General features: G+C 62.7%; 28 protein-coding genes. 27 read left to right on the forward strand and 1 reads right to left on the reverse strand.

What is annotated here, in order from left to right:
- Positions 1–561 precede the first annotated feature (561 nt).
- The 24 genes from VNH11_03895 to VNH11_04010 all read left to right on the forward strand — a co-directional run bounded on the left by VNH11_03895 (position 562) and on the right by VNH11_04010 (position 34,416).
- A complete protein-coding gene (locus tag VNH11_03895; protein ID HVA45506.1) occupies positions 562–1,293 on the forward strand; it encodes a DUF4058 family protein in 732 nt (243 codons plus the stop codon).
- On the forward strand, positions 1,290–5,171 hold the full coding sequence (locus VNH11_03900) for a VanZ family protein (protein ID HVA45507.1): 3,882 nt from the start codon (positions 1,290–1,292) through the stop codon (positions 5,169–5,171). The genes VNH11_03895 and VNH11_03900 overlap by 4 nt, the downstream gene beginning before the upstream one ends.
- 544 nt (positions 5,172–5,715) lie before the next feature.
- Positions 5,716–6,747 (forward strand): exosortase/archaeosortase family protein, encoded by a 1,032-nt coding sequence (locus VNH11_03905; protein HVA45508.1) that lies wholly within the window; start codon positions 5,716–5,718, stop codon positions 6,745–6,747.
- Between the two features lie 133 nt (positions 6,748–6,880).
- Complete coding sequence (locus VNH11_03910) at positions 6,881–9,148, forward strand: polysaccharide biosynthesis tyrosine autokinase (GenBank protein ID HVA45509.1); 2,268 nt, start codon at positions 6,881–6,883, stop codon at positions 9,146–9,148.
- A gap of 18 nt (positions 9,149–9,166) precedes the next feature.
- Positions 9,167–13,609 carry a tetratricopeptide repeat protein gene (locus tag VNH11_03915; protein HVA45510.1) on the forward strand — a complete coding sequence of 1,481 codons (4,443 nt, stop codon included), beginning with the start codon at positions 9,167–9,169 and terminating at the stop codon, positions 13,607–13,609.
- A 37-nt stretch (positions 13,610–13,646) separates the two neighbouring features.
- The gene (locus VNH11_03920) at positions 13,647–14,336 is read left to right on the forward strand and encodes an exosortase-associated EpsI family protein (GenBank protein ID HVA45511.1); all 690 of its coding nucleotides are present in this window, start codon (positions 13,647–13,649) and stop codon (positions 14,334–14,336) included.
- Positions 14,337–14,429: 93 nt separating this feature from the next.
- Positions 14,430–15,338, forward strand: a complete 909-nt coding sequence (locus VNH11_03925) for a sugar transferase (GenBank protein ID HVA45512.1) — start codon at positions 14,430–14,432, stop codon at positions 15,336–15,338.
- Between the two features lie 18 nt (positions 15,339–15,356).
- Positions 15,357–16,250: an XrtA system polysaccharide deacetylase gene (locus VNH11_03930; protein HVA45513.1), complete on the forward strand. Its 894-nt coding sequence runs from the start codon at positions 15,357–15,359 to the stop codon at positions 16,248–16,250.
- 3 nt (positions 16,251–16,253) lie between these two features.
- On the forward strand, positions 16,254–17,525 hold the full coding sequence (locus VNH11_03935; protein ID HVA45514.1) for a TIGR03087 family PEP-CTERM/XrtA system glycosyltransferase: 1,272 nt from the start codon (positions 16,254–16,256) through the stop codon (positions 17,523–17,525).
- Between the two features lie 18 nt (positions 17,526–17,543).
- Entirely contained in the window at positions 17,544–18,527 is a 984-nt protein-coding gene (locus tag VNH11_03940; protein HVA45515.1) for an ABC transporter permease, read from the forward strand.
- A gap of 1,005 nt (positions 18,528–19,532) precedes the next feature.
- Positions 19,533–19,796: a hypothetical protein gene (locus VNH11_03945; protein HVA45516.1), complete on the forward strand. Its 264-nt coding sequence runs from the start codon at positions 19,533–19,535 to the stop codon at positions 19,794–19,796.
- The gene (locus VNH11_03950; protein ID HVA45517.1) at positions 19,793–20,299 is read left to right on the forward strand and encodes a hypothetical protein; all 507 of its coding nucleotides are present in this window, start codon (positions 19,793–19,795) and stop codon (positions 20,297–20,299) included. The genes VNH11_03945 and VNH11_03950 overlap by 4 nt, the downstream gene beginning before the upstream one ends.
- Positions 20,300–21,193: 894 nt before the next feature.
- Positions 21,194–22,702, forward strand: a complete 1,509-nt coding sequence (locus VNH11_03955) for a glycosyltransferase family 39 protein (protein ID HVA45518.1) — start codon at positions 21,194–21,196, stop codon at positions 22,700–22,702.
- Entirely contained in the window at positions 22,703–23,974 is a 1,272-nt protein-coding gene (locus VNH11_03960) for a glycosyltransferase family 2 protein (GenBank protein HVA45519.1), read from the forward strand.
- Between the two features lie 80 nt (positions 23,975–24,054).
- Positions 24,055–24,777, forward strand: a complete 723-nt coding sequence (locus tag VNH11_03965) for a class I SAM-dependent methyltransferase (GenBank protein ID HVA45520.1) — start codon at positions 24,055–24,057, stop codon at positions 24,775–24,777.
- Entirely contained in the window at positions 24,755–26,071 is a 1,317-nt protein-coding gene (locus VNH11_03970; protein ID HVA45521.1) for an O-antigen ligase family protein, read from the forward strand. The genes VNH11_03965 and VNH11_03970 overlap by 23 nt, the downstream gene beginning before the upstream one ends.
- The gene (locus tag VNH11_03975) at positions 26,068–27,351 is read left to right on the forward strand and encodes an ABC transporter ATP-binding protein (GenBank protein HVA45522.1); all 1,284 of its coding nucleotides are present in this window, start codon (positions 26,068–26,070) and stop codon (positions 27,349–27,351) included. Before VNH11_03970 ends, VNH11_03975 begins: the two co-directional genes overlap by 4 nt.
- 4 nt (positions 27,352–27,355) lie before the next feature.
- Positions 27,356–28,402 carry an FkbM family methyltransferase gene (locus tag VNH11_03980; GenBank protein HVA45523.1) on the forward strand — a complete coding sequence of 349 codons (1,047 nt, stop codon included), beginning with the start codon at positions 27,356–27,358 and terminating at the stop codon, positions 28,400–28,402.
- Positions 28,403–28,441: 39 nt separating this feature from the next.
- Complete coding sequence (locus tag VNH11_03985) at positions 28,442–29,194, forward strand: hypothetical protein (protein HVA45524.1); 753 nt, start codon at positions 28,442–28,444, stop codon at positions 29,192–29,194.
- Positions 29,184–29,948 (forward strand): sulfotransferase, encoded by a 765-nt coding sequence (locus tag VNH11_03990; protein ID HVA45525.1) that lies wholly within the window; start codon positions 29,184–29,186, stop codon positions 29,946–29,948. The genes VNH11_03985 and VNH11_03990 overlap by 11 nt, the downstream gene beginning before the upstream one ends.
- Complete coding sequence (locus VNH11_03995; protein ID HVA45526.1) at positions 29,945–31,174, forward strand: glycosyltransferase family 4 protein; 1,230 nt, start codon at positions 29,945–29,947, stop codon at positions 31,172–31,174. The genes VNH11_03990 and VNH11_03995 overlap by 4 nt, the downstream gene beginning before the upstream one ends.
- Positions 31,161–32,600, forward strand: a complete 1,440-nt coding sequence (locus VNH11_04000; protein HVA45527.1) for a glycosyltransferase family 4 protein — start codon at positions 31,161–31,163, stop codon at positions 32,598–32,600. The genes VNH11_03995 and VNH11_04000 overlap by 14 nt, the downstream gene beginning before the upstream one ends.
- A gap of 68 nt (positions 32,601–32,668) precedes the next feature.
- Positions 32,669–33,715: a glycosyltransferase gene (locus VNH11_04005; GenBank protein ID HVA45528.1), complete on the forward strand. Its 1,047-nt coding sequence runs from the start codon at positions 32,669–32,671 to the stop codon at positions 33,713–33,715.
- A gap of 44 nt (positions 33,716–33,759) precedes the next feature.
- Positions 33,760–34,416 (forward strand): acyltransferase, encoded by a 657-nt coding sequence (locus VNH11_04010; protein ID HVA45529.1) that lies wholly within the window; start codon positions 33,760–33,762, stop codon positions 34,414–34,416.
- Positions 34,417–34,442: 26 nt separating this feature from the next.
- On the opposite strand, the gene VNH11_04015 is transcribed toward VNH11_04010, so the two are convergent.
- Positions 34,443–37,115, reverse strand: coding sequence for a G8 domain-containing protein (locus tag VNH11_04015; protein HVA45530.1), 2,673 nt, complete (start codon positions 37,113–37,115; stop codon positions 34,443–34,445).
- A 568-nt stretch (positions 37,116–37,683) separates the two neighbouring features.
- Here VNH11_04015 and VNH11_04020 point away from each other — a divergent pair.
- The 3 genes from VNH11_04020 to VNH11_04030 are packed head-to-tail and all read left to right on the forward strand — an operon-like array spanning position 37,684 to position 42,326.
- The gene (locus VNH11_04020; GenBank protein ID HVA45531.1) at positions 37,684–38,958 is read left to right on the forward strand and encodes an SGNH/GDSL hydrolase family protein; all 1,275 of its coding nucleotides are present in this window, start codon (positions 37,684–37,686) and stop codon (positions 38,956–38,958) included.
- Positions 38,955–40,355: an MBOAT family protein gene (locus tag VNH11_04025; protein HVA45532.1), complete on the forward strand. Its 1,401-nt coding sequence runs from the start codon at positions 38,955–38,957 to the stop codon at positions 40,353–40,355. Before VNH11_04020 ends, VNH11_04025 begins: the two co-directional genes overlap by 4 nt.
- A gap of 42 nt (positions 40,356–40,397) precedes the next feature.
- Positions 40,398–42,326 carry a class I SAM-dependent methyltransferase gene (locus VNH11_04030; protein HVA45533.1) on the forward strand — a complete coding sequence of 643 codons (1,929 nt, stop codon included), beginning with the start codon at positions 40,398–40,400 and terminating at the stop codon, positions 42,324–42,326.
- Positions 42,327–42,402: the final 76 nt, after the last annotated feature.

The raw sequence follows: 42,402 nt of genomic DNA on the forward strand, positions 1-42,402 counted from the left end.
CAACGTTCCGACAACCCGGTCAACCAGCTCGGCATCCACGGTAGCCAGAAGCAGGCACGAATTGTAGCCGTCGGCCTGCACGACGACCGCAGGACGCTTTTTGCCGCGAGCGCCGGAGGAATGCGGGAACCGAACGAGCACTGGCATTCCGATGTAAACTTTTATGGTTTAACATGTTATGTCGATCCAAACGGGCGGGTGCCCTGTCACGCCGACACGGCGTGCAAAATAAAGGCGACACGCGCGTGTCGCTTTTGTTTTGCGCGAGCGACTGGTTTTGGTTCCGGCCTTCGAGACGGCGCAAAACAAAGGCGCCGCGCGCGCGGCGCCTTTACCGCGCACACGGGGCCGGTGGTGCGCGAGCGTCTCGACGCTCGATTCACGTGCCCGTCGCTTGTCTACGCGGCCCCGACGCGACACGCGTGTCGCTTGCGCGCAGTCGAGGCCCGGACGCCGGCCCGGAGCGGGCGGGCTTGGTCACCCTTTGGGTGCTGAGATTTGCGGCGGAGCGACGTGCTTTTTCCGACGTCGTGCTACAATAACCCAAAACGGGAACCTTTTATGCCGCTGCGCGATCACTTTCGCCCACCCTTGGATGACGTGCATTCCTGGGATGAGCTCCACGGAATGTGGCCGGCGACGATCGTCCGCAAGCTCAACGAGATCCTTCCGCAGCCTTACTTTGCCGCGCCCGGGGTTCACCTCGGCACGCTTTATGAAATCGACGTCGGAACTTACCGCGATCCCGCGTCGGGGCCGGACGGCCCGCACGACGGCAACGGTGGGGTGGCCATCGCCGCGTATGCGCCACCGAAGCCGACCCTGACGTTGGAGCCGCGGTTGCCGAACCAGGACGTGTACGAAGTCCGCATCTACGACAGCCGACGCAACCGGCGGTTGGTGGCGGCCATGGAGATCGTCAGCCCGTCGAACAAAGACCGACCCGAGACGCGAGGCACCTTTGTGTCGAGGGCCGCCGCCTTGCTCAAGCACGATGTCTGCCTGTCGATCGTCGATGTCGAGACCACCGGCGATTTCAACTTGTATGCGGAGCTGCTGAGTTTTATGGAAAGCGTCGATCCGGCGTTGGGCGACGGACCGCCGGCCGTGTACGCGGCGACACTTCGCTTGCGCAACGAAGACCGCCGACGCCTGATGGATCTCTGGTATCATCCGCTGGCGGTCGGCCAAAGCCTGCCGTCGTTGCCCATCTGGCTCACGCCAACCTTCGCCATCTCGCTCGACCTGGAGGCCAACTACGAAGAGACTTGCCGCGCCCTGAGGATCGGATGAACCGAATCAAGCCGTGGCGCAGTGCTTTGGCGGCGCTGCTGATGGTTGCTTGCTGGTCGCCCCGCTGCTCCGCGGCGGTGGTTGTGTTCGCGAATCGCACGCCGAGAGAAGTCGAATTCATCCTGGTGGAGCAGGCGGAAGAACGCGCACTCAAGCTTGCGCCGGGCGAACTCGGGGCGTTCAGGACCGGCCCCGGAACCGGGTTCTGGTTCGCCGACGAACCGAACCACGGCTACCGCCTGCGCGGCGGCTGTGCCTACGTCTTTCTCCACAGCCGTCGTCTGGCCCGCCGCGAGCTGCACCGCATCCAACTTGTCGGGGAAGACGTGGGGCTTGTCGGGGAAGACGTCGCGCCGGACGACGAAACCGAAACCGGGCCCGGTCCAGCCGAGGCGGCGAAGCCGAGCATCGCGGGCAGCCCCGCCGAACAACGGCGCGCCGCGCGGATCGCGGTCAGGCTGGCTTGCGACGCCTCCGGGACGGACCAGCCCGATGTCTGGGAAGCGCGGCTGCGCGCCTGCCTGCGGGACGCTGCCCGCATCACGACGCGGCAGTGCGGCGTGACGTTCGAAGCGGTCGATTTCCAGCGGTGGCGACCGGACCGACCGCTGGCGGACGACGGCGAGGCGCTCCGCGATCTGCGTTCCGCGCTGCCGGCGCAGCCGGGCGAACTCGTCATCGGCTTCACCACGCGGCCCGATCGCGCAGCGCCTTGCGCCGGCCCGCCGGCGACCGCGCCGCTGGCCTCGCACCTGTTGATCCGCGAAGGTCCGCAACCGACGCCGCAACATGAGCGGCTGGAAGCGCTGTTGCACGCCTTGGGACATTACCTCGGCGCCGCGCACAGTCCCGAACCCGATTCCCTGATGCGCTCGGCCCTCGACCCGACACCCGCGCAGCCGCGTTCCGCCTTGCACTTCGATCCCGTCAACGCCCTCGCCATGGCGCTGGTCGCCGACGACTTGTCCCTGACAAAACCTCGAGCGCTGCCGGACCTCAGTCCCGGCGTGCGAACGCGGCTCGAAAGCATCTACGCGACGCTCTCGGAAGCGCTGCCGGCCGACCCCACGGCGGCAAGCTGGCTGCGGCTGCTGAAGCCCGCGGCGAGGGATGCGGCGGAACCGGCCATGCCGGCGGCGCGTCGCCAAGAGGAGCTTCCGCCTAGCGAGACGGAAAGCCCGCCCCCGCTCGAACCCCGCACGCCGGAACCCGCGCGCGGCGTCTCCGACGAAGCTGCCGCGGCACCCGTCGAGCGCGCAGCGGACAAGCGCGCGGCAGATCTGGCCCGCGACGACCCGCTGGCGGCGAACGTCGCCCGTGAATCGCTCGACGAGCCAAGCTACGATTCCCAGCCTGCGCAACCGCTCGATCACCGCGTGCCGGACGAAAACCGGGCGGAGATACCGCGGGCGTTGGCGTTGGCGCTGCTCTTACTGGCCCTCCCGGCGGCGATGGTCGTTTGGAGACTTGCCGACCGCAACCCACATGGTGTCGGGGCAGACGACCCATCCGCGTCGAACGGGCAGCCGTTGAAGGCGATCGATCGCGCGGGCTGGTGGGCCTACTTGGCCAGCGTGGCGATCGTCGGCGGATGGGTGACGCATGCGATGCTTTCCGGCCAGCAGGCGGGGTTCAAGGCCGCGGCACTGCTGTTGTTCGCCGGAATGACCGTCATGACCGTAGCCCCGCTCTACCCGATGGCCGGACCGTTGGTCTATCTCGTCTTATCGTACAGCCTGCAACGGGAAGACCCCGCGGCCGCCCGCATCGAGGACTCCGGGATCATGGGCTATTTGGTGTTGTTGGCAGTCGCCGCCTTGATCCTGCGATTGGTGCGTCAACGGCGCTGGCCGCGTCCGCCACGCGAGGCGGTCGTGTGGGCCTTGCTGGGCATGATGGCCTGGATTGGCGTGTCGGTGCTGAACGCCACGCTCGACGGCTTGCCGGTGACGCCGAACCTCGTTCATCGTGCGGCGCGGTTCGTGCAAGTGCTGGTCCTCTTCCTGGTGACGTTTTACGCCGGCGCCGGCCTGGCGGAGTTGCGGCTGACCACGCTCTTGCTGGCGTTGTCGCTCGTCGCCCGCGTCTACGTTTTCCACGCTCACGTCCGACTCGAGCAGAACCTGGCGATGGTGGCGGCGATGGTCTGCCCGCTGTTGTGGGTGACGGCCCAAACGGCGCCGGCCAGGCTGGCCATGCTCGGCTGTTACCTGCTGCTGGCGCACTTCGTTTGTCTGATCGGGTATATTCAGAACCGCGCGGCGATGGTGGCCCTGCCCGTTGCGGCGGCGGTGCTCTTGCTCTCGTCGCGGCATCGCACGCGCGCTCTCTTGCTGGCGGCGCCCGTGGCGGTCGCCTTGGCGGCGTGGCTGCCCAGCTCGGGCCTTCTGGACCGCTTCACGGGAATCTATCAGCAAGGACAATTCCAAGAGAGCGCATACTATCGATTGCGGCTTTGGGGCGCCGGCTGGCACATGGCCCTCGACCACGCGGTTCTCGGCGTGGGGCCGGGCAATTTCGACCTGCTGGTTCAAAACTACGATCCAGATTTGCTGGCGATGGGCCCCCACAACGGCGTCGTGCAAATGGCGGCCGAAACCGGACTGGTGGGCGTGGCGCTTTATCTGGGGCTGATTCTGTCGGCCAGCCTACGGCTGGCCGCCACCGTCTGGCGATATCGCGACGACTGGCGAGGTTGTCTCGCCGGCGGCGTGCTCGCCGGCCTCGCCGCGCACGTGGTCACCGGACTGTTTCTCGAAAACCCGTCGTTGGCGGTCACCTATGTGCTGCTGGCCCAGGGTCTGACGTTGTCGGCCGTACCGGTGACACACGTCTACCGCGAGCGTCTTCGTCTACCGCTGCCCGACTTCTTGGCCCAGCCGCTGGCCGACTTTTCGTTGCGGTGGCCGCGCGTCGTATCGGGCATGCCCGTCGCCTGGCGAAGCCCGTCTCGATGCCGCCCGGCCGAAGGCGGCGTCGCCGGCGCAGCGCGGGAATCAGCATGGCCAAAGGCGGCAGGCGGAGCGTGGCTGCTGCTCGCCCTTTACGCGGCCTTGACGGTCGCCGGCTCCTTGACGCCTTTCTCCTTTCAGGCCGCGAGTGTCGATGCGGCCCTGTCGATCTACGGGCGCGAGATGGGGCGGGCCATTGAGTTCAGCGACCGCGCCGACTGGTTGTCGAACGTGCTCTTGTTCGTGCCCCTTGGCTTCTTGGCCATGGCGGCCTGTTGTGGCGCGCGAAGGCGATTTGCCCGCCGCGCGGCCACGAGTTTCCTGGTTGTGATCGGTTGCCTGTTGTTCAGCGCCTCGATCGAGCTGGCCCAGGTCTGGTTCCCGTCGCGGACCGTCAATCCGAACGACGTGGCCGCGGAAACGTTGGGCGCGGCGCTGGGCGTCGTCGTTTTCCTCTTGGTCGGAGACCGGCTCGTGGCAATGGCATCGTCCGTGTTGGCCACGCGCAGGCCTTTATGCCGGAGCGAAAAGCTGCTCGCTTGCTACGCGGCGGCGGTGCTCGTCTATGCCGCCTGGCCGTTCGACTTCACCATCAGTCCCAGCGATCTGGCCGGCAAGTTGCGCGACGGCCGCCTGGACCTGGCCGATTGGTCGCGTCCCGGCTGGTTGTCGGTCTTCATGGCATCGCTGCTGCTGATGGCTCCCATCGGGTTCCTGCTGCGCACCGTCGCGACACCGCGCGGTCGGCCGGTGCGCGGCTGCGCGGCCGCGCTGGGCTGGGGATTGGCATGGTTACTGGCAATCGAGTTCTGCCGGCTACTGACATTGAGCCAATCCGTCGGCGTGCTGCACCTGGCGGGCGGAGCGGCGGGCATGGTGTGCGGTGCTTTCGCCTGGGCCGGCACCCGAGGCAAAGCAACGCCCTGACGGCGAGCGGCTACCAAAAGAGCTAAATTACGCCTGTGCGCGTATCGACATGACCGATTTTGCGGCTATGATCTACTCCGGTCCAAGGGTGCCGCTACCTTGAGAAAGGGCAACCCCTTGACAAATGGAAACGGTCAACTAACTTGGGAAACTTAGTACGAATCGGCTTGTTGCGGCATCCTTGACTGACCGATGGATGCCCGGCAATGCCAGCGAAAGTCTTTGGTCGAATCGGCGAGTTTTCGCCGGCCGGTTGAAGCAAGTGCCGCCGACGGATTTTGGGAAAACGCTCCGCGTAAAACTTCTCGCTCTTGCCAGGGCGAAGAGTGGGTGCCTTTCCGGTCCGCGAGGCAGTGGGTGAAAGGTTCAACCTGCACCCCACGGGGACGGAGTCCGCGCCGGGCGCGGCAAATCATTCGCTCCTCCGTGGTAGACGCGCCAAATCTCGGTTCCCTTCTCTTCGTTTCAAGTCCGACAGACCGGCCGCCGTTTCACCGAGCTCGGCATCGGCTGTACGAATCTTTGTTCGTTATTTCCTCACTCCATGCGACGCCATCGCACACGTAAGGGCGCCAAGAACCGCGGCGCGGTCCATGCCGGTTTTAACGGGCACGGCGCCCACGGCGAAAGGGCCAGCAAGTCGGCGGCCGCCGTTGCGGCGGAGCAGCTCGACTCGTCGCCGTTTGTTTTCACCTGGCCGGTGCGGACCGCAATCGCCCTGTTGATCGCCCTTTTCGCCTGGTCCTATTGGCAGGTCCTGGGCGAACTGGTGACCGCCTGGAACCATCAGCCCGACTATTCGCACGGCTGGTTCGTCGTCCCGGTGGCCGGCTACCTGCTCTGGTCGCGCCGGGCAGACTTGCCCGGCCGCTCGCGGTCCTTTGCCTGGGGCGGCTTGCTGCTCGTCGGCCTGTCGCTGGCAGTGCGGACCGCGGGCAGTGCTTTCTATATCGACGCCGTCGAGGCCTGGTCGATTCCGCTTTGGGTGGCGGGAGCGTTCTGGCTGTTGGGCGGCCGGCGGGTGTGCTGGTGGTCGTTGCCCGCGGTGGGATTTCTGGCCTTCATGATTCCCTTGCCCTTCCATGCCGAGCACCTGCTGAGCTATCCCTTGCAGCGCGTGGCCACGCGGGCAAGCTGCTGGTTGCTGCAGAGCCTGGCCCAGCCGGCCTTGCAGGAGGCCAACGTGGTGAGCATCGGCGAGGTGCGGCTGAACATTGTCGAAGCCTGCAGCGGACTGCGGATTTTTGTTTCCATCCTGGCGCTGGCCTATCTCTACGCCGCGCTGATCAAGAAGCCGTTGTGGACCAAGTGCGCGTTGTTCGTGGCGGTGGCCCCGGTGGCCGTGGCCGCCAACGCCTTGCGAATCACGCTCACCGGGCTGTTGCACGTGATGGTGTCGGGCGAGGCGGCGCATCGCTTTTCGCACGACCTGGCCGGCTGGCTGATGCTGCCCATCGCGGCCGCGATGTTGGCCTTCGTGGTGTGGTATGTCGACAAGCTGGTGTTGCAGGTCGAAACATTGACCGCGGGCGACTTGCTCCGCGAGGGCGCCGCCAACCCAACGCCCGTAACTTAAAACCAAGCGAGAAGCTACGCGGAGCGGCATTTTCGGCCTCAGCGGCCGCGGCCGACTCTCCGGCGAACAAACCATGTCGAATCCTCTACTGCCAAATCGGATGCCGTCGGGCCCGGAACCAGACCGGTCGCCCATGACGGCCGAAGGCGGCGTCAAAATGATCACGGTGGCGGAAGTGCTCGCCGTGCTGCGCCGCTGGTGGTGGCAGTGTACGCTGGCGGGCATCGTGCTGGCGGCGGTGGCCGGCGGCGTGGTCTGGAGCACCTTCAAGCCGGTCTACGAAGGACTGGCGCTGTTGCTCATCAAGTCGGATCCCGAATACATCGCCTTTCCGCAACAGTCGAATTCCTACTCGTTCGCCTGGACGCAGTTGGAGACGCTGCGCAGCCCGATCGTTCTTTCTCGCGTGGCGGCGCAGCCGGAGATCGCCAGCCAGCCGGAGGCCAAGGAGATCGGCGAGGTCGACCAGTGGCTGGCCAAGAAGCTGGACGTGCGTTTTGTGGGCCAGTCGGACTTGTGCCAGGTGACCTTTCGATCGGAGCGCCCCGAGGTGGCGGCGATGGTCGTCAACGCGGTGGTCGACGAATACTTGGCGCTGCACCAGGACCGCGAAGGCGAGCAAGCCGACCGCATCATCTCCTTGCTGGCCGATCAGCAGCGCGAGCGCCAGTCGGAGGTGGAAGGCCTGCGCGAACGCGTGCGAGCGTTGCTGAAAAAAACGACCGGGCGCGAGCCGCTCATGCTGCGCGGCGAGAGCAGCCTGATCATTCGCCAGAACCCGTTGGCCGACGCCGAAGATCGCCGCATCGCCGCCGAGGTGGAGTGCGAGGTGCTGTCGGCCCAGTTGAAGGTCTATCAAGAGGCTGTCGCCGCCGACAAGGTGGAGATTCCGCCCGAAGAGCTGCAACGGGCGTTGTTCGAGCATCCCGCGATCAATCATCTCAGCCAGCAAGTGGCCGGGCTCGAACAGTTGGTGGCGATGAGGAAGAATGCCGCCGCGCCTGGTTACAAAGACGCGCTTGTCAACAAGACCAAGGAGCTGCAGAAAGCGCGGGAAGTCCTTGAGACCCAAGTTGAAAAGCTGAAGCCCTCGGTGGCCAAGGAATTGGAGCGGCAGCTTTTGGCCGATCAAGTGGAAAAGATTCACGAGTTGCAGGTCAAGCTCGAAGTGCAAAAACGGATGATGGCCCAATGGGACGAGAAGGCGCAGAAGGAGCGCAAGGAGATGGAGAGCCACGGCAGCGAGCGGCTCGACCTGCAGTTCGCCCAAGACGACTTGGAGCGCTCCGAGGAAGTCCACTCCCGAATTGCCGAGCGCATCGTGGCCTTGAAGACCGAAAAGGTCCGGCCCGCGCGGGCCACCAAGCAGCACGCGGCCAAGCCTCCCAAAGAGCCGGTCGAAAAAATCCCCTATCGCAAGCTCTTCATCGCCGGTTTCGGCGCGTTTTTCGTCCCCTTCGGCATCGCCTTCTTGTGGGAACGCCTGGCCCGCCGGGTTTCCGACGGCGAGCGCTTGTCCGCCGACGCCAACCTGCTGGTGCTCGGTGAAGTGGCCTCGTTGCCCACCCGGCGGATGACGGGCACGACGCATTCGGCCGGTTACGTCCGCGAACGGGTGACGTTCGAGGAGAGCGTCGATGCCTTGCGCGTCACCTTGATGCACTTGCCCGAGGCCGAACGGCTGACCACGTTGCTCGTGACCAGCGCCGTCAGCGGCGAGGGAAAGACCAACTTGGCGGCGTCGCTCGCGATCAGCCTGGCCCGCGCGACCCACGCGCCGCTGTTGATCATCGACGGCGACATGCGCGACCCCGACGTACACGAGATCTTCGGCGTTTCGCTCCGTCCGGGGCTGGCCCAGGTGCTCGACGACACCTGCCCGCTGGAAACGGCGATTGTCAAGACGGAAATCGAACACGTCGATATGCTGCCGGCCGGCAAGTTGAAGAACAGTCCGCACTTCTTGCTTCGCAACGGAGCGTTCCAGTCGTTGCTGGCCGGCCTGCAGACGAAATACCGCTATGTGATCGTCGATTCGCCGCCCGTGCTCTCGGCCAGCGAAGCGGTGGTGCTGGCCCACGCCTGCGACGCCGTGCTGATCTGCTCGCGGTGCGACTACAGCCGCAGCTTTCATTTGCGCTCGGCCAAAGACCGGCTGGTAAGCGCCGGCGCCCGCGTGTTGGGCGCCGTCATCAGCGGAGTGCCCACCCGGTCGTGGGCCCAGCGTTACGGTGGCTATGGGTACGGCTGGGAACGGTATGCCGAGTCGTTTCGGTCGTTCTATGCCGACGGCCAGCGGCTGACGCCCGAAATCGAGGATTTGCGGGACGGCATCGTGGGCGCGGACGACCCGCACGGTGCCGATGGCAACGGCAACGGTCCGATGAACGGTCACTCCTAGGCGTCTGTTCGAAGTCACGTGACTACCGACTCAAAAGTTGAAGTGCAGAAGCGGCTGAAAGCGACCGCCCCTCGACCCGCAACGGCTGCCAAGGCCCGGTCGGGCAAGCGCTGGGTGCTGAACTTTCGCCTGCTGGGCGTGACTGCCGCCGTGCTGGCGGTGGTCGCTCCGGCGCTTTATTTCTGGCACGCTTATCAGGTCGAGCGGAATGCGTCGGCGCTGCTGGCCCTGGCCGGCCGGCACGAAGAGCGCGACGAATGGATGGAAGCCGCCGAGGAGCTGCACCGCTACTTGCAGCTTCGCCCCGACGACCTGGAGGCCATCGTGCGGCGGGCCGAAGACTTCTATCGCGGGGCCAAGGCGCCCCTGCAGAAGGTCCGCGCCGTGCAGCTCTACGCCCTGGCCATCGCCTTGGCGCCCGACCGCGACGACTTGCAACGACGCCAAATGTCGTTGCGGCTGGAAACGGGCGACTATCGGGCAGCGGTCGAACAAGCGCGAAAGCTGCTGCAGAACACGCCCGACGACCCGGAAGCCCTTCGCGTGCGGGCGCTCGGACAGTACCACCAGTGGCGCTCCCGAAAAGTGGAGCCGCCGCAAACGATCATCGACGCCTTCCAGGCGGCGATCGCCAAGAATCCCAACGACAGCGAGTTGGCTACGACACTGGCCGTCTTTTACCGCGTCGACGTTCGGCCGTCCAAGGCGCTCGGCAAAGCCGAACTGGAGCAGAAGGCCGATGAGGCAATGGACGCTCTGGTTGCCAGATCGGAGCAGAAGGCGGACGCCTTCCTGAACCGCTATCTCTACCGCCTGCAATTCAATCTCCCGGAAGCCGACGCCGATCTCGACCAGGCCGTTCAGGCCGACGAGCCCAAAAAGACGTTGGGGGTCTGGCTGGCCGCCGGTCAGCGGGCCCTGAGCGCCCGCGACTACCAGCGGGCTGTGGAACATTTTCGCGACGCGGTCGAGCTTGAGCCCGCCGACCGACGCGGCCATCTCGGACTGGGCAACGCCTACAGTGCTCAAGGGAAGGACGAGCCGGCGGTCGGGGCCTGGCAAGAGGGCCTGGCCAAGACCGAGCCGAACGACATTGAGTTGCAGCTTCTGATTGCCGCGGCCGAAGTTCGACTGGAGCGCTGGAAGCAGGCGGAAACCGACCTGGCGCGCCTCGAGCGGCAACTCGCGCCGCTGACGGGACCGCAACAGGCCGAGCTGCAAGGAACGATTCATCTTTTGCGCGCCGACGCGGCCATCGGAAACAAGCGGTACGCTCAGGCGCTGGCCTCGTTGAAGCAATCGTTGAAGCTGCGTCAGGCCGGGGCCGAGTCGCTCAGGCGGGCCGCGTCGATCGCCCAGGTCGAAACGCGGATGGCTCAATGTTACACGGCGTTGGGCCAGGCCGACCAGGCGGCGCTGGCCTATCAGCGGGCGGCTGATTTGCTGCCGCGCGACGCCGGTCCGCGGCTGTTGGCCGCCGTGGCCTGGGAAGCAGCAGGCCGCTTCGATGAAGCCGTCCGACAATACGACGAAACGCTGACGCTGAAGGGCATCGCCTCGGGCGTCCGGGTGGCACTGGCCAATGCCGAATACCTCCGCCAGCTCACCACGCCGTCGGCCCAACGCAATTGGGAAAGGTTGAGCGCCGAACTGGCCCTGGCGAAAGCCGATTTCGCCGAGCGCGAAGTCGCAGAACCCGCCTTGCTGACGCTCGTCGACAGCGAGTATCAGGCGTTGAACGGGCTGGTCGATCAGGTGGTCGAACGTGTGCAGGGCATCGAGGAAGCGTTGCTCGAAAACAAAGACCTTACACGGCGGCTCGCATTCGATTACGAGCGTTGGGAGCGATCGAACGACGCCGACCGTTTGCTCGAGCGGTTCCGCACGGTCGCCAAAGACCCGCTCGACTACCGCTTGCTGGCCGCCGAAGTACAGTTCCGGCGAAACCGGCACGACGAGGCGTTCCGCCTGCTCACCGATGTCTTGCCGACGACCTCCGGGGCGGCGCGCCGCGATGTGCAGTTCCGGCTGGCCGTGATGTATCTGGCCGACGGCAAGGTGGAGCAGGCCCGGCCGTTGCTGGCAAGCCTGGCCGCCGATGACAAAGACGACCCGCGGCCGCTGCAGTTCCTGGCCGAGCTGGCCCTGCAATCGGGCAACATCGAAGACGCCGTGACCTGCAATCGGGATCTGGAGGCACGTGAAGGCCCGGATGGAACCAACTGGCGCTACTATCGCGCCCAGCAACTGCTGGCCCAGGCCGGCAAGCTCGCCAAAGACGATTCGGCGGCCGCCAAAAAGCTGCTTCAGCAGGCCGTGGAGTTGCAGCAACAGGTGGAAACGCTCAGGCCCGGCTGGGCGCCAGGATACTTGCTGAAGGCCAGGCTGCTCGAAGCGGGGCTGGTGCGCGACGAGGCGACGGCCATTCAGGCCTACACGCAGGCCATTCGCCTGGGCTTGAAGTCGGTGCCGATCTATGACGCGCTGATCCTTCTGCTTTACCGCCAGAACCGGATTGCCGAAGCCGACGGCTACCTCAGCCAGTTGCGCGATGCGAATCTCTTGCCCCAAGAAATGACCCCGCTCGCCATGGCCATCGACATTCGGCGAGGCAACGTCTCGAGCGCGATTGCGATGGCCCGCGAGCAGATCGCCAAAGAGCCGAACGACGCCGTGCGTCATTTGCGCTTGGGCATGCTGCTGGCCGGCGAGGCCAACCAGCGCGACGCGTCGGCAAAGGCCGAGGCCGCCGACGAGGCGAAGCTGGCGGAAGCCGAAGTCGAACTGAAGCGGGCGCGAGATCTCGCGGCTGACGACTCGCGCAACTGGGCCGCCTTGCTGTCGTTTTACATCAGTAGCCGGCAAACGGAAGCGGCGGCGAAGCTGCTCGACGAGGTCCAGCAAACCGAGTCGCTCACGGGCGATGTGAAGGCGTTCTTTCTGGCCCAAGGCTACGCGGCGCTCGGCGATCACGAGCAGGCGAAGTCGCACTATCTGGAAGCGATCGAGGCCGCGCCCGAGCGGGCCGCCGTACACAAGCAGGCGGGCACCTACTTTTATACCCGAGACCGGCAGCTTGCCGAAAAATGCCTGCGCCGCGCGCACGACATCGACCCGAACGATCACGTCACGACGCGGTTGCTCGCCAACCTGCTGACCTCGACCGGCGAAACACAAGAGAACCTCGATACCGCCTGGAAGCTGCTCGGCGAGGGCCAGGCCGACGAGCTGATCGAGCCGGCCGACAAGCGCCTGCACGCGATCCTGTTGCTGAAACGCGGCGGCACAGACTACCGTCAGCACGCCCAGCAATTGCTCGAAGCGCTGGCCGGTGATTCCAAGCGGGCGGCGCCGATCGACCGTTTGCTGCTGGCCCGGCTCTACGAGGCCCAAGGCAAGATGGCCGAAGCCCGCGAACAGTTGAAGCTGCTGGTGAACATCGAGCGTCCCGCGCCCGAACATCTGGCGGCTTATATCGACAACCTGTTGCGCTCGGGACGGTCGGCCGAAGCCGCCGGCCGGCTCGACGAGTTGGCGCGGACCGAACCCGAAACGAGCAGCTTGCGCACGCTGTCGTTGCGGGTGCGCTGGCTCAAGGACCAGGACCGGGCAACCGACATCGGGCCGCGAATCGAATCGTTCCTCGAAGATCGCCTGGCGGCCTTGCCCGAAAAACCGAAACAGGCCAAGGCGGTGGTCGCGGCCGCCGAGTTGTACGCCGCCGTCGGCATGGCCGAAGCGGCCGAGCAAACGTATCGCCGGGCGATCGAAATCGATGCCTCGGCCACCCGCGATCTGGTGTCCTGGCTGAACAAACAGGGACGAACGAGCGAGGCCATTCGGCTCTGCCTGGAAATGGCCCAGAACGACTCGTCGCCGTTGCCGGCCATGTTGCTCAGCAACGTGCTGGCGGTGGGCAGGCCGACGGAAGAAGACGAGCGGGCCGCCGGGCCGGTTTTCGAGCGCGCCCTCGCAGAGCACGCCGACCAACCGGAGTTGCTGTTCAGCATGTCGATCAAATACCTGATGGACGGCCGCAACGACGAGGCGATCGATCTGTTGCGCAAGACGCTCAAGTTGCGGCCGCGCCACTTGCCCGCCATGAACAACCTGGCGTTTATCCTGTCGCTCAAGCCCGATGGGCGCGAGGAAGCCGCCGACCTGATGGACCGTGCGATCGCGATCGCGGGCATGAATCCCGAGTTGCTCGATTCCAAAGGTTGGGTGCTGATGCAGCAGCACAAGCTGGCCGAGGCGCTGGACGCCTTCCAGGAAGCGCTGTCGAGCGCGCCCGGCGACGCGCGTTACCATTTCCATCTCGCGCTGACCTATCAGCTTCAGGGCAAGCTCGAGGCGGCACGCAAGTCGCTGGCGCAGGCGCGCCAAGGCGGTCTGGCTTCGGCCGTGCTGCCGCCCGACGAAAAGTCGGCCCTGACCAGGCTCGAAACGGCTTTGCAATGAACCGGCGACCGCGGTCGCACCCCTGTTCCCAGCCGACATGAACTCAAACGCCTCGCACATGATGCTTCTCCCGCGCCGGCAAATTCCTTACGTCTTGTTGATCGCGCTGACCATCGCCTCGGGCGCCGTTGCCGGGGCGTTTAACAACCGCTGGGGCACGCCGGCAAACTTGTCGGCGGCCGGCGAACGGGTTGCCAACTTTCCCAAACAGGTCGGTCCCTGGCGGCTGGAAACCGCGGAGCCGTTTATTCCCGTCGTGGCCGAGATGCTGGAATGCGCGGGAAGCCGGTCGTGTACCTATCGCCATCAGCAAACCGGCGCCGTGGTTCGCGTCGGCCTGCACGTCGGGCCGCCGGGACCGACGTCGGTCCATACGCCGGACGTTTGCTACAGCAGTCAAGATTTTGAGCAAATCGGCCCGCGCACGCGGATCGAGCTGCTTTCGCCTGCCCGTGGCGGCGGCACGTTTTGGAAAGCCGATTTCCGCGCCCGCACCTTGCGCGGCGGGGCGATGCACGTGATCTACGGTTGGAGCACGGGCCACGGCTGGGTGGCGGCCGATCGGCCACGCTTCGAGTTTGTGGGTCATCGGCTGCTGTACAAGTTGCAGGCGGCCTCGGTTTACGACGAAGACAACGACGAGGACGGTCCGCCGGCCTATCAGCAGTTTTTGGAAGAGTTGCTGCCGCTGGTCGATGCCCAGATTCTGCGTGGGCCGTCGCGGTAAGCACGCCGGCCGGTGGAAGTCGTCGCCAACACATCGTTCGCCCGTCCCTTTTTCCTTGCCTGTTTCCTTTAGAAAGCACGGGAGCCAGCATCCATGAGTTACGCCCTTCGTAGTGAGGCGGTTGAGCGAGAATTGCTCGATCGCACAGCCGACAACGACGCTGGCGGGCGGCTTGCACCCACGGCCTACCTGTGCCGCAAGGGGGCGGTCGATCGCCTCGCGGCGTGGCTGCTGTTGGCCGCCGGCTGGCCGATCATTTTGGCGACCATGCTCGTCGTCCGCCTGACTTCTCGCGGCCCCGCCGTTTTCCGGCAAACACGCGTCGGTCTTCACGGCCGCATCTTCGTGATGTACAAAATCCGCACCATGCGGATCGATGCCGAAGCGGCCAGCGGCCCGGTCTGGACCCAACAGAACGATCCGCGGATCACGAGCGTCGGCCGTTGGATTCGCCGCCTGCACCTCGATGAGCTCCCGCAGCTCATCAACGTCGTCAAGGGCGAAATGGCACTCATCGGCCCCCGGCCCGAACGCCCTGAATTCACGCAAAAGCTCGCCCTCGACGTTCCGGGCTATCTCGACCGGCTGCTGGTGCTTCCGGGTGTCACCGGCCTGGCCCAAATCAACCTGCCGCCCGATACCAATCTCGACAGCGTGCGGCGCAAACTGATTTTGGACCTGGCCTATGTTCGCGAGGGAAGCTTGTGGCTCGACCTGCGAATTTTCGCCTGCACGTGTGCCCGCTTGTTCGCGGTCAAGGGACCGCGCGTCACGCGTTTGTTCGGCCTGCAGCGAATCGCCTACCTGCCGGCCCCCGCGGCCTTTGACGCCGGGACGGCGACCATGGCCACGGACGACGAGTCGCCCACCGTCGACTTGGTTGCCGCCAGCCTGCTGGCCAAGACGAACGGCCATGTCCATCCAGCGGCCAACGGCCACAACGGACACGCCGGCCCCTGGTCGGACGAAGTGCCCGCCGCCGCCCGCCGCCGCCCAAGATAACAATTCATCATTTGCATTTTGCAATTCGCCATTCCCCCCATGCTGCAAAACGCCTTCACCGTCGACGTGGAAGATTACTTCCAGGTCACCGCCTTCGAGCGGCACATCCGCCGCGACGACTGGTCGACGTTCGAAAGCCGGGTCGCCCGTGGCACCTATCGCCTGCTCGATCTGCTTGCCCGGCACAACACGCGGGCCACGTTCTACGTGCTGGGCTGGGTTGCCGAACGCTTCCCCGAACTGGTCCGCGAGATTCAATCGGCCGGGCACGAGCTCGGCTCGCACAGCTACTGGCACCGCTTGGTTTACCACCTGTCGCCCGACGAGTTCCGCGAGGATCTCGTCTTGTCGCTCCGCATTCTCGAAGGCATCACCGGTCAGGCCGTGGCGAACTATCGGGCACCCAGCTTTTCCATCACCCGCCGCTCGCTGTGGGCGCTGGACATCCTGGCCGAGCACGGCATCACTTGCGATTCGAGCGTCTTTCCGATTCACCACGATCGCTACGGGGTGCCCGGCGCCCAGCGGCACATTCATCGCCTCGACACGCCGGCCGGCCCGCTGTGGGAGTTTCCGCCCTCGGTGTCGCGCGTGAGCGGCGTGAATTTGCCGGTGTCGGGCGGCGGCTATTTCCGGCTTTATCCATTGTCGCTGACGATCCGCTGCCTCGAACGAATCAACCATGCCGGGCGGCCGTTCATGTTTTATGTTCATCCCTGGGAAGTCGATCCCGGTCAGCCTCGTTTGCCGGCCGGCACGCGGCTCTCGCGACTGCGGCACCGCGTGAACCTGGCCTCGACCGAAGCCAAGCTCGACCGCCTGTTGGCCCGCTTCCGCTTCGGCCGTGTCTCGGACGTCATCGCTCAACACGCCCATGAGTCTGTAGGGAGCGCCCTCTGTGGCGCTCCGTGAATTGTGAACCTGCTTTACCTCGTCCATCGACTGCCTTACCCGCCCGACCGGGGCGACCGCATTCGTTCTTGGCACCTGCTGCGGTTCTTGGCCGAGCATGCCCGAGTCGACGTGGCTTGCCTGGCCGACGAGCCGGTGACCGACGAACAGCGCCGGGCGCTGGCGGCCGTCTGCCGGCGCGTGGCCATCGTGCCGCTCGACCGCCGTGTTCGCTGGTTTCACGCCGCCCGCTCGTTGGCCCGCGGACGCTCGGCGACGGAGGGTCTGTTTCATTCGCGGCAGCTTGTGCGGACCCTGACCGACTGGGCGAGCGAAACGCGCTACAACCGCGTGGTGGCCTTCTGTTCGAGCATGGCTCCCTATCTCGACCTGCCGGCGTTGTCGGGCGTGGCGAAGTTCTGCGACCTGGTGGATGTCGACAGTCAGAAGTGGTTCGACTACGCCGCCACGGCCCGCGGCCTCAAACGCCGGCTGTTCGCGCTCGAAGGCCGCCGCGTGCGAAAGCTCGAAATGAATCTTGCTCATCAAACCGAAGCGCTCCTCGTCGTCAGCCAACCCGAAGCCGGGCTGCTGCATCGCTTTTGTCCGATGGCCAACGTGCATGCCATCGCCAACGGCGTCGATCTCGATTACTTCCACAATCCAAAATCCAAAATCCAAAATCCAAAATCTCTCGTGTTCGTCGGCGCTCTCGACTATCGGGCGAACATCGACGGCGTCACCTGGTTTTGCCGCCAGGTCTTGCCGCGCGTCCGTGCCCGTTATCCGCAAGCCGTCGTCTCGCTGGTCGGCCGCAATCCGCTCTCCGCCGTTCGCGAGCTGGCCTCGCTGCCGGGCGTCGAGCTGGTGGGCCAGGTGCCCGACATCCGGCCGTTCGTGGTCGCCGCCACCGTGGCCATCGCGCCCTTGCGAGTGGCCCGCGGCATCCAAAACAAGGTGCTGGAAGGAGCCGCCCTGGGCAAGCCGGTGATCTCCTCGAGCGCCGCCCTGGAGGGCTTCGACCTGGTTCCGGGCGAGCACGTTCTGCGGGCCGACACGCCCGACGAGTGGCTGGCCGCCATTTCGCTCTTGTTCGACGACCCCGCCGAGCGCGACCGCCTGGCCGCGGCCGGCCAGGCCTTTGTCGAAGAGCACCACACCTGGTCCGCCCGGCTCGCCCCGCTGGCGGACCTGCTCCGCCTCGATGCCTCTGTCGGGAACGCCCTCTGTGGCGTTCCGGAGCTTGCCACCCGCCGGGCGGAAGCTCTCGCCGTAGCGATGAACCCTGAACCCTGACCCCCGAACTCTCTCTTCGTGGCTCACGACATCACACTCGAACCGACCGACGAAACCGTAGGCCAGGCTTTCCCGCCTGACGCCGACGGCGGTGGCGCCACCGGCACGCTCACGCCTGCCGCTCGCCACGACCAAATCGAAAATCCAAAATCCATAATCCATAATGACTCCGACGACGAGCTGCCCGTCACGATCATCGAGCGCAAGCCGGGCTGGAAGTTCGTCGATCTGGCCGAGCTGTGGCGTTATCGCGAGCTGCTCTATTTCCTTACTTGGCGCGACGTCAAGGTCCGCTACAAGCAGACCGTGCTCGGCGCCGCCTGGGCCGTGTTGCAGCCCTTCGCCACGATGGTCGTGTTCAGCCTGTTCCTGGGCCGCTTGGGCAACATGTCGAGCGGCGACCTGCCGTATCCGCTGTTCGCCTTCGCCGGGCTGTTGCCGTGGACCTTTTTCGCCACGGCCATTTCGCAGGCTGGCTCCAGCGTGGTGGGCAGCCAGAACCTGGTGACCAAGGTCTACTTTCCGCGGCTGTTCATTCCGATGGGTGCGGTGGCGGCCGCGCTGGTCGACCTGGCGGTGGCCTGCGGCATGCTGCTGGCCATGATGCTGTATTACGGGGTGATGCCCGGCTGGGGGCTGTTGTTGGCTCCTTTGCTGGTGATCGGGCTGACGGTGGCGGCGTTGGGCGTGGGGGTGATGTTGTCGGCCTTGACGGTGGCCTATCGCGACTTTCGTTATGTGGTTCCGTTCATGGTTCAGCTTTGGATGTTCGCCACGCCGACCATCTACATGCAGGCCGACTCGGTGATCAGTCCCAAGTGGCACAGCCTGATGCCGTTCAACCCGGCGTTTGGTTTGATCCTCAATTTTCGCCAGGCGACGCTGGGCGGCCCGCTCGACCTGTGGGCCTTGGCGGTTTCGCTTTCGGTTTCGGTGTTGCTGTTGATCGGCGGCTGTTTGTATTTCCGCCGCGTCGAGCGCAGTTTCGCGGACATTATTTAGTGGTTAGTGGTTGGTGGTTAGTGGTTAGTGGTTAGTGGTTGGTGGTTAGGGGTTAGTGATTAGGGGTTGGCCTTCCCAGGCCGACAGGTCTTGAAAGTAGCAGGCACACTCCGCTGTGCCGTCCGCCGCGTTCGCGTGAAGGGTTGCAGTTGCGGAAAACAACGCCCGCTCTTCCATCTTTTTATTCGTAAGTCGTTTGTTTGTTGCTTGTTGCGTTGCTTGCTCGATTTGCCTGAAAACGCTTGCCGCAATAACCTGGACAGGGGGGTGCAAGTCCCAAGTCCCGGACCCCGGACCCCGTTTGAGTTTCTGTCAGTCATCTTGTAAAGCTTCGCCGAACCCGGTACGCAGGTGCCGTACACCAACCCGAAGCGCCAGCGAGGAACGTGAAAAAGGCGACAAAACCTCGCTTGCGCTTCGGGTTAGTGTGAAATGGGAACGGGTTCGGCGAAGCTTTACGTCATCTTTCTCTCCTTCGTTGGTTAGAGGTTGCCGAACTTGAACGCTTGCATTCTCGCACCGAACTGGCTTGGCATGTTCCACGGCTGCCGCAAATTTGCACCAGCCGCAAAACACGGCATATTTTGCGTCTGACCTCAGTTACAAAGACCGGCGGACGGCACAGCGGAGTGTGCCTGCTACTTTCAATCCGCAGCCTAACACCCGAGTGGCTCGGGTGGTTCGTGAAAAACACCACCTGAACGGGTTGCGAGCGTGCCAATTCGTAAAGTGTTTTGTGGCTAGTGGTTAGGGCAATGAGACCGTGGTTAGTGGTTAGTGGTTAGTGGATTGGTTAGTGGTTAGTGGTTAGTGGTTAGTGGTTAGGGGTTAGGGGTTAGGGGCTGGCGACTTCCAAGTTCCCTGAACCCTGAACCCTGAACCCTGAACCCTGAACCCCGAACCCTGAACCCTGAACCCTGAACCCTGAACCCCGAACCCTGAACCCTGAACCCTGAACCCTTTCGCGGGTTTGTCGGGCAGCGGAGCCGGCGTTAAAATAGGTTTATGAGCACGCCCTTGATCGAAGCGTTGGAACATGTCGAGTTGACGCCGGGCACGTATTGCTGCCATGTCAAGGGCCATTGGGTCGAGGTCCGCGTGCGTAAAGAGCAACCCCTGCTTGCCAAGCCCTTTGACGAGTCGGACGTCATGCTCGACCCCTGGTTTGAGTTGCCCGGCCTGAACGCGGTAGGCCGCTGTGAGGTTAAGGCCGGTATCGAATTGACAGTTGATCCCCCAGACGTCCCAAGCGAGTGGGCCGGCGATTGATCTACCAATGTCCGGCCATAGATTCGGCGGTCGACCAGGGCGACATCGTTGACGGCTGCCCGCTGCTTGAGGTTGTGGCTTTTGACCCTGACAGCATCAAGCCGGCGCAGATCGGATACGCCGCCGCTCGGATCGTCGTGCTCACCCAAACTTGTGACCTTGCGAATCGAAAGACGACGCGGGTCTGCGCGGCGCGTGTGCTTGTTGCCCAAGAAATGGTCGATCAGCGGATCGTGAAGGAGGCCGAAGTCAGAGGGCCAATTCGCGCAGGCCGGGTTTTCGGCATGTATTACCTGCCGAAGGACGTAGCGTTGGGCCTGCCGGAGGCGATCGTCGACTTGCGCCAGCTTCACACGGTTCGGCTCGACCTGCTGCAAGCCCTGGTTCGCAATGGCAAACGTCGCGCTCGCATTCAGCCGCTTTACCGCGAGCACCTCGCCAAGCATTTCGCCGACACCTACAGTCGCATCGGCCTGCCGGAGCCCTACGAAACGGATGCCTGAAATCCGCTCCTACGGCGTTTGCTTACTGAACCCTGAACCCTGAACCCTGAACCCTGAACCCTCGCCGGGACTTTGGACTTCGGACTTTGGACTTTAATTCAGCCACGGATCGACCACCGAAAAAACACGGATAATTGAGTAGAGTAGGCGGGGAGGTTGGCCTCCCCGCCCCTCGTCAAACCGGACGGGCGGATTTCCCGCATCCGGCTTTCCCAAGAAATTCAGCCTTGCGGCCTAGTTTCCACCTCGGTGCAGAGACGTTGTTCCGTAGCGGGGTTTGACCCCAAGCGGTTCTCCTTACTTCTTGCAGAAACAGATTCTTGGTAGGGTCCCTTCGCTCCACCGGAATTACCCGGCTTCATCGCTACTACGAACCCATCCGACTCCCGGCGAGACCGGCCGGCGGTTATTTGTTCCCGTCGGTCGTTGGTTGCGAGGCTCCACGAGTCGTGAACCTTCTCGCCGGGTCTCCCAGGTTCCTGATTGATCTTTCGACGCCCGCCGTCCGCTCTCACTCCGGGGAACATCGGCCGCCGCACGCGCTTGTTACTTGGCGGCCGACACCGGGCTTCACCGTTTCTGGGCGGCTGGCCCTTCCCTTGTCGAATTAACGAAGCCGAAACCGGTTCACTTTCGTTACGGCTGACGTCTTCGCCTTTCCAGGCTCCAGCCGAGAGGTTGCCCTACTCGACTGCTGGATCGGCTACATGTCGAACGAGCAATTTCACATGGTCAGCTCCTTTCAGCTAACAAGATCAACCAAGCTTCCCTGGCGCACCAGAAGAACTGCCGGACAGAAAAAGACCGACCACGCCACGCGCAACTGAACGAAAACTCTCCTTGTGGTTTACGGCGCCGGTAGCTCGGCGAGATATGTGAAGCGAACTCGCACAGATGACCGGCAACGAATTACAACAAGATCGCTCGGCACGAATGTCGGACTTCGCGGTCGCGCGGCCGGCGATGATCGTCTGCTTGACGGTAAATGCACTGGTGCTGATGTACGTTGCTGTCGAGCGGCCTGAGTACCTTGCAGACTACCGGCTCAATCCAAACCCAGACGCCAGGCACTACGTGCTTCTCGGTGAGAACCTCCTGACAACCGGGCACTTCTCCCGCTGCAGTAGCCCGCCCTTCGTTCCAGATATTTTGCGGACTCCCGCCTATCCAGTCTTCGCTGGCGCCCTGAATATTCTCGGTGGCCCGCTGGCGATTTACCTGGTTCAAGCGCTGCTTGGCACAATTTCATGTCTGCTCGTCGTCAAGCTTGCCCGGCCTCAATTTGGCGATCGCGCCGCTCGCTGGGCAAGCATTCTTTTCGCGGGGGACCTGTTGCTTGCGATATCGAACTTCGAAGCGATGTCGGAACCTCTCTACCTGTTTCTTACACTCGCCGCGATCGTATGCCTGATTCCGGTCATCACAGCCGCTCGCAACAGTCCTCGATACCTCGGCCGCGTCGCATCGGGCGGGGCGCTGCTGGCCGCCGCCACGCTCACTCGCCCCGCAGGCTTTTACCTCCCGGTGGTCGTCGTTTGTTTGCTCGTCTTACGAGGTCTCTATACCCGAGCAGCCATGCGGGCAGTATTACAGTCAGCCGTGCTGGTTTTCGCGACCGGTATGCCCGTTGGAGCTTGGGTGGCGCGAAATGCCATAACATTCTCAGTGCCGCATCTGACCAATGCGGACGCCATCATGATCGTCTACTTTGCTGGCGCGGGCGCCTATCAGGTAGAACGTGGCCTGACGCTGGAGCAAGCGCAGGAGCAAATTGAAATGGAATACGCGTTACCGTCACCCCGAATGACGAATAATCACTGGATAAGCCCCCAGTCCGTGGCGGAAATGGATTCCGCGCTGCGGGCTGTGAAACGCGATATCTTAGCTAAATACCCTCGATCTTTGGTTATTTCGTCGCTTCTAGGGGCGATGAAGGCGACCGTATCACATAACCTGGCTTTTCTCGCGGCTGCCAGTGGATCGGAGTGGCACGCTCCGCGGATTGCGTCGCTCCTGCGGGGTGAGCTCGCTTCGTTTGATCGCCTTCGCGAGAACCCAGCGCCGCTCGCGGTGGCCTTCATTTGGCAGATGCTCTACCTGATTCCCGCAGTACCGCTTGCCGCGTTGGGCCTATTTATCGCGTTGCGCGACCCGTCTAACCGATGGACCGGCTTCGCGCTCGTAGGAATACTCGCGTACTTCTATCTCACGGTCGCCGTGGTAGGTGTGGAGGCATACTATCGCAGCCGCATCCCGCACATGCCTTACATCTACGCCTTTGCCGGATTGGCCCTGGCGAAGGCGCTTCCACGACCGCGCGATAACAGCAACCTAGACTCGACCGCCCGGCGTCGCCAAGTGATTACGTCATGCAGCATGGCGCCGCCAAGAGGAGAAAACTAAATGGCGACAGCTCTCGCACACGAACTCGATCAACAGCCGGCATCGGTTGGCCACGAGCAGGCGCACGCCAGCTCAACGCGCCTCCCCGGGCTCACCGTTGTTATTCCGGCTCTCAACGAAGAGGAGAGTATTGGCAATACCGTGCGGCGATGCCTGAACGCCGTCCCCCAAATCATGGACGAGGGACACGTTCGCCATGTTGAGGTAATCGTCGTCAGCGATGGGTCTACCGACCGCACGGTTGAGATTGCCCAAGAGCTGGCAGACAGCGAACCGCCGGTCTCGTTGATCATTTTTCCGCAGAACAAGGGATACGGCGCGGCCATCAAAGCCGGGTTTGAGCAAGGCACCGGCGAGCTCGTGGCGTTTCTCGATGCCGACGGCACCTGCGACCCCACTTACTTTGCCGAAATGTGCCGCGTGTTGCAAGAGGAGTCGGCCGCCGTGGTGCTCGGCTCGCGCATGGGCGAGCGCAGCCAGATGCCCCGCATTCGTCGAATCGGGAATCGAATCTACGCTTTCATGCTTGGCCTGCTGAGCGGCCGTGCGGTAGACGACACGGCGAGCGGAATGCGCGTCATTCGGCGAACGGCACTGCGACAGCTCTATCCACTACCCGATGGGCTGCACTTTACCCCCGCCATGAGCGCTCGCGCCCTGATGACCGGGCTGGACGTCGTGGAAATCCCCATGGACTATGCGGAACGGGTCGGCCGCAGCAAACTCAGTGTGCTGCGCGACGGCGTGCGGTTCTTTCGTTCGATCCTGGAGGCGCTGTTGCTCTACCGCCCCGGACGGTTTTTCTCGCTAGGAGCGATTGTTTGCCTGGTCATCGGCCTGGCTTGGATTCTTTACCCCATAGAGTTCTACCTGCGAAACCAGCGCCTCGAAGAATGGATGATTTACCGCGTCCTGTTGGCGTCGTTTCTGTTTACCTGTTCATTTGTGCTACAAACCGCGGGTAGCGTCGCCGACCGCCTGGTCTCTCTGCTGTGGAAATCAAGCGCGAAAACGTTTTGGAGCCATCTGTCCGATAAGATAATTTCAAGACGCTGCCTTTACGGACTTTCCGCTGTGGCCCTTGTCAGCGGCACCGTTCTCGTCGCACCTGGGGTGTGGGAGTATGTGACCACCGCGCATGTCACCACGCACTGGTCCCGGGTGGTGGCCTGCCTGTTCCTCTACCAGTTGGCGATCACCGGGGTGATCACCGCCGTCCAGCTCGACATTATCGCGCTCTGGAAAAGCCAGCTCGTCGCCCGCTCCAAATAAAGTCAGGGACGTAGGTCAGGCTTTCCAGCCTCACGTCAATCGGCAGCAAAACCCACGCAACGCATCGCGACAAAAACACCGTGAACGAGTTCGACGCATACGTTGAAACTTACGACTGCGCGTGCCAGCGCGGCCTGAGCCTTACCGGCGAGGACCGCGACTATTACGCGCGGCGGCGCGTCGCGATCACGCGCACGCTATGCTCGGATCCCGCTGGGGTCCGCCAGATCATCGACTTCGGATGCGGACTAGGGCATACCGCGCCTCTGCTGCTTTCGGCCTTCCCAAACGCCAGCGTTCTCGGAATCGACAACTCGCGTGAAACGATCGAACGTGCGTGCTTGGCTTACGGCAGCAAACGCGTCAGCTTCACATGCGATGACGGCGACTGGCCCGTAGCGGATGCCGACTTGATCTATTGCAACGGGGTGTTCCATCACATTCCCAAGGCCGATCGTCCGCCGGTCGTTGATCGGCTGCTGGCGAGTGTGCGGCCGGGCGGCGTGTTCGCCCTGTGGGAAAACAACCCCTGGAATCCCGGTACGCGGTTGGTGATGAGACGAATTCCATTCGACCGCGATGCGATCACGCTGTCTTACCGCGAAGCCTCCGCACTGGTGCGGGACGCGGGCTTTTGCGTCGACAAAGCCACGTTTCACTTTTATTTCCCTGCCCTATTGAACTTTCTTCGCTCGGCGGAGCCGTTGCTGTCCACAATTCCACTGGGCGGCCAATACTGCGTGCTCGCCCGTCGCCCAGTTTGCGCGCGCAGCGCGATGCATGAGCCGCTCGCGCTGGCGTGATGCTTACCGCATGAAGGGACTCATCTTCACCTATGTCATGTGCTACGGCGGCTCCGTTGTGGCGCTCTTCAAGCCATGGTATGGGCTGTTGGTCTACGTGTGCTTCGCCATTATCAAGCCGAACGCACTGTGGTATTGGGTGGTCCCGGAGGGGAACTTCAGCCGGATTGTGGCCATTGCGCTGCTTCTGGGCTGGTGCATGCGGGGCGCCTGGAACTGGAACTTCGGTCGTGCTGGACTGCTGGTTGCTGCGGTGTCTTTCGCCGTCCTTTGGGCCGCGCTTCTGGTTCCCACATCCTACGATACTTCAAAGGCGTGGGGCTTCGTCGACGGACATTTGAAGATCCTGCTGCCGATCATCGTCGCTATGACCACGATTCGGTCAGTGAACCAAGTCAAACAATTGGCCTGGGTAATCGCACTCAGCCAGGGCTATGTTGCGTTGGAACTGAACCTGAGCTATTTTGGCGGCTTCAACCGCATGCAGGAGCTTGGTTTCGGCAGCCTTGACAACAATGGGTGCGCGATCACCATGAACGCGTGCGTTGGGCTCTGCTTCTTTCTGGGTTTGCACGCCGAGAAACTTTGGCAAAAAGGGGTGGCCTTCGCCTCGGCGCTCTTCATTGCTCATGCCGTGATGCTCTCCTTTTCCCGCGGGGGACTGCTGGGCCTAATAGTAACCGGCCTGGTCAGCTTCTGGCTGATTCCCAAGCGGCCCGTCCATTATCTCGCGTTCGCGATTGCCGTTGCCATCGGCCTGCGTCTCGCCGGAGCGCAGGTGCTGGAACGCTTCGGCACCGCATTTGTCGACGAGCGTGAGCGGGACCGGTCTGCCAGCCTGCGCCTTTTGCACTGGGACGCCTGCACCAAGTCGATGCTCAAGAACCCTTGGGGTGTTGGTCCGTTTCAATGGCCGCACACGGCCATGGAATATGGATTGCCAGAAATGGAGGCACACAGTTTCTGGTTCCAGACCGGGGCCGAGCTGGGCGTGCCGGGTTTGTTGGCCTTCGTTCTTTTCTATCTCGGCTCGATATGGCGGCTCTGGCCACTGGCTCGGGGCAAATTGTCGGTGGCCGACCCGTGGCTGGTCAATCTGGCGCAAATGGTGATCGCGTCGCTGGTCGGGTTTTGCGTCTCCACGCAGTTCGTGAGCTCTCAGGGTGTGGAAACCCCCTTCTACGTCGCCCTGGTTGGTATGGGAACATTGAAACTCTACTCCCTTCAGTCGGCCGCTTTGCCGGTAAGGTGGCAACGAACGACAAGCTGGGCTCCTGCAACGAGGCCTGCATGAAACCCGCCATCCAAGTCGAAGGACTGTCGAAGAGCTACCGGATCTCGGGAGGGGACCGGGGCCAGTACCGCACGCTGCGCGAGTCGCTCACCGGCGCCGCGCTGGCTCCCTGGCACGGTTTCCGGCGGCTCGTCGGAAACGGGCCGCCGGCGCGCACCCAAAACGCGCAGACCGTGCGGGCGCTCGACGACGTCTCACTCGAGGTCCGGCCGGGCGAGGTGGTGGGGGTGATCGGCCGCAACGGGGCGGGCAAAAGCACGCTCTTGAAGATCATCAGCCGGGTCACGGAGCCGACGGCGGGCCGCGTCGCCTTGCGCGGCCGCTTGGCCAGCCTGCTTGAGGTCGGCACGGGCTTCCACGCCGAGCTTACGGGACGCGAGAACATCTACTTGAGCGGCGCGGTCCTCGGGATGTCGAAGCGCGACTTGGCGCGTCAGTTCGACGCCATCGTCGATTTCGCCGAGATCGGCGGCTATCTGGATACCCCGGTCAAGCGCTATTCCAGCGGCATGCTCGTGCGGCTGGCCTTCGCGGTCGCGGCACACCTGGAACCGGATATTCTGCTCTTGGACGAAGTGCTGGCCGTGGGCGACGCGGGCTTTCGCGCCAAGTGCATCCGCCGCATGAAGGAGCTGATTTCGTCGAACGTGGCCGTGCTCTTCGTCTCGCACCAGCGGAGCCAGATCGTCCAGGTCTGCCAGCGCTGCGTCGTACTGCACCAAGGGCGGCTGGTCTACTCGGGCAATCCGGAAGCGGCCTGGCAACAATACGTCGACACCCTGCAAGCGGCGCCGGCGACCGTCAACTTCGCGAGCGCCTGCCAGTCTGGCGGGCGGCTGCTTGGTCTGACGATCACCGACGCCGACGGGCGGGCGACGACAAGCGTCGCGGCGAACGAGCCGTTGTCGCTCACCGTCGCTTACCAACTCGACCGGCAAATCGATCGACTTGGCCTTGGAATCAACTTTCACCAGGGCAACGGCGACCTGCTTGCCGACTGGACCACGTTCGACTGCGGCGTTGAGATCCCTCGCCTCCCCGGCCGCCATTCTCTGCGGCTCGACCTTGAGGGCCTGCCGGTTTCGGGCGGTAGCTATCTCATCGGCGTGCGTCTCTATGACCTGCAAAGCGGCGATGCGCTTGACCGGCATTTCCAGAGATACCCACTCATGGTGAACGGGCCGGCCGATCAACATTTGATTTCGCTCCGCCAACGGTGGACGCATTCCACCACCGAAATAAAACGGCGGCCTGCACAAACTGATCTGTTGGAGATATAGGAATATGGCCGAAACCTTTCTCGCGAGAAACGACGCGATCGATCTGCAGGGCACCAATGCGTTAACTGGAAATAAGCCGCCCGCAGGCGGATGCTCATCGCTCAAGGCCACCGGTTCGGCCACAGCCGGGCCGGCGTTTAAACAGCGCGCGGCACGCTTGGCGACGCGACTAGCTAGTTCGTATCTACAGAATAGGTACTGTCGTCTTGGCAAGCGACTGTTGTGGGACCGCCTCTGTGTTCCTCACTTGTCGTGGCGCCAAGACGATCTTGTCTGCCGGACGCAATTCGGCGCACGAATGTCCTCGCGGCCTTGCGAGTTCATCGAAAGCCGGATTCTCTTCTTCGGCGCCTGGGAACCGCGAATTACATCCCTGTTTCAGGAAATAATCAAGCCGGGAGATGTGGTCCTCGACGTCGGCGCGAATGTCGGATATTTCACGCTGCTGGCGTCGGCTTGCGTCGGCCGGCAGGGTCGTGTATACGCCGTGGAACCGAGTGACTCAATCCGGCGCCGTTTACTTCATAACCTCGAGCTTAACGGGACAGACAACGTCACAGTCCTTCCCTGCGCCGCCTGGGACTGTTGCGGAGAAGCTACCTTTAGTCTCGCCACGCACAACGGTGGTGCGTCGTCGCTACGGCCACTGGAATCGCAATACGGTGCCGTTGAAGAGCATGTCAAACTCGCGCGGCTTGACGGGCTCATCCCGGCTGAGGATGCGTCACGCGTCCGCTTGATCAAACTCGACATTGAAGGCGCCGAGTTGCACGCGTTGCGTGGGCTGTCCCGGCTATTTGATGTCAACCGCGAGGTGGCGATCGTTTCCGAGGTAAACCCACAGATGCTCAGAGAGCTTGGTGAGTCAGCAAGCAACCTGTGTAATTCGCTGACAGATCTTGGTTTCTCCGCGTACGCCATCGAGAACGACTACTCCGTCGAAGCTTACCTCCGGCCACAAAGGGCTAAGCTGCCGCAACGGCTGGAGCGCGCTCCGACGGAAGCCGGTGAAGTGCTCTTCACGCGAGCAAGCATGCCTCCGCTCGGTTAATCGCTGTGAGTAGATACTGATATGGCTAGCGTCAAAGACTTGTTCGTGCGCACATTAAATCGTCCGTTGCGGCGATTTGGCGCCGAGATCGTTCCGGCGTGGCAGCGCCAGTGGTGGCGCTGTCCAAGCGCGTTTGAGCTCGGTGGACGGAACTTTTCGTACTTCTACCATTGTTATAACTGTGGCTGGCCACCGTATGCCACGGAACGCTGCGCCGAGTTGGGATTAGCCGACGCATGGTTGAACGAGTTACACGACACAAATGAGCTGGTGGAAGTTGGCGCGGTAACGCCCTACTATTGGCCCAGCCGCGTTAAGAATGTGGTCGACCCGTTTGACCCGCACAAACTTGTCACCTTGCGACTCTCGCTGTTCGACGTCGATTTCACGGGGAAAACCGTCCTCTCCATTTCGACGCTCGAGCACGTCGGCTTGGCTGAATACGGCGGTGAGAAGTCGCCTGGGCAGGCCGTGCGGGCGCTACGAAAGATTCTCGACGAGTCGCCCTGCTTCCTTTTGACCGTGCCCGTGGGTTACAACCCGGCTCTCGACGGGCTCTTTTTTGAAAACGCCAGCTCTGTTACCCGCGACGCACAATTGCGATTCCTCGTTCGTACGGCAGATGGGCAGTGGCGTGAGGAAATCATCACGAGCGATGCACGCCGCCCTTACGACGCGCCAGGAGTCAACCACGGAAGATCCGCCTCCGCGTTGGCGGTTTTGGAGCGCGGCGACCTGCTGAGATTGGGTCCTGTGGTTGGCGAAGCGGCGGGAGCGGTCTATGCCCGTTGACCGGCAACTTTCCGCGCGGCCGATCTTCATCGTGGGGGCTCCGCGGTCTGGCACCACGCTCATGCGGTCGATTCTCGACGCGCACCCTGAGATCTTTTGCCCGGCTTGGGAGACGGGATTGTTCGTGCATTTCGACGAGATGCTCAATGGCGACCTGCTGAAGGTGATGCGTGTGGAAGGCCCACACTTTCCTTTATCGCGGGCCGACGTGATCGACTGGGTTCGTCGCTCGGCGGAAGACATGATGGGATTGTTTGCCGCCAAGGCAGGCAAGCCGCGCTGGGCTGAGAAGACACCTGCACACGTCTACAACATGCGGCTCATTACCGAGGCGTTTCCCGAGTGTCAGTTTATTCACATGATTCGCGACGGCTACGAAGTCGTGCGGTCGCTGCAGAACATGCCCTGGGCGCCGCGGCAGATCCACTGGAGCACGAGCCGCTGGACGAGCAGCATTGCAGCGGGGCGCGAGTGCGGCGCGGAGTTGGGCGTCGCGCGATACGTTGAAGTGCGGTACGAAGACCTTACCAAGCGCGCCGAGCCGACCTTGCGGAAGGTCTGCGAATTTCTTGACGAGCCGTTCGCCGAGCAAATGCTGGCCTTCGATCGCGCCGAGAACAACTCCTGGGGAGCCACGCAAAAGCCGCTGCAAGACAAGCCCGTGAACAAGCACCGGGATCTGGGACCGATGGAACGGCTGGTGTTCCGCCTCAAAGGCGGCAGGCTGCAGCGCGAATTAGGGTACGGTCGGTGAAAGTCGGAATTTACCAGAGCTACTGGGGCGAGGTGGGCGGCGGCCAGCGCTATCTGGCCGCCGTGGCCGAAGTGCTCGCGCGCAGCCACGACGTGGAGATCGTGCATCACTGCGACGAGTTCGATCCGTTGGCGACGGGCCAGGCGATGGACGTCGATCTGGCGGCGATCGCCTTCCGCTATATCGAACCAGCGGAGCGGACAACACCGCAGAGTCGAAATCCGTGGATGCGGCTGCGCGAGGAGGCCGAGTGGTGCGCCGAGGTCAGCCAGCCCTACGACCTGTTCATCAACTGTGGCAATACCGTGCCGTTCTTCTGCCACGCCCCGCGGGGCGTCTTGATCACCTTCTTCCCGGAAACAAGCTGCGACCAGTTTCATGGGCGAGCGACGAAGGCCTGGCGCCGAAGGTCCCTGGCGCACAGGTTCGTCGCGCGGGCCTTTCACGGCGTTGAATGGCGTCGGCGGTTTGCGGGCTACCAGCAGGTGATGACCTGTTCGGAATACTCGCGGCGCTGGTTGGGGCAACTCTGGTCCGTCAAGGCCGACGTACTCTACCCGCCGCTGCGGCGGGGCTTATCGCCAAAAGAGAAAGAGCCGCTGATTCTTTCCGTCGCGCGGTTTGACGGCGGCCGGCACAAGCGGCAGGACCTGCTCGTCGAGGCGTTCAAACGGCTCTGCGACGCGGGCGTCGCCGGCTGGCGCCTGGAACTTGTCGGCTCCGTGGCAAGAAACGATGCGGCGCGAACGTTTGTCGACTCGCTGCGCCGCTCGGCCGAGAACTATCCCGTCGACATCCAAGCCGACCTGTCCGCCGACGAATTGCGGCTGAGGCTCGAGCGCGCGGCCATGTTCTGGCACGCGATGGGTTACGGCGTGGACCGCAAGCACGAACCCGGTCGCCTGGAGCATTTCGGCATGGTGGCGACCGAGGCCATGGCCACCGGCTGCGTGCCCCTGCTGTTCGACGGCGGCGGTTTGCCCGAAAGCGTGTGCGATGGTCGCCACGGATTCCTATGGCAGGACGCCTCCGAGCTCGTCGCAAAAACGCGACGGCTGATCGACGACGCCGAGTTGCGGTCTCGCCTGAGCGCGGCGTCGATCGGACGCGCCGCCGACTTTTCGCAAGAAAAATTCGAGGAGCGGTTGCGCGAGGTGTTGTCGCCGGTGTTGCGATTTCCGCGGGTCCGACGCGCCGCGGAGCGCTTGGCGAATGCGACGGCCTGACAAGTTGCTGATCGTGGCCCATTCGCCTTTGCGGGGCGGGGCCGAATACTGTCTTGATACGACGTTGCGCAATCTCGACCGGAACAACTTCGACGCCACGGTGGTTTTTCCGTTCGAGGGGCCGATGAGCCACGCGGCACGCGAATACGGTTACGACGTGCGTGCGACGCCGCTTTGCCATTGGCTGTACTTCGACAAAGACGCATGGTACTGGAAGAATTTGTTAGGGCGATCTTGGGCCAACGTGCTCCGGTTGCGGCGATTGATTCGCGAAGTCCGGGCTGACGTGGTCTACACCAATACGAGTGCGATCTTCGAAGCGGCGGTGGCGGCCAGGTTGGCCGGCGTGCCGCACGTCTGGCACGTCCACGAGGTGCTGGCCGAGGGCAACCGCATGCAACAGCTTTTGCCGCTGCCGGTGATGAAGCGATTGATTTACCGACTATCGGACCGGATCGTGTTTGAATCGCACTCGGCGCGCCGCGTGTTCGAAACTTCGACGCCCGCCGATAAATCGGTGGTGGTTTACAATAGCCTTCGGCTGACGGACGAGATTGCAAATTGCAAATTGCAAATTGCAAATTGCAAATCGGACGAGAATGCTGCCGCGAATCCAAAATCCAAAATCCAAAATCCAAAATCCGACTGCCCTCACCTAGCCTCTCCCGAGGGGAGAGGGATTTTTGGCCTGGAGGCTGATGATCGCGTGATTGGTTTTGTGGGGCAGTTCATCGACCGCAAGAACCCGCTGCTGCTGCTCCGCGCGTTGGCGAAAGTGCGGGAAGTGCCGCGGCTTAAGTGCCTGTTTGCCGGAGAAGGACCGTTGGAAGGCGCGATGCGGGCAGCGATCGGCCGGTTGTGCCTGGGTGATATTTGCCGGATTGTCGGCTTTCAATCCGATGTGGCGCCGGTGATGCGAGCGATTGACATCTTGGTGCTCTCGTCGCGGCAGGAATCGTTCGGACTGGTGTTGGTTGAGGCGGCCAGCCAGGGCAAGCCGGCCATCGCCTGCCAGTGCCAAGGCCCTGGGGAGATCATTGTCGATGGGGAGACGGGCTTACTCGTGCCGCAGGACGACGAGAACGCGATGGCGCGCGCGATCGAACGGATGTTCGCGGATGACGGCGTGCGGCGGCGGATGGGCGACGCGGGCAGGCGGCGGGCGTACGAGGAGTTTTGCCCGGTGAAAAACACGCGGAAGCTGGAGCAGGTGTTTATCGAGGTAATTGAAGCGTCGCGGCGAGGCCGGCGTGAGCGCCGTAGCCCTCTCGCTCCGCGCGAGGAAAGCCTTCGTAGCCCGCTTGCTCCGCAAGCGGAAAGCCTTCGTAGCCCGCTTGCTCCGCAAGCGGATGGCGCGGGAGGATGGGCTTCCCAGCCCGTCTCGTCAGAACGTATCTCCGCTTCGACGAGGGATAGTAGCCACTGATTTTCACGGATGAAACACGGATAACGACAAATCCGTGTTTGATCGGTGTTCCATCCGTGGCCTGTGGAATGAATACCAAGAAACTTGTCAGCGTGGTCATGCCCGTGTTCAACGGCCAGGCGTTTCTGGCCCAGGCCGTCGAGAGCGTGCTGGCACAGACCTACCAACCGATCGAATTGATCGCGGTCGACGATGGCTCGACCGACGCCTCGGCCGACATCTTGGCAGGTTTTGGATCACGGATTCGCGTTATTCGCCAGCCGAACGCTGGCGTGTCGGCGGCGCGGAACGCGGGCATCGAGCAGGCGCGAGGCGAGCTGATCGCCTTTCTCGATCAGGACGACTGGTGGCAGCCGGAGAAAGTGGCGCGGCAGGTGGAGCTGTTTCAGACCGACGATCGGATCGGCCTGGTCCATACGGCGGTTGCCTGCTACGACGAGGCGCTCCAGCGCGAAGTAGGTCCGCAAGATCCGACTGCCCGCCCCGAAGACATGGTTGGCGACTGCCATGAATCGCTGCTGTTGGGCAATCCATTGGTGAACTCGAGCGCCATCGTCCGGCGATCGGCCCTCGACGGCGTGGGCGGACTGGACTTACAGATTCGTGGCAACACGGTGCAAGACTACGACCTTTGGCTGAGGATGGCGAGGCGTTACCGCTTCGCGTATCTGCCCGACCGGCTGACCGTTTTTCGGCTGCACGGCAAGCAGGGGCACCGCGACCGGCGGGCGATGCTCGGCGACGAGCTGGCCCTCCTCTTGCGAGAGCGGCGCGAAAACGAGTGGCGAGTGTCGAGTGCTGGCCGTCGGCGGTTGGCGGACCTGCACGATTCGCTGGCGACAGCTCATTTCGAGGCGGGAGACGCTTCGGAAGCACGGCGGCACTTCCGCACCGCGATGCGGATTGAACCGTCGCGCCGGCGCGTGGGTCGCTTCGGAGCGAGCTGCCTGCCGTATGCGGCGGTGTCGCGGATGCGAAGAGCGTGGCACTGGATGAAGGCAACCCCAAGTCCCCAATTCCAAGCCGCGACAGTTTCCACCCGCCCTCACCCTAGCCCTCTCCCGGAGGGAGAGGGGATCGCAGAACGGCACGGAGTCCGATCCCTACAGACGTGATTCCATCGTCGCTGAACCCTGAACCCCGAACCCTGAACCCTCTTTTGAAATTGTCTCTCAAACGTCTGGCCGACCTGATCGCCACCGCGCTGGTCTTGCCGGCCTGGCTGGCTTACCAAGTCGGCGCTTTGGCCATCGGCAAACAACAGGCATTTGCCGGTTGGTCGCAGGCGATGAGTTTGTTGCCTGGACTAAGCGGCGTCTATTTGCGAAGGGCATTTTACAAACTGACGCTGCCGCAGTGCGGCGACGGGGCCTGCGTCACCTTTGGCACGGTCATCTCACATCCGACTGCGCGCATCGGCTGCAATGTTTATGTCGGCGCCTTTTGCGTGTTGGGCGACGTAACCTTGGAAGACGACGTGCTGTTAGGCTCGCACGTCTCGATCATCAACGGCGGTGGGCAGCATGGCATCGACCGGCTCGGTATTCCGGTTCGCGAGCAACGGGGCAGCTTTCCGCGAGTGACAATCGGCCAAGACACGTGGATTGGCGACCGGGCCCTAGTGATGGCCGACGTCGGGGAACATTGCGTCGTGGCCGCCGGCGCCGTGGTGACGAAGCCGGTGGCCGATTACGCCATCGTCGCTGGCGTGCCGGCCAGGCCGATATCGAGCCGCGCGCGGGGCGAACTCGGCGACCCCGAGGCCAACCGGGCGGCCCAGCCGACGACTTCACGCGTTGCAGAGGAAGTAGCTTGAGCGACCTCTCAAGTGAACCGGGTCCGCTACAGATACTGAACACCATTGATGACGACACCGAGTGTGTCGGCACTCGTATCAAGCGTAAGGCTGAAGGAGTACGTCGCACTGGTGTTGATGGCTAGAGTCTTCAACACCGCGCCGTTTTTTTCGATATACAGCCCGTTCCCAGCAACGCCCACGTACCAGGTCACCCCGGCGTCGATAATCGTGATGCATGCTTGCGTGGCGCCCTGTGACGACGTGCCTGTGACCTCAAGCGTCGAGCCCGAAGTCGACTGGGTAAGCGTGAAAGCCGACGTTACGCCGCCAACGACCTGGGAACTGCCGACGCTGTTTTGCGGAGCGGGCGGACCGACCGGCGCGTCGTATCCGACGAGCCAGGAATGAGGCATGCCATCGACGATTCGCGTCAGCAGGTTCCAACCAGGCTGGAGCGTGATCGGCGTTGCCTCCGTAACCACTCCTTCCGGCGTGTAGTACGACACCGTGTAGGTTGGCGACGAGACCTTGACTTGGCTTTTGTAGGGGTTTAATCCGTACCAGAACGGCGCCGCTTGCGACTGTGAGCTGCCGATCTCACCCTCCATCGCCAGCCCGTACTGTCGCATCAACTGGGTGTTCGTCAAACCGATCAGGGCGTCGGGAATATTGGCATCGGACGTGGGAAACGGCACATCGTTCCCGCCTTGGTTAGCAAAGTACGCTTCTACCCCGTTGATGTAGACCTGCTGCGGCACAAAATCCGTGTTCGGGTCGGTGCTCTCATAGGTGCGTTGCGAATCCCATTGGTATTGCAACCGAGCGTCAGGACCAAAAGCTACACCGGAATAAGACAGACTCCGGTTGGATGACGTGGTTGACGACTGTTGGGTGATCTCAAATCCCGTGAGATCATCCCAGTAGCCGCCGCTAACGGTATTGTCGATCCCGGCGGCCGGTGAATTAGCGCCTAATGCAAACCCAACGACCTGATCGTTGAATGCATTAACGCTCCCGGCATAGCTGCTGATGTTTACGCCGACTGACTTGGAGATGAATCCTGGTACAGCAGCCAACGATGAGTTTCGGATGGCTATACTCCCGGCCCACTGGCCAACGTTGACTCCTACCGTGACGTCCCAGGCTGTGAAGTCGTTGATGACCGACTGGGTTCCAGGTGCAAGCGGCATCGTGATTGGCAAATGCAGAAACAATTCAACGCCGTCAGTCGATTCAGCGGCGATGTTGCCTGAAAAACCTGCCAAGGGAACGCTTTCCGTGTTTTGGCCGTTCCAGGCGGTAATTTGCCCTAAACTTCCGGCATAGTCGAGGCCCTGGTTGAGAAACTGAAAACCAGTCGTATCGTCCAAGGCGATGTTATTGATCAGTGAGACGCTTGGCGATTGCATCCAGAAGCCACTGCCCGTGAAGCCAAAGTCGTTGATGTTGTTCCGAGATGTGTTTACGAAGTAGTCAGTCCCATTGGCCACGCCTGTCGTTCGCACGGCTAAATTGGCGTTGAACGTGCCAATCTCGTTGCCGGCCTCGGTCACGAAGCCGGCGCCGTTGTTGTCAAACGCTACATTGTCTTCCATGTCTACGTTCGACGAGTGGTTGTCGTAGCCCCAGCCGGGGCTGCCCATTTCGAAGTTGCCGCTGACGAGAATCGGTGGATCGTTCTCGGACATGGTGGGCCAGTAGTCTCGATGGAAGTGTACGGCATAACGACCGACCACGTTTTTGGTGCCGTCGGGATTGGTCGCTCCCAAGGGCAATGATTTGTTCGTGCGGCCAAGGTTACAGAAGTCGGCGTTTTCAACGACCTCCTGGTCGGTGTGCATGAACATCACATGACCAAAGCGTTCGTAATCGGTGGTGTTCTGGCTCTGGAAAATCACGTTCCGCGCCTCGTCGGCTACGTACACGTTCTGGCCAGGGACAGTGGAGTGCGTAAACTGCAAGGGGCTGGCCAGCGTGACCGTGTCGCCGTTGATGGCTTGAATCTTGATCTGCTCGTCTTGGTTGGCGGTGGGCGACGTGCCCGGAAGGAGCAGCGTATCGCCGGCTTTCCACCCCGTCGGAACCGAGCCCAGCGTGATGGACGTGCTGCCGACGTTCGTGTTGTACGCTGTATCGTAGGGTGTGACGGTGGCTCCGACGATCGAGACCGTATTCATGGAGATCAGGCCGCGGGCCAACTGTTCCGGGTCGTTTGGCCAGGCTTGCGTCAACGTTCCCGTATCGGCAAAGGTCAGCTTGGCCGTCACGCCGGGTTGAATGGGGTTGGCGAGCGTGCCGATATCGAGCTCGCCGCGGGGAATACCGTTGGCGTCTTCCGTTCCAACCACGATGGTGTCGACCAAGAGACTGGTGTTGACGTTGGTGGCGAATTGCAGCAGTCCGTTATCGAGGACCGATCGCAGCGCGCCGGGCTCTTGGCCGTCGACGGTGACGGCGATGCCATTGGGAATCCAGACGTTGTCGCCGTTGCCGGGCACTCGGCCGCCCCAAGTCGCCGGGTCGCTCCAGTTGCCGGATTTCACGGCGGTGTCGGAGATGGCGCTTTGTGGAATCAAATTGCCGAGATAGGCACACTCGGCGGCGTACGTCGGATTGGCATTGCAGACCACCGTGGGCGTGCAACGCAGTTCCAATTGCTCGAGACGCAATTCTTTTTTGGGGAACCGTTTTTTGGGGAACCGTTTTTTGGGGAACATGGGCAGACCTCAAAACTTCCTGTTGGCCCCGATGTGACCAGGCTGGCTTCTGTTTGTTGCGAGAGGCGACGAGCGCCGCCATCGAAACTCTAACATAATTCCGCAGCGTGGGACGGCGGCGAGTCGCTTCGCAAAAGATATGCCGTGCAGCGATGTTTTTCGCTCGCAACCGTCAGTTAAAGCGTTGTCTAATGGGTTGCTCTTTTTGGACCCCATCCGCCTTGTGCGGATGGTGAACGAGATGGTGAGCTAGAAAAAGTCCGGCCAAAAAACGCATGTCAAGGCCCCATCCAGCTTGCCTGGATGGTGAATAAGATTCCTTCAGCTACCACGATAGCCGCTAATCTCCTTCACCATCCGCACGAGGCGGATGGGGTCGCGATTTGCCGCGTTTTCTCGCCTAGCCCACCATCTCCTTCACCATCCAGGCAAGCTGGATGGGGTCGAATGCACACCAACCCGAAGCGCCAGCGAGGTAAGTGCCCTGCGCGTCCTCGCTTGCGCTTCGGGTTAGTGCGGGGCCATGATAATCCGGGCTGAGGCTGGGGAACCGCAAGCACAAGCATTCATGAGTCTTCGCATCACGAGCGTTTACATCTGGGTGGCGGTCTTGCTGGCCTGCGCGGAGTTGGCGCTGCAGTACCGCGCCCATCAGCGCGGTTGGGACGCGCCGCTGTTCCGCACGGCGGCCGCTTCGGCCGCCACCGCGCGGGAAAAACCGGCCCAGGAAAATCCCGCCCAGGAAAAACCGGTCCGGTATGGTCCGACGGCAGACTTCCCCTTCCGCAGTCAAATCGTCGCTCGAGAGCGCAGCGCGGATACACTGCGGCTATGGGTGGCGTCGGCCTCGCATGCCGAAGATATTTACCTGGGCGTCGAAGAGACATTTCCCGCTCAGACTGGTCGGTTGTTGAACACAATCGCCGCGGGAGGCCACTGGCAAGTGCTCAACGCCAGCCGGGCGGGCAACGTTATCGCCACCAACAAGGCCGACTTGTCGAAGCTCGCTCGCGAGTGGCGGCCCAACGTCGTGCTGCTCTATCAGATGTCGATGGAAATCGTGGCTTTGTCACGGGAGCATCTCGGTGCCAACCGGCCGACGCGAAAAGCGCACGCCGACACGGGCCCGGTTGAACCGAGGCACGAAAGCGCGCTGGAAAGAGCGGCCGCCGAGACGACAACGTATTCCACGCTGAAAGCAAATATCACGCCATGGATCGCCAGCCAACGGGTACACGCGGAAGATATCGGCCAGGCCGCCGAGCAGGATTTCGACCGGCGCGTGCGCGACTTCGTGAAGGCGGTGCGGGACGTGGGGGCGTCGCCCGTGCTCTGCACGTTCGGCACCAGCCACAGTCAAGACGACGCCGGGCGCTTGCCGTGGCCGGTGCGGCAGTTCATGTTGCGCTACAACCGCTATCTTTCGCCGGCGGGCTGGACGCGCGCGATCGCGCGGTTCAACGCCGCCCTTCGCCAGATTGCCGAGGAAGAAGGCGTGCCGCTGGTCGATTGCGAACGGGCGATGACGGGGCAGGCGCGATACTTTCGAGACTTTGTTCACTTCACGCCAGAAGGGCATCGGCGAGTCGCGGAACTGTTGAGCGAGAAGATATTGGAGCTGTCAGCCGATTCGAGAATCCCTCACCCTGGCCCGTATGGTAGCCCTCTCGCTCCGCGAGAGGAAAACCCGGAGGCAGAGGGGCCGGGGGTCAGTGGTCGGTGGTCGGTGGCGAGCGGTCAGTTGCTCGAGGGCCACGTCCAGAATCCAAAATCCAAAATCGAAAATCCAAAATCCCGTGACGGCCTGGGAAGGCCATCCTCCGGCGCGGGAGGGCACGAATGAACTTCAATTCGGCGGAGTTCATGGTGTTTCTCACGGTGGTGCTGGCGGCCTACGCCGCGGTCTTCCGCAGCGCCCGGCTGCGCGACGTGGTGCTGCTGTGCGCCAGCTACTTCTTCTACATGTCGTGGAACTGGAAGTACGCCGGGCTGATCGCGGCCTCGACGGTGGTCGATTACTGGATCAGCCTGCGGCTGCACGCCGAACAGCGGCCGCGCCTGCGGAAGGGGCTGTTGACGGTCAGCGTGTGCATGAACCTGGGCATCCTGGCCGTCTTCAAATACTACAATTTCTTCATCGACCTGGCGGGCGGGGCCACGGAGTTGTTCGGCACCGACATAAGTTGGCTGCGGCACAAGTTTCTGCTGCCGATCGGCATTTCGTTTTACACGTTCGAGACGCTCACCTACACGGTCGACGTTTATAAACGGGTGATCGCCCCCGAACGCAATTTGATGAAGTTCGCGCTCTACCTGACGTTCTTTCCGCACCTCGTGGCCGGGCCGATCGTGCGAGCGGCCGATTTTTTGCCGCAGTTGCATCGCACGCCGCCCGTCTCCGTCGATCGCTTCCAAAGCGGTATGTTTCTCGCCTTCCAGGGCTTGTTCAAGAAGGTGATTCTGGCCGACCTGCTGGCGGGGCTTGCGGTCGACGCAGTTTTTGCCGACCCGTTGCGGTTTTCGTCGTTCGATCTGCTGATGGCGCTCTATGGCTACGCGTTCCAGATCTACAACGACTTTTCGGGCTACACCGACATCGCCCGCGGCGTCTCGAAAATGTTCGGCTTCGAGCTGCCGGAGAATTTCAATCGCCCCTACTTGGCGGAGAACGTGCGCGACTTCTGGGGCCGGTGGCACATCTCGTTGTCGACGTGGCTGCGCGACTACTTGTACATCCCGCTGGGCGGCAGCCGTGGTACGGCGGCGCGCGTGCGGGCCAACTTGATGATCACGATGCTGTTGGGCGGCCTGTGGCACGGGGCGGCGCTCAACTTTCTGTTCTGGGGCGGTTATCACGGCGCGCTGCTCTGCCTGGCACACGCGATGCCGAAACGGGCCGCCGCGGCGACTCCGGCGGGCCGACTGGCGAACCGGTTCGTCTGCTTTCACTTGATCGTGGCGGGCTGGCTCTTGTTCCGGATCGGCACTTGGGCAGGGTTGGTCGACTACGTGCAAGGGTTGGCGTCGTTTTCGGGCGGCAGCGCGCTGAGTCCGCTGTTCTATACCGTGCTGATGCTCTCCGCAGTGTGTCATCTCGCGCCGCAGGTTTGGTCGCCGGCGTTCACGGGTTGGTGGGTGCGGCGTCCGGCGTTCGTGCAGGCGGTCGCCTATGCGGGGCTGATTCTTGTTTTTTGCGGCAGCAGTCTGGGTACGCCGTCGTTCATCTACTTTCAGTTCTAGTTCCAGCCAGAGACGCAACAACCGAGCGCGAATAAAATGGGAATGCTTTCACAGACGGAACTGGATCCGCGACTTCGCGAACGCATTGATTCCGAACGCCGATACCATGACGAGCATTACCGGAGCACGTCGGAGGCGGTCGAGATTTCGTTCGACCTGGCGACCGATCGGCGGCGGCGGCCACATAACCTTAGTTGGGCCCATTATGACACGCTGCTTGACTATTTCGCCCACAACCTTGCAGGGAAGCGAATCTTGGAGGTTGGCTGCGGTACGGGGAACGTCGCTCTCAACTTGGCGAAGCAGGGCGCGCTCGTTGACGCCTGCGACGTCAGCGAGGAGGCGATCGCCATCTGCCGGCGCCGCGCGGAGCACCATCGACTAGAAGGCGTCAACTTTCGTGCGGTGTCGATGGAAGACATGGAGCTTCAAGAAGAGGGTTACGACGCCGTAGTGGGGACGATGGTCCTTCATCACATCGACATTCCCAGCGCCGCGGACAAGATTTTTAGGCTGTTGAAGCCGCGCGGCCTAGGCGTGTTTGCCGAGTGGAAAGAATACCCGGGCCTCGACCGGGTTCGGCGGGCGGCGGTTTTGCGCGCCCTGTTTCCACCCGGAGGAGTAGAGGGCTATGCGACCGAGCACGAGCGCAAGTTGTCGCCGAGTGATTTCAAAGCGATCCAGGCCCGCTTCCCCGACGTGGCGCTCGAGTATCGTTATTGCCTGTGCGGCAAGGTGCAATACTTTTCGCCCAAGTGGGCCGCCAAGCTGGAGCCTCTCGACTACCGTCTGCTGTGCATGCTGCCGGCGTTGCGCTGGTTTACCGACGGTGTTGTGATAAAGTTTACCAAGCCCCGACCGTCGAGCAGTCCGCGTCATGTAGCGGAATTCGTGAGAATTCCCGCTGAAGGGCGAAATGGCAGCCAGACTTCTCACGAAGTCGGCGACCGACCGTCGACGGCTCGTCGTTCGGACCGGCATGTCAAAGAAACACCAAACAGGCGTTTCGTCTTGCTCGCGGGCACGGCGCGGTCGGGCACGACGTGGCTAGGCAATATCCTGAACTCGTCGCCGCGGAGCGTGTATAGCCACGAGCCGCTGATGCGCTATGCCGATGGTGATCTGCAGCCACTCTTAACCCAAATCAAAACAACGGGCAGGATTTCGCACGACGAACGCGAAGTGGTGCTCGACCATTGGAGCCGGGCCTATTTCGCCGTGCGGCGGCCGCCGTTCTTCAAAAAGGAGTATTCCGCCTGGCCGGCCCAGGCGCCGTGGGCGGCCTGGCTGACCGTTCGCGGCGTTGGCCGCGGCTACCGCGCGTTTCAATATCTGTTTTCGCCGGCCGATCATGTCCGATACGATCTGGTGGTCAAGCAAGGCGGACTGTCGGTACACGGACCGAACTTCGTGCGGGCACTCGTGCCCGACGCGCTGGTCGTCATCCTGCGGCATCCCTGCGAGGTGATCGCCTCGGTGCGGCGGGGCCAGCGGCTCGGGCTGATGCGAAACCACAACCGCGAGCGCTGGTTCGACGACCATCTCGCCCTGGCGGAAGAGTTCGGCTATGGCCGCCGCGAAGTCGAGGCGATGTCCGACGCGGAGTTCGAGGCGCTCGATTGGCTGATCGAGAATTCGATTTACCAGAGGCTTGTCGACGACCATCCCAACGCGCAGCTCGTCGTGTACCGCGATCTATTCCGCGATCCAAAGGGTGTGACCGAAACGCTGTTCGAGGCGCTCGGCTGGGAGGTGACGAAGCAGACGCGGCGGTTCCTGCGCGACACCACCACCAGGCAGACCAGCCGGCTGACGTCGCTGGTGACGGCCAGCCACTCGTACTTTTCGGTCTATCGGCCGGGCAAAGAGAGCATCGATGCCTGGAGGCACGAGCTGAGCCGGCGCGAGCAAGAAGAGATCCTGGAGGTGGCGCGGCCGCTGCTGGAGCGGTATTGGCCGGTTGAGGAGTAGTGGTTAGTGGGTAGTGGTTAGTGGGTAGTGGTTAGTGGGGAGTGGGGAGTGGGGAGTGGGGAGTGGGGAGTGGGGA

Source organism: Pirellulales bacterium (genome assembly GCA_035533075.1).
Lineage (GTDB): Bacteria > Planctomycetota > Planctomycetia > Pirellulales > JAICIG01 > DASSFG01.

Excerpts from the sequence above, each read along its gene's own strand:
- VNH11_03945 (HVA45516.1), top strand. The coding sequence starts at position 19,533 with ATGAGCACGCCCTTGATCGAAGCGTTGGAACATGTCGAGTTGACGCCG.
- VNH11_03970 (HVA45521.1), top strand. The coding sequence starts at position 24,755 with ATGAGCCGCTCGCGCTGGCGTGATGCTTACCGCATGAAGGGACTCATC.
- VNH11_04015 (HVA45530.1), bottom strand. The coding sequence starts at position 37,115 with ATGTTCCCCAAAAAACGGTTCCCCAAAAAACGGTTCCCCAAAAAAGAA.
- VNH11_03975 (HVA45522.1), top strand. The coding sequence starts at position 26,068 with ATGAAACCCGCCATCCAAGTCGAAGGACTGTCGAAGAGCTACCGGATC.
- VNH11_04005 (HVA45528.1), top strand. The coding sequence starts at position 32,669 with ATGAATACCAAGAAACTTGTCAGCGTGGTCATGCCCGTGTTCAACGGC.
- VNH11_04025 (HVA45532.1), top strand. The coding sequence starts at position 38,955 with ATGAACTTCAATTCGGCGGAGTTCATGGTGTTTCTCACGGTGGTGCTG.
- VNH11_03980 (HVA45523.1), top strand. The coding sequence starts at position 27,356 with ATGGCCGAAACCTTTCTCGCGAGAAACGACGCGATCGATCTGCAGGGC.
- VNH11_03990 (HVA45525.1), top strand. The coding sequence starts at position 29,184 with ATGCCCGTTGACCGGCAACTTTCCGCGCGGCCGATCTTCATCGTGGGG.
- VNH11_03910 (HVA45509.1), top strand. The coding sequence starts at position 6,881 with ATGACGGCCGAAGGCGGCGTCAAAATGATCACGGTGGCGGAAGTGCTC.
- VNH11_03895 (HVA45506.1), top strand. The coding sequence starts at position 562 with ATGCCGCTGCGCGATCACTTTCGCCCACCCTTGGATGACGTGCATTCC.
- VNH11_03955 (HVA45518.1), top strand. The coding sequence starts at position 21,194 with ATGACCGGCAACGAATTACAACAAGATCGCTCGGCACGAATGTCGGAC.
- VNH11_03960 (HVA45519.1), top strand. The coding sequence starts at position 22,703 with ATGGCGACAGCTCTCGCACACGAACTCGATCAACAGCCGGCATCGGTT.
- VNH11_03900 (HVA45507.1), top strand. The coding sequence starts at position 1,290 with ATGAACCGAATCAAGCCGTGGCGCAGTGCTTTGGCGGCGCTGCTGATG.
- VNH11_03905 (HVA45508.1), top strand. The coding sequence starts at position 5,716 with ATGCGACGCCATCGCACACGTAAGGGCGCCAAGAACCGCGGCGCGGTC.
- VNH11_03920 (HVA45511.1), top strand. The coding sequence starts at position 13,647 with ATGAACTCAAACGCCTCGCACATGATGCTTCTCCCGCGCCGGCAAATT.
- VNH11_04020 (HVA45531.1), top strand. The coding sequence starts at position 37,684 with ATGAGTCTTCGCATCACGAGCGTTTACATCTGGGTGGCGGTCTTGCTG.
- VNH11_04000 (HVA45527.1), top strand. The coding sequence starts at position 31,161 with ATGCGACGGCCTGACAAGTTGCTGATCGTGGCCCATTCGCCTTTGCGG.
- VNH11_04030 (HVA45533.1), top strand. The coding sequence starts at position 40,398 with ATGCTTTCACAGACGGAACTGGATCCGCGACTTCGCGAACGCATTGAT.
- VNH11_03925 (HVA45512.1), top strand. The coding sequence starts at position 14,430 with ATGAGTTACGCCCTTCGTAGTGAGGCGGTTGAGCGAGAATTGCTCGAT.